General features: G+C 66.7%; 50 protein-coding genes (1 of these 50 running past the window's edge). 24 read left to right on the forward strand and 26 right to left on the reverse strand.

The genetic code is table 11. From position 1 onward, the window contains the following. The 5 genes from L1787_RS18505 to L1787_RS18525 all read left to right on the forward strand — a co-directional run. The coding region (locus L1787_RS18505; RefSeq protein ID WP_235706466.1) for a hypothetical protein at positions 1-984 on the forward strand (984 nt) is incomplete at its 5' end. 6 nt (positions 985-990) lie between these two features. Next, complete coding sequence (locus L1787_RS18510; protein ID WP_235706465.1) at positions 991-1,347, forward strand: hypothetical protein; 357 nt, start codon at positions 991-993, stop codon at positions 1,345-1,347. Next, on the forward strand, positions 1,344-3,155 hold the full coding sequence (locus L1787_RS18515; RefSeq protein ID WP_235710592.1) for a hypothetical protein: 1,812 nt from the start codon (positions 1,344-1,346) through the stop codon (positions 3,153-3,155). Before L1787_RS18510 ends, L1787_RS18515 begins: the two co-directional genes overlap by 4 nt. 15 nt (positions 3,156-3,170) lie before the next feature. Next, entirely contained in the window at positions 3,171-5,387 is a 2,217-nt protein-coding gene (locus L1787_RS18520; protein ID WP_235710593.1) for an SGNH/GDSL hydrolase family protein, read from the forward strand. Between the two features lie 5 nt (positions 5,388-5,392). Further along, positions 5,393-6,256, forward strand: coding sequence for a hypothetical protein (locus L1787_RS18525; RefSeq protein ID WP_235710594.1), 864 nt, complete (start codon positions 5,393-5,395; stop codon positions 6,254-6,256). 6 nt (positions 6,257-6,262) lie between these two features. On the opposite strand, the gene L1787_RS18530 is transcribed toward L1787_RS18525, so the two are convergent. Next, positions 6,263-6,649: a VOC family protein gene (locus L1787_RS18530; RefSeq protein ID WP_235710595.1), complete on the reverse strand. Its 387-nt coding sequence runs from the start codon at positions 6,647-6,649 to the stop codon at positions 6,263-6,265. Positions 6,650-6,828: 179 nt separating this feature from the next. Then, positions 6,829-7,233, reverse strand: coding sequence for a VOC family protein (locus tag L1787_RS18535; protein WP_235710596.1), 405 nt, complete (start codon positions 7,231-7,233; stop codon positions 6,829-6,831). A gap of 198 nt (positions 7,234-7,431) precedes the next feature. On the opposite strand from L1787_RS18535, the gene L1787_RS18540 reads away from it, so the two are divergent. From L1787_RS18540 to L1787_RS18555, 4 genes are all read left to right on the forward strand, one after another. Then, a complete protein-coding gene (locus L1787_RS18540) occupies positions 7,432-8,547 on the forward strand; it encodes a C40 family peptidase (protein WP_235710597.1) in 1,116 nt (371 codons plus the stop codon). Further along, positions 8,544-8,819, forward strand: coding sequence for a hypothetical protein (locus L1787_RS18545; RefSeq protein ID WP_235710598.1), 276 nt, complete (start codon positions 8,544-8,546; stop codon positions 8,817-8,819). Before L1787_RS18540 ends, L1787_RS18545 begins: the two co-directional genes overlap by 4 nt. A gap of 99 nt (positions 8,820-8,918) precedes the next feature. Next, a complete protein-coding gene (locus L1787_RS18550) occupies positions 8,919-9,299 on the forward strand; it encodes a hypothetical protein (RefSeq protein ID WP_235710599.1) in 381 nt (126 codons plus the stop codon). Positions 9,300-9,842: 543 nt separating this feature from the next. After that, positions 9,843-11,099: a DNA-methyltransferase gene (locus tag L1787_RS18555; RefSeq protein ID WP_235710600.1), complete on the forward strand. Its 1,257-nt coding sequence runs from the start codon at positions 9,843-9,845 to the stop codon at positions 11,097-11,099. On the opposite strand, the gene L1787_RS18560 is transcribed toward L1787_RS18555, so the two are convergent. The 4 genes from L1787_RS18560 to L1787_RS18575 all read right to left on the reverse strand — a co-directional run bounded on the left by L1787_RS18560 (position 11,044) and on the right by L1787_RS18575 (position 15,461). Then, a complete protein-coding gene (locus L1787_RS18560) occupies positions 11,044-12,276 on the reverse strand; it encodes a hypothetical protein (protein WP_235710601.1) in 1,233 nt (410 codons plus the stop codon). The genes L1787_RS18555 and L1787_RS18560 overlap by 56 nt on opposite strands. Continuing rightward, positions 12,276-14,027, reverse strand: coding sequence for an AAA family ATPase (locus L1787_RS18565; RefSeq protein ID WP_235710602.1), 1,752 nt, complete (start codon positions 14,025-14,027; stop codon positions 12,276-12,278). Before L1787_RS18565 ends, L1787_RS18560 begins: the two co-directional genes overlap by 1 nt. 187 nt (positions 14,028-14,214) lie before the next feature. Beyond that, a complete protein-coding gene (locus L1787_RS18570; protein ID WP_235710603.1) occupies positions 14,215-14,916 on the reverse strand; it encodes an anti-sigma factor in 702 nt (233 codons plus the stop codon). Beyond that, positions 14,913-15,461 (reverse strand): sigma-70 family RNA polymerase sigma factor, encoded by a 549-nt coding sequence (locus L1787_RS18575; RefSeq protein ID WP_235710604.1) that lies wholly within the window; start codon positions 15,459-15,461, stop codon positions 14,913-14,915. Before L1787_RS18575 ends, L1787_RS18570 begins: the two co-directional genes overlap by 4 nt. Positions 15,462-15,771: 310 nt before the next feature. Here L1787_RS18575 and L1787_RS18580 point away from each other — a divergent pair, with 310 nt between their 5' ends. After that, positions 15,772-16,623: a DUF4394 domain-containing protein gene (locus L1787_RS18580; RefSeq protein WP_235710605.1), complete on the forward strand. Its 852-nt coding sequence runs from the start codon at positions 15,772-15,774 to the stop codon at positions 16,621-16,623. Between the two features lie 419 nt (positions 16,624-17,042). On the opposite strand, the gene L1787_RS18585 is transcribed toward L1787_RS18580, so the two are convergent. The 10 genes from L1787_RS18585 to L1787_RS18630 all read right to left on the reverse strand — a co-directional run bounded on the left by L1787_RS18585 (position 17,043) and on the right by L1787_RS18630 (position 25,349). Then, positions 17,043-17,747, reverse strand: coding sequence for a glutathione S-transferase N-terminal domain-containing protein (locus tag L1787_RS18585; RefSeq protein WP_235710606.1), 705 nt, complete (start codon positions 17,745-17,747; stop codon positions 17,043-17,045). A 113-nt stretch (positions 17,748-17,860) separates the two neighbouring features. Next, positions 17,861-19,018, reverse strand: coding sequence for a DegT/DnrJ/EryC1/StrS family aminotransferase (locus L1787_RS18590; protein ID WP_235710607.1), 1,158 nt, complete (start codon positions 19,016-19,018; stop codon positions 17,861-17,863). A gap of 10 nt (positions 19,019-19,028) precedes the next feature. Further along, a complete protein-coding gene (locus L1787_RS18595) occupies positions 19,029-19,925 on the reverse strand; it encodes a Gfo/Idh/MocA family protein (RefSeq protein WP_235710608.1) in 897 nt (298 codons plus the stop codon). A gap of 245 nt (positions 19,926-20,170) precedes the next feature. Continuing rightward, positions 20,171-21,301 (reverse strand): 2Fe-2S iron-sulfur cluster-binding protein, encoded by a 1,131-nt coding sequence (locus L1787_RS18600; RefSeq protein ID WP_235710609.1) that lies wholly within the window; start codon positions 21,299-21,301, stop codon positions 20,171-20,173. Further along, positions 21,292-21,804, reverse strand: a complete 513-nt coding sequence (paaD, locus tag L1787_RS18605) for a 1,2-phenylacetyl-CoA epoxidase subunit PaaD (protein WP_439648309.1) — start codon at positions 21,802-21,804, stop codon at positions 21,292-21,294. The genes L1787_RS18600 and paaD overlap by 10 nt, the downstream gene beginning before the upstream one ends. Then, complete coding sequence (gene paaC, locus L1787_RS18610) at positions 21,798-22,571, reverse strand: 1,2-phenylacetyl-CoA epoxidase subunit PaaC (RefSeq protein WP_235710611.1); 774 nt, start codon at positions 22,569-22,571, stop codon at positions 21,798-21,800. Before paaC ends, paaD begins: the two co-directional genes overlap by 7 nt. 7 nt (positions 22,572-22,578) lie before the next feature. Next, positions 22,579-22,863, reverse strand: a complete 285-nt coding sequence (gene paaB / locus L1787_RS18615; protein ID WP_235710612.1) for a 1,2-phenylacetyl-CoA epoxidase subunit PaaB — start codon at positions 22,861-22,863, stop codon at positions 22,579-22,581. 57 nt (positions 22,864-22,920) lie between these two features. Next, positions 22,921-23,379: an ester cyclase gene (locus tag L1787_RS18620; RefSeq protein ID WP_235710613.1), complete on the reverse strand. Its 459-nt coding sequence runs from the start codon at positions 23,377-23,379 to the stop codon at positions 22,921-22,923. A 2-nt stretch (positions 23,380-23,381) separates the two neighbouring features. Continuing rightward, the gene (gene paaA / locus L1787_RS18625) at positions 23,382-24,371 is read right to left on the reverse strand and encodes a 1,2-phenylacetyl-CoA epoxidase subunit PaaA (RefSeq protein WP_235710614.1); all 990 of its coding nucleotides are present in this window, start codon (positions 24,369-24,371) and stop codon (positions 23,382-23,384) included. A 66-nt stretch (positions 24,372-24,437) separates the two neighbouring features. Beyond that, the gene (locus L1787_RS18630) at positions 24,438-25,349 is read right to left on the reverse strand and encodes a PaaX family transcriptional regulator (RefSeq protein WP_369415114.1); all 912 of its coding nucleotides are present in this window, start codon (positions 25,347-25,349) and stop codon (positions 24,438-24,440) included. Between the two features lie 64 nt (positions 25,350-25,413). Here L1787_RS18630 and L1787_RS18635 point away from each other — a divergent pair, with 64 nt between their 5' ends. From L1787_RS18635 to L1787_RS18645, 3 genes are all read left to right on the forward strand, one after another. After that, on the forward strand, positions 25,414-26,355 hold the full coding sequence (locus L1787_RS18635) for a PfkB family carbohydrate kinase (protein ID WP_235710616.1): 942 nt from the start codon (positions 25,414-25,416) through the stop codon (positions 26,353-26,355). 162 nt (positions 26,356-26,517) lie between these two features. Continuing rightward, a complete protein-coding gene (locus tag L1787_RS18640; RefSeq protein WP_235710617.1) occupies positions 26,518-33,864 on the forward strand; it encodes a type I polyketide synthase in 7,347 nt (2,448 codons plus the stop codon). Then, positions 33,861-35,249, forward strand: a complete 1,389-nt coding sequence (locus L1787_RS18645) for an aminotransferase class I/II-fold pyridoxal phosphate-dependent enzyme (protein ID WP_235710618.1) — start codon at positions 33,861-33,863, stop codon at positions 35,247-35,249. The genes L1787_RS18640 and L1787_RS18645 overlap by 4 nt, the downstream gene beginning before the upstream one ends. A 66-nt stretch (positions 35,250-35,315) precedes the next feature. On the opposite strand, the gene L1787_RS18650 is transcribed toward L1787_RS18645, so the two are convergent. Continuing rightward, positions 35,316-35,795 carry a DUF302 domain-containing protein gene (locus tag L1787_RS18650; protein ID WP_235710619.1) on the reverse strand — a complete coding sequence of 160 codons (480 nt, stop codon included), beginning with the start codon at positions 35,793-35,795 and terminating at the stop codon, positions 35,316-35,318. A gap of 96 nt (positions 35,796-35,891) precedes the next feature. Then, positions 35,892-37,097 carry a YeeE/YedE family protein gene (locus L1787_RS18655; RefSeq protein WP_235710620.1) on the reverse strand — a complete coding sequence of 402 codons (1,206 nt, stop codon included), beginning with the start codon at positions 37,095-37,097 and terminating at the stop codon, positions 35,892-35,894. Positions 37,098-37,751: 654 nt separating this feature from the next. Between L1787_RS18655 and L1787_RS18660 the strand changes: the two genes are divergently transcribed. From L1787_RS18660 to L1787_RS18675, 4 genes are all read left to right on the forward strand, one after another. Next, positions 37,752-39,104, forward strand: a complete 1,353-nt coding sequence (locus L1787_RS18660; protein ID WP_235710621.1) for a tetratricopeptide repeat protein — start codon at positions 37,752-37,754, stop codon at positions 39,102-39,104. 322 nt (positions 39,105-39,426) lie between these two features. Further along, on the forward strand, positions 39,427-40,653 hold the full coding sequence (locus tag L1787_RS18665) for an OpgC family protein (RefSeq protein ID WP_255720637.1): 1,227 nt from the start codon (positions 39,427-39,429) through the stop codon (positions 40,651-40,653). 129 nt (positions 40,654-40,782) lie between these two features. After that, positions 40,783-41,571: a 5'/3'-nucleotidase SurE gene (gene surE / locus L1787_RS18670; protein WP_235710623.1), complete on the forward strand. Its 789-nt coding sequence runs from the start codon at positions 40,783-40,785 to the stop codon at positions 41,569-41,571. 81 nt (positions 41,572-41,652) lie between these two features. Then, positions 41,653-41,946, forward strand: a complete 294-nt coding sequence (locus L1787_RS18675) for a hypothetical protein (protein WP_235710624.1) — start codon at positions 41,653-41,655, stop codon at positions 41,944-41,946. 19 nt (positions 41,947-41,965) lie between these two features. Here L1787_RS18675 and L1787_RS18680 read toward each other — a convergent pair whose 3' ends face one another. From L1787_RS18680 to L1787_RS18695, 4 genes are all read right to left on the reverse strand, one after another. Continuing rightward, positions 41,966-43,051, reverse strand: coding sequence for a tryptophan 2,3-dioxygenase (locus tag L1787_RS18680; RefSeq protein WP_235710625.1), 1,086 nt, complete (start codon positions 43,049-43,051; stop codon positions 41,966-41,968). Next, positions 43,048-45,210: an anthranilate synthase component I gene (locus L1787_RS18685; RefSeq protein ID WP_235710626.1), complete on the reverse strand. Its 2,163-nt coding sequence runs from the start codon at positions 45,208-45,210 to the stop codon at positions 43,048-43,050. Before L1787_RS18685 ends, L1787_RS18680 begins: the two co-directional genes overlap by 4 nt. 128 nt (positions 45,211-45,338) lie before the next feature. Further along, positions 45,339-46,172 carry a hypothetical protein gene (locus L1787_RS18690; RefSeq protein ID WP_235710627.1) on the reverse strand — a complete coding sequence of 278 codons (834 nt, stop codon included), beginning with the start codon at positions 46,170-46,172 and terminating at the stop codon, positions 45,339-45,341. A 79-nt stretch (positions 46,173-46,251) separates the two neighbouring features. Next, on the reverse strand, positions 46,252-47,523 hold the full coding sequence (locus L1787_RS18695; protein ID WP_235710628.1) for a YcaO-like family protein: 1,272 nt from the start codon (positions 47,521-47,523) through the stop codon (positions 46,252-46,254). On the opposite strand from L1787_RS18695, the gene L1787_RS18700 reads away from it, so the two are divergent. Further along, on the forward strand, positions 47,522-47,917 hold the full coding sequence (locus L1787_RS18700) for a hypothetical protein (protein WP_235710629.1): 396 nt from the start codon (positions 47,522-47,524) through the stop codon (positions 47,915-47,917). The genes L1787_RS18695 and L1787_RS18700 overlap by 2 nt on opposite strands. A 30-nt stretch (positions 47,918-47,947) precedes the next feature. Here the strand turns inward: L1787_RS18700 and L1787_RS18705 are convergent, their stop codons facing one another. Continuing rightward, positions 47,948-49,954: a BTAD domain-containing putative transcriptional regulator gene (locus tag L1787_RS18705; RefSeq protein WP_235710630.1), complete on the reverse strand. Its 2,007-nt coding sequence runs from the start codon at positions 49,952-49,954 to the stop codon at positions 47,948-47,950. Positions 49,955-50,061: 107 nt separating this feature from the next. Here L1787_RS18705 and L1787_RS18710 point away from each other — a divergent pair, with 107 nt between their 5' ends. From L1787_RS18710 to L1787_RS18725, 4 genes are all read left to right on the forward strand, one after another. Beyond that, the gene (locus tag L1787_RS18710; protein ID WP_235710631.1) at positions 50,062-50,436 is read left to right on the forward strand and encodes a hypothetical protein; all 375 of its coding nucleotides are present in this window, start codon (positions 50,062-50,064) and stop codon (positions 50,434-50,436) included. A gap of 245 nt (positions 50,437-50,681) precedes the next feature. Next, positions 50,682-51,029 (forward strand): helix-turn-helix domain-containing protein, encoded by a 348-nt coding sequence (locus tag L1787_RS18715; RefSeq protein ID WP_235710632.1) that lies wholly within the window; start codon positions 50,682-50,684, stop codon positions 51,027-51,029. 338 nt (positions 51,030-51,367) lie between these two features. Then, the gene (locus L1787_RS18720) at positions 51,368-51,904 is read left to right on the forward strand and encodes a sigma-70 family RNA polymerase sigma factor (RefSeq protein ID WP_235710633.1); all 537 of its coding nucleotides are present in this window, start codon (positions 51,368-51,370) and stop codon (positions 51,902-51,904) included. Positions 51,905-51,906: 2 nt separating this feature from the next. Continuing rightward, complete coding sequence (locus tag L1787_RS18725; RefSeq protein WP_235710634.1) at positions 51,907-52,596, forward strand: anti-sigma factor; 690 nt, start codon at positions 51,907-51,909, stop codon at positions 52,594-52,596. Positions 52,597-52,635: 39 nt separating this feature from the next. Here L1787_RS18725 and L1787_RS18730 read toward each other — a convergent pair whose 3' ends face one another. Beyond that, complete coding sequence (locus tag L1787_RS18730) at positions 52,636-53,385, reverse strand: DUF502 domain-containing protein (protein WP_235710635.1); 750 nt, start codon at positions 53,383-53,385, stop codon at positions 52,636-52,638. 260 nt (positions 53,386-53,645) lie between these two features. On the opposite strand from L1787_RS18730, the gene L1787_RS18735 reads away from it, so the two are divergent. Both L1787_RS18735 and L1787_RS18740 read left to right on the forward strand, forming a co-directional pair. Next, positions 53,646-54,065 carry an NADH:ubiquinone oxidoreductase subunit NDUFA12 gene (locus tag L1787_RS18735; RefSeq protein ID WP_235710636.1) on the forward strand — a complete coding sequence of 140 codons (420 nt, stop codon included), beginning with the start codon at positions 53,646-53,648 and terminating at the stop codon, positions 54,063-54,065. Between the two features lie 132 nt (positions 54,066-54,197). Continuing rightward, positions 54,198-54,596 carry a (R)-mandelonitrile lyase gene (locus L1787_RS18740; RefSeq protein WP_235710637.1) on the forward strand — a complete coding sequence of 133 codons (399 nt, stop codon included), beginning with the start codon at positions 54,198-54,200 and terminating at the stop codon, positions 54,594-54,596. 127 nt (positions 54,597-54,723) lie between these two features. On the opposite strand, the gene L1787_RS18745 is transcribed toward L1787_RS18740, so the two are convergent. Continuing rightward, positions 54,724-55,593: an NAD(P)-dependent oxidoreductase gene (locus L1787_RS18745; protein ID WP_235710638.1), complete on the reverse strand. Its 870-nt coding sequence runs from the start codon at positions 55,591-55,593 to the stop codon at positions 54,724-54,726. 120 nt (positions 55,594-55,713) lie between these two features. Then, positions 55,714-56,768, reverse strand: partial view of a trans-sulfuration enzyme family protein gene (locus L1787_RS18750; protein ID WP_235710639.1) — the 3' portion only. The gene runs 88 nt beyond the window's last position; only the last 1,055 of its 1,143 coding nucleotides appear in the window; the start codon falls outside the window, past its right edge — the gene reads right to left on this strand; its stop codon occupies positions 55,714-55,716.

The raw sequence follows: 56,768 nt of genomic DNA on the forward strand, positions 1-56,768 counted from the left end.
GCCCACACCCACGATGTCGGCGCGATCGACGGCCTCGAGGCGATCCTCGCAACGCGCGGCGCCGGGCTCGGCACCCGCCCCGGCGAGGCGCCCACCGATTGGCTCTCGTCGGTCGACGGCGCCGATACCGCGCTCGCCCATTATGACGCCTCCGCCGTCGCGGTCGGCCAGCACGGCGCGGTGCTCCGCATCAAAGGGCAGGGCGTCGTGGCGCCCGCCGTCCCGCGGGCCTTCGAGAGCTGGCACATCTATCGCCTGCGCGCCGCCTTCCGCATGTACCATCGCGGCAGCGATCCCGCCGGCGACACCGTCACCGTCGGCGTCGTCTGGCTCGACCGGAACAAGAAGCCGATCGGGACCGCGACCTTCGAGGAGATCCGCATCCTCGACGTGCCGGCGCGCTATGTGGCGGGGCCGTTCCACATGGCCCTCGATGCGGGCGAGGGGGTCGAGGCGGTCGCGCCGAACGGCACCGTCTATGCCCGGCCCTTCGTGCGCAGCTTCTCGGCCGACGCCGTCCTCGATGTCGAGGTGATCGAGACCGTCGACACCTGGGATCTCGTCACCTGGACGCCGAGCCTCGTCGGCGCCACCAACGCCGTCGCAGCGCTCGATGCCTCCGTTTCCGCGCTCGCCGCCGAGACGACGGCGCTTGCCGAGAAGATCGACCTCGCGCCGCGCACCGCGCGCCTCACCGTGCCGAACAACGCCGTCGTCGCGGTCGCGCTCGGCGCGCTGACGATCGGCCGCCTCGGCATCACCGGCCCGACCGACGCGCTGTCGGGCGATCTACGCATCAACACACCGGAAACGGGCCTCGCCAAAGCCTGGGGCCTCGGCGGGGTCGAGCTTGCGACCGGCGCCCATTCCGGCACGACCGGCGATCCCGGATCCGTCACCGTCAGCCTCGACGCGCCCGAGCGCCTCCTCGTCGAGAACCGATCCGGATCGACCTTGACCTTCATCACGACGCTCGTGGGGTAACGGCAGATGACCAATCTGACAGCGCGCACCAACGCCGACTTCTTCGCGGCGCTGCGCATCGGCGACGAATACACCCGCGGCCGTCTCGACGATTGGAAGATCGTCATGATGATCCGCGAGAGCGCCGACGCGGCCGGCTTCCTGCACGCCGTCTCGACGACCGGCGGCGGGCTCACGATCACCGATCCCGTCGGCCGGACCGTCGAGATCAACATTCCGATGGAGACGATCGAGGCGATCGGCGTCGGCCGCTACGTCTACGACCTCCAGCTTCAGAACAAGACGACCGAGGTCCGATCATCGACCCCGACCGGCGACTTCGAGATCGTCCAGGGCATCTCGCGCTTCGGAGACCTCGCATGAACGTGCCGATCACCAAGATCGCGATGGAGCGGACCGGCCGCGACGGCCTCGGCGTGATCACCGGCGACGGTGCGCCCGATCCCGCCGCCGGCCGCATCGGCGAACTCTATATCGATCTCGCGAACGTCAACCTCTACGGCCCCAAGAGCGGGCTCGCGGGGTGGGGCGGTCCGACCTCGCTCGCCGGCAACAGTTGGTCGCCCGTCATCGCGGCCGAGGATGACGGCGCGCGGTCCGTCCTGAAGGTCGTCGATTGGGTCGGCGGACAAGGGACGAAGCCCGCGTCGCCGGTCTATATCGGATCAAGCGGCCTTGTCTCGGACATCGCCGATGCGTCCAATGTGCGCGGTGCGCAGGGCGAGGCGACAGCCGCGCAAGGCGCGAAAGCCGATACCGCCGTTCAGCCGGGCGACCTCGCCGCGGTGGCGACGACGGGTGACGCGGCCGAGCTTTCCGGAACGCTTGCCGCCGCTCGGCTCGACGTCGCCGCGACACGCTCGCACCTCAAGGTGTTCGACGATTGCGTTTTCCTCGAGGAGTTCGGCGGCAAGCCGAACGACGGCTCGGCGGCGCAAGTCGCGGCGAACGATGTCGCTCTTGCGCAGGCCCTCGCGACGGGGCGGCCGATCATCCTGAATGAAGGCATTTGGTATGTCTCGGCGCCGCAGACCGTTCGCGATCAGAATGCCGTCACGATCCGCGGCCGCGGATGCCTCAGCACCCGCTTCGTCGTCACCGATCCCGACATCACCCTCTTCGACATCGCGCATAGCGAGACGCCGGCCCGAACCGACTGGATGATTTGCGACATCGGCGATTTCGGGATTTCGTTTCTGGGCGCCGGCATCGCCACGACGGGCCGCGCCTTCCGGCTCGAGTCCATCCTCGGCGGTCAGATCTCGAACATGCGGATTGAGGGCTATCACATTGCCTACGATCTCGTGTCGTGCGGCCACATGCAGCTTCACAATCTGCAATGCCAGTGCCCGTGGGAGGGAACGGGGACCGGTATCCTCACCGCCTACGCGACCTTCATCTTCCGCGAGAAGGGTTTTAAAGGCAGCTTCGGCCACTTCATGAGCAATTGCGAGGTGTGGGGCGGTGCCGGGGTGGAGAACGTCATTCTCATTCACGGCAATGATGGGCTTTACGTCACCAACTGCCACTTCAACAAAGCGAAGTACCACCTCCATCTGTGGCCGAACCAATTGGATGGAGCCGAGGAGGTGCACAACAAGCGGATTTTCTCGATCCGCTTCAACCAGGTCTATTTCGACGCGGACGGTGCGGACGTCGCCGGCCCGAAATTCTACGTTGAAAGCTCGGGATCGGCGGCGAACACCAACGACATCAGCCGCATCTCGTTCAACGGGTGCGAGATCCGCGGCGGCGCCGGCGCCTGGCGCTTCAACACCGCGCCGGGCGGCCTTCAAGGCTTATGGCGCATCGAGCTCGTGAGCTTCAGCGACTGCGAGTTCGGCGGGCAGACCGCCGCGCCGATCGACCTGAGGGTCGGGCCGGGCTTCAGCGCCAAGACGCTCTTGCAGGATTTTCGGATCAGCGGGGGCTTTGCGTACAGCAGCAACACCGCCGAGGAGGTCGCGATCCTCGCCGGCAAGGGCGCGCTCTTCTCCGACTTCAAAGCGCGCGGTACTTACGCGATCGGCGTCCGGATCGCCTCCGACAGCGTCGGCAACATCGTCGACGGTTTCTATCACAACCTCTTCACGCCCGGATCGACGCCCACCGTCGTCGATGCCGGGGCCGAAGCGGCCACCATCGGCAGCGTCATCAAGGCGGCCGCCTGAGCGCTCGGAGACATCATGATCACCACCAAGGTCGAACTCACGCCGGTCAACCAGAACGGCGAGGACGGGCGCACGATCGTCTCCGGGCGCGGCAGCCCGGCGCTCGCCGTCGGCCGCCTCGGCGACTTCTTCTATGACACGCTGAACGGCTATTTTTACGGGCCGAAGACGTTCGCCGGTTGGGGCGTCGGAACGCGCATCGGCCAGCAGGGTTGGACGCCCATCCCCGGCATCGCCAATGATGGCGGGCGGCGCGTCCTTCAAGTCGTCGACTGGCAAGGCGGATCCGGCGCGAAGCCGGCCACCCTCGGCTATCTCGGCAGTGCCGGCATCGTCTCCGACATCGCCGAAGCGATCGACGTGCGCGGCGCGACCGGCGATCCGACCGCCGCGGAGATCGTCACCCTGATCGCCGATGACGAACCCGCGCAAACCGGGCTCCTCGATGCGCTCGGCGTCGACGCCTCGATCGACCGCGTCAAAATCTTCGACACCCGCACCCAATCGCCCGTTCTCGCCGAGGTCGATCCCGCCGGGGCCATCGTGCGGCAAGTCTTCGAGAACCGGCCGCGCGCCAACCAGTTGGACGTGACAAAGGTTCTGACGCGAGCGACCTATGCGGGCGTTCCGATCATCGACACAGATCGTCGGATCGTGGGGTTCGTGTCGGCCGGCGAGCCGAGCCAAGCGGCCTATCCCGAGGACGATATCCGCGCCTTCGCGCCGGGGATCGATCTCACCGGCACGATCGACGAGAGCGCGGCGCTGAAGGGCGCCCACGACGCGGCAGCCGCGGCCGGCCTCACTTCGCTCTATATCGAAGGGCCGATCAACGCGCCGAGCGCGATCTTCCTGGGCGATGTCCATTTCCGGACGCGCACCGGCAAGGGCCGCCTCATCGGCACCTATCGCAAGCGCGTGATCCCCGAGACCGCGGCACCGCTCGCGGCGCTCAACGATGTCGTGCCGGAGACGCACCTCGCGGCCTGGAACGCGGCCGTCGCAGCGGCGACGCCGAGCGCCCCCGCGATCCTCTGCTACATGAGCGATAGCTGGGGGCAGCCGAACCAGCTCGTCGGCGCAACGTCGTATTTCGAGGAGCTGCTCCGCCAGGCGCTTTGGGCACAGTATGGGACCAAGGCGCTCGACGGCAGCATCGTGATCGTGAACCGCGCGATCGGCGGGTCGACGTGGCTCGACGCCGCCGGGGTCGGCAATGCCGCGTCCGTTCCCGGCTGGTATCTCGATCCGGAGGCCGACTGGCTCGACTACGTCACCACGCTCGACCTCACCGGCGACGGCCTCACCGCCGCCGAGGCGCCGCACCTCGTCATCCTCGCCTTCGGCATGAACCACGGCGCCGTGATGGAGGCCGCGACCTTCGACGCGATCGAGCATGTCGTCGACACGGTGCAAGCGATCTCGCCGGCGCCGGACGTCCTTCTCGTTCCGGGCACGGTCCCGTCCTCGATGTCCCCGACGCGCGGGGCGAAGGTGGCGCAAGAGGCGCGCGCCAGCATGGCCGGCATCGTCCGCTCGGTCGCCGCGATGCGTGGGCTCGGCGTCATCGATTTCGGTCGCCAGTTCGACGCCGCCCATTGGGGGTTCGATCCGCGGCTGCCGTCCTTCCAGCGTGTGCGCGACGCGAACGCCGCAATCACCCTGCCTTACGCCTGGCCGGAGGAGACGAGCGACTTCGCGATCAACATCACCGTGCCGGACACCGATGCCGCCTTCTGGGCGACCGGCGACGGCCTTCTCACCGTCACGCTTTCCTCGGTGCCCGGCAACGTCCTCATCCTGGAGCGGGATAGCGGGACCGGAAACATCGCCGTCACGGTTAACGCCTGCACCGGGCGGACGTCGATCCCGCGAACCGTGACCGAACTCGCAGGCCATGTCGGCTATGGCGGGGTTCTCAGCATCACGGCGCGCGGGCCCTCGCTTTACGTCATGTGGCGCTGGTCGGTCGTCCTCAATCGGCCCGTCATCCGCGGCGGCGGCCAGTTCACGCCGACGATCGGCTTCGGCGGCGCGTCGATCGACGTGACCGCCAATATTGTGGCGCGCGCGAACCTTCCGGCGGTCAACCCATACCTCACCGATGCGGAGGCCTGGGGCAATGACGGCACCGATGCCGGCGATATCGGCGGCAACGACGAGAACCATCTGTCCGAGCCCGGCCGCTCCGAGATCTTCGCAAAACTCTTTCATTCCACCCGGTTCAGGTGACGAATATGCTGGTTTTTCAGGTCAACACGGCCGCCCCCGAGGGCGCCGACATCCTCGTCGAGGACGATCTCCTCAAAGGCGCGAACAATGGCGTCCCGTGGCTCGTGCATATGGGCTGGCAAGGCAGCTATGGCGGCGAGACGCCCGTTCCGGACGGCGCCGTCGTCTCCAATATGGCAGGCCCCGACAACTCTAGCGTCGCGGTGCCGTTCGGTCAGCCGATCATCGCCGGGGGCGGGCTCGACTTTTCGACGGTCGACCGGTCCGGGACATATCTCACGATCCCGCCTTCGGTCTCCACGGCGATCGCCGATGCCGGGCAGGAGTTCCTGGTCTGCCTTTATCTGAAGCTGCCCCTCGAATCGGAGTGGGCGCAGATCGCCGGGCAGGCGCGGACGATCTTCTATTTCTGCGACTCGGGAAACTATCTCACCATGCCGGATATTCTGACGATCCGGCTTACCGGAAGCGGCGGCGTCGAGCAGATCCTCGCCCACCGGCAGACCGCGCTCGGCGAGTTTAATGCGCTCCTCGCGATGTCCCCGCTTGACCCGGCTGCTCATGGCGAAGTCGCGCAGCTCGCTTTCTGGCGGGATGGAGAGAAGGAATATTTCTCGATGAAGACGACGCCCACCGGGCGGATCACGCGGTCTGCCGCTGCTGGTGTCGACAACTTCAACGCGATCTCCGGGCTCACCGGCAAGATCGGCCTCACGCCGACATGGCCCTCGCCATTGTCCGGGCAGGACCTCGAAACGCGAAAATTCCGCTTCTATCGCGGCTTCGTCGAGATCCCGAGCGTCTCCGGCCGCGATCCGCTCGCCGTCCTCGACGAGGATTGGAGCCGGAATATCGCCGAGTTCGGCTGAACCGCATCAGGCGACAATGTGCCAGAGCACCCCTGACGGATCCCAGAGATAGGCGATACGCATCCCCCAAATTTGCATCGTCGGGGGACGAGGCGGGGTCACGCCGAACTCGCTCGGCAGGTCGAGTGTCTCGATATGGTGCCACCATGTATCAAGATCCTCGACCATGAGCTGCAGCATCAGGTTCTCGGCGAGCGCCTGCGTGTAAAAATCCTGCAACAGGAATGAAAACTCGCCCCGCTCATTCGCGAGTTTAATCAGTGCGATCTGCTCACCGAGATGCATCACCTCGAAGCCGAGTGTCCGATAAAAATCCTGGCTCTCCTGGAAATTGCGGGCCGGAACGAACGGCCGCATGCTGACGACGGCTGAGGCGAGATCATTCGAGGCCATACAGAACATCCCATCTGAAGTGGCAAAGCGGGCGCCGATTTCGCCCGGAGTATGGGTATCGCGGATCAGTCAGGATTGACGCAACGCAATCAGTTAAACCGCATGCGGGTGCTTTCAGTTCATCCGCAGTGTTTCGGCCCATTGGATTCGCTTAGGACGGCTGAAATCGCCGAGTTCGGCTAGGCCCGCCCTTCCTGGTGGCCCACGATGTGCCAGAGCACCCCGGCCGGATCCCAGAGAAAAATGACGCGAAGATCTCGCGTCATCGACTTCGGAGGCTGTGGTGCGTTCACGTCGAATTTGGTTGGCAATTCGAGAGCAACGATATGCCGCCACCAGCCATCGAGATTTTCGACGAAGAGTTGTATCATGGCGTTATGAGCGAACTCTTCCGTATAGAAGTCCTGCAATAAAAACGAGAAAGCGTTAGACTTTCTATCCAATTTGACGAGCGAGATCTGTTCGCTAAGAGGCCACACTTCGAAGCCAAGTGCGCGATAAAAATCCTGGCTCTTTTGGTACTGTAACGCGGGCACAAACGGCCGCATGCTGATGACGGTCGAGGCTAGGTGGTTCGGGGCCATAGCCCATCCCTTTCAATCGCCGACATTGCCGTCGGCATAGGTATCGCCGATGCCTATGCCGACCATTTGTGCCAGTCGGTTCGGATAGCGACTTGCGAGCCACCGATCCGAAACTGCGCACTTCAAACTTGAGTTCCGCCTAGTCGCCTCACTCGGCGCGGCTGAACCGGCACATCCCCACGACATGAGGTCAATTCTATGGCTGCCGCATCTGCGCAGAAGGATCCCCTATGGCCTGGCATCAGCGAGGCCCGGAAGGCGGCAATCCTCGCCGCGGGCGTTCCGCGCGGCTCGCTCGCTCACCTCGAGTATTTCAAGCTCTGGGACGGCGAGCGCGAGATCCCCGGCCCGCGCCACAATCCGCTGATCGTCGCGCTCGGCAAAACGGGCCAGATCACCTGGTGGAACAACGACGATGACGCGTACTGCGCCGCCGTCCTCAACGGCGTGATCGTCGTCGCCGGCGGCGTCAGCACCAAGTCGGCGCTCGCCCGCTCGTTCGCCGAGAACGGCTATGGGACGACGCTCGCTTATCCCGTGCCGGGCGCGATCTTCGTCCAGCCGCGCAACGGGATCGATTCGATCTTCGGCCACACCGGCCTCGTCGATCACGTCTCGGCCGACGGCAAGCGGATGACGGTGATCAACGCCAACGTCCAGAACATGATCAAGTTCTCGACCTATCCGGTCTCCTCGGCGCTGCCCGGCGGCTTCATCTGGCCGGAGGGGATCCCGATGACGGAGGCGGCGCGGGCGGCCGCCGAGGCCTATCGGAAGGGAACGGGCCGCCCGACGGCGATCGGCGCGCCGGCCGACGCGAGCGTGCGGATGCGGGCGCTTCTCGTGACGGGCATGTCGGGCGAGGACGTGCGCGAGCTCCAGCGGCGGCTCGCGCGTCTCGGGATCAAGCCGGCCCTCTCGGGCACCGGCTATTACGGGATCAAGACCGAACAGGCCGTCACCAACTTCCAGCGCGAGAACGGGGGTCTCGACGTCGACGGCGTTGCCGGGCCGGCGACGCAGCGCGCGATCGAGGTTGCGCTCGAGGCGCACGAGACGAAGGCGGCGCAGGAGAGGGCGGTCGCGAAGTCCGCCGCGCCGATCGCGACCGCCGGCGCGGCCGGAGCGGGCGCCGTGATCTCTGTCGTGAACGAGGCGAAGGGAACGCTCGACACCTTCGGCTCGATGGCCGCCACGGTCGGGCCGCTCGGCGAGATCGCCGTCGCCGCGGTGCTCGCGGCCGGCATCGCGGTCGTCGGCTATCTCGTATGGCGCAAGGTCCGCGGCCGCCGTGTCACCGAGGCGCCGGCATGAGCGCGCTCTTCCTCCTCCTCGGCGGCTGGCGCGGTCTCCTCGGCATCGCCGCCGGCGTCGCGATCGGCGCGAGCTCGGGCTATCTCGCGGGTCGCTGGGCGGAAAGCCACGCCACCGCCGCCAAGATCGAGGCCGCGCTGTCGGCCGCCATTCTCCAACAATCCGAGGTCGACAATGACGCATTGGACGCGACGAACCGCGCGCGCCGTGACGCTGCTCGCGATGCTGACGCTGGGCGCCTGCTCGACGACGACGGCTTCCGGCGGCCTTAGCTGCCGCGCCTTCGCCCCGATCACGTGGAGCCCGGCCGACACGCCGCCCACGCTCCGCCAGGTGAAAGAGCACAACGCCGCCTATGGAGCGCTCTGCCGATGACCGACGCCGAGACGCGAGAGGTTCGCGAGGAATTGCGGGATTTCAAATCGCAGTGGCACGCCGCACAGGAGAAGCGCGCGCGGGATTTCTGGACGAGCTTTCGTTGGGTGGTGGGCCTCGGCGCGAGCCTCCTCGTCTCGTTCCTCCTGTGGGCCTGGTACGTCACGACCGGGGCCGGGGACGGGAAAGAGGCGGTGATCCGTGTGGAGGCCGTCCAGAAGACCGCCGACGCCAATGCGCAGGCGCTCGAGGCGATGCGGCTGACGATCGACAAGCGGGCCGGGCACGAAACGCGGATCACCGTGCTCGAGGATCGCTATGGGCGGATCGAGAACTCGCTCGAGGCGATCCTCAAGGAGGTGCGGCAGGAACGGTGAAAAAAGCTTTCGTTGGGAGGCCGATTTCGCAACAAAATATCTGAAGGGGCGTCGCGTGGCCGAGCGGGAACTCAGCGGCATGGGATGGCTGCCCACGTTACTGGATCACTCTGCGTACGTCCGGCCGCGGATCCTGCTGCAAATACCCTTCCCCTCGGGGGTCGGGCTTTTCGTGTGAACGGCCCGATGTGGGGTGTCCCGATTCTTTGCGCGCGACAGAGGTCGCACGCGCTAGCCCGTCAACGGGCGCCGCTTCTTCGCTGGCGTTCCCGCGCTTCCTGTTTCCTGCCGCAAAAGGCTGTAAGGGATCAGGCTCCGACGTGCGGCGGATTCGCTGGGTGTATCGAGACCACCACCAGGACGGCCGTTCGAATAGCCTCCTACGGCATGTCGAGGCATCATGCCTGGTGTGGCTTTCGTCGGCCGACATGTTTTCCACATGCTAAGAAACGATGTTCCTGTAAAACAAAAAAGCTCTCTTTGTTCTTGTAACACGAAAATCCATGAGCTAGGCTGTTATCGTGTTCAAATCAGTGAGGCGCTATGGGCCGGCCAAAGGCGAATAAGCCAAGAAATTCAAATATTAACGTTAGGCTTACCGCCGAAGAGCGCGCGACATTTGATGATGTGGCTGCTAATCTCGGCTTTGCAAATGTCAGCGAGTATATCCGCTTTTTACACAACCAGCGTGTTGGGGAGACCGTTCAGACGCCCGCTGCGGGAAACTTCAAGACCCGCTACCACAAGCGCCTAATGCGGTCCTTCCACAAGACGAGCCTTGGTGAAATGATCTGGGGAGATTCACGTGCGTATTTGTTTAACGGGACCAAGCCGGAAAGTGTGGACCTTATTATGACGAGTCCGCCCTTTGGGTTGGTGCGCAAAAAGAGCTACGGCAACGAAGATGCTGACGAATATTGCAATTGGTTTCGGCCTTTCGCCGAAGGCTTCAAGCGGGTTCTGAAAGATGACGGCAGCCTGGTAATCGATATCGGCGGCGCGTGGATTCCAGGAAAACCTACGCGCAGCCTCTATCACTTCAAGTTGCTGGTGATGCTTGTTGAAGAGTACGGATTCCATCTGTGCCAGGAGCATTATTGGTGGAATCCGGCAAAATTGCCGACTCCTGCCGAATGGGTAAACGTGCGGCGGGTGCGGGTTAAGGACGCTGTCAACACTGTCTGGTGGCTGTCGAAAACTCCGTTCCCAAAGGCCAACAATCGCCGTGTTCTAGCGCCCTACAGCAAGTCGATGCAGGACCTGCTGCGCAACGGTTATGTTGCCAAGCTGCGCCCATCTGGGCACGACATATCTTCCAAGTTCCAGAAAAATAACGGCGGTTCCGTCCCACCCAACCTACTCGCCATCGCCAATACGGAATCAACGAGTCGCTATCAGGAGTATTGCCGGGACAACAACATCCCGATCCACCCGGCCCGTTTTCCGCCTCAATTGCCCGAATATTTTATTCGGTTCCTGACAGAGCCCGGCGATGTCGTGCTCGACCCGTTCGGCGGTTCGTGCATGACCGGTGCTGTTGCAGAAGTGCTCGGTCGCCGATGGGTTTGCTGCGAGATGTCCGAAGAATATCTGGATGGCGCACTGGCTCGCTTTAAGCCGAGTCCGGCGCCACTGCTCAAAGACCGCCCGGCAAGCTACGAGATTGCCCCACCATGTGCTGTCCCTGCCGATGATGCTGATACACCGCTCTTTTCCGATGGCGGGGCCAAGCGCCCGCTGCGCGTCACGGAAGAGCAATCAGAGTCGAAGCCCAAGCGTCGAGCCCATGCGGCTGTTTGAGCGTCTCGAAATCGACACTGAAGGGTGCCGGCGCATCGGGATCGATCCGCGCTGGCGCATGGCGGGAGAGCGCGACAAGTGAGCGCGAGAGCAATGGCGCTGTCGCATCGGTCGGCGCATAGCTTCGGCCATACCGTACGACCTGATCGACGGCTTCTCGGAAGCGCGTCGTTGCCGTGTCGCCGGCGATGTATTTGACTTCGACGACTGCCGCGACCGCATCCTGATCGCGGTCCACCACGATCAGGTCGGGCCGTTCCGTGCCGGTATTTATCCCGTAGGCTTGCAAGATTGCCCGCACGCGAAGTTCTGAAGGCTCGAGTGGCGGCGGCTGATGATACCCGGTGATTTGCTGCCAATAGATCGCAAACCTTCCGGCCGTCACGATAGGTCCGGAGAACTTCGCGCCCAGCAGGTGCAAATGCAGCGATTCCCCTGTCGCTTGAGCAAGCGCCTCGCCGATACTCAGGCCCACCGCCAGTTCAAACCGTCGCCAGTCTTCCAGTGGCGCGATCAGCGCTGACCGCGCAACACGGTCCATCGCATCCGCCTCCCCGCGTTCCAACCCCTGCAACAGTCGGTAGGCATCTACCGCAAGGCGATAGACTTGTCGCCGTGACCGCGCAGCGTCGCGGACCGACGCCGCATTGGGGCGATGTCCCAGCGAAACGGCCCGCAGCGGTTCGCGTAGCGCGTCGATCTTCTGTACACTACGAATGTCCGTCTGTGCCTTTTCAATTGTCGGTAGGTAAGGCGAGTCGGCACCCTGCCAGCTGAAAAGCCGCGCCGTATAGGACGCGGCCTCGCGCAGCACCCAGGCTAGCAGCAGGTTCGGCCCGGTATTGAAGCTCCGGACCGGCTCATGCGTGACCAGCGCCGAGGGGATACCGGACTGCTGCCGATAGAACCAGGTGCGGCGCGCGTCGAGGCGACCCCGCGCCACTGCGTCATCCACCCGTTCCCGATAGGACAGCAAAGCCTGCGTTTCATGGGGATGCGCAAGCAGGTAGCCCGTCAGATGCCGGACCGGTGCCGAAACCGCCCAGTGCCCCTTCAGGATATCGACATCCCGGCGCTGATCGAGGCGCGGAGCGGCACCTTCGATAGCAGCACCACTGCGGAAATATCTCAGCAGCAATCCCGCCGTATGATCGACAATCGCTGCATCCAGGCTCATCAGATCGCCACGCCTTCCAGCCGGCGTGTCACCCGATCGGCATCGGCCCCTGTCAGCGCAAAAGCCGCGATCACAGCGTCAGCGATATTACGGGCATCCTGAAGCACGATGCCGTCCAGCATCGGCAGCAGCACCATGTCAATTGCATCGATTGCGGCAGCGCGCAGCGCAGGATCAGCCGGCCCGAAGAAAATGGCGCCGGGGGCAATCTCGCGGATTGCCTTGATTGCATCGATGATCGGGGCCGGGCCGATAACGCGGACAGCGTTGATTGCGTGCCACACATCTGCCAGCGGACAAACCGCGCCCGCCGGCGGCGCGACCTGTGCGGCATCGAGTGTCGCCAAATAGGTCGCGATGAATCCGGCAAGATCAGTCGGGGCATCAACATAGACCCAGCCGAAACGGCGGCTCAGCGCATAGGACATCTGGTAAAGTGATGCCTTATCGATAGAGTTGATCGTCGCGATCAGCCGCCAGGCCGGACCGGGGGCAAATTCATGTGCGCCCGCCCCCGCCTTGGGACGGGGCAGGATAACGTAGGGCTGACTGTCTTTGTCGCTCAGGTCGGTTCGGTAGGGCAACGTGGTGTGCTGCCCTGAAAGCACCGTAAAAAGCGGGCCGATCACCTTGTCGATGTCGCAGCGGTTCATCTCATCGATGATCAATGGCTGGTCGAAGGAGCGCAGCAGAATACCTGGCACGAAATCCACGTCTCCGCCGCCGATGGGTTGGTAGCCTCCGATGATGTCCTGCGAACTCCAGTCTGAGGACCCTGTGACAAGCGTCCATTGACCGCCCGGCAGGCTGCTGGCGATCCATCGGGCCAACGAAGTTTTGCCCGTGCCGGGCGGGCCGTAGAGCATGATGTGCTGCTTGCCCGACCGCAGCATGGCGTTGATCTGGCGATACACAGATTCGTCAATGCCGAGCAGGTCCGGGTTTACCGGGATGTGGATGTTCGCAAAATCAAGCTCTTCGACGGCTTCCGCTTCATCCTCTGCGCCATCCGCCGCAGGTTTTGGCAATGGCCCCGCAGTCGCCCAGGCAGCTTCAATATCCGCATTCAGCTGTTCGGCCGTTGCGTCATCGCTCAGATCATAGACGGGAACCGGCCCGAGAGCCCCATCCTTCGGGTGCACGTGCAGCGCGGCACTGATCGCATCGAGGGCCTCGCCATAGGTCACGGCGCGCTGTGCTCCGTTGACTTCGACCGAAAACGCGTCGGTGCGCGGCCGCAGGCCCAGCAGCGCGGCGAATATATACACTTCCGGGTGCGGCGCGCGGTCAATGCTGCGGGAAAGCACGCCCGTTTTCGGATTGAAGGAGAAGGCATCCGAGGACGATCCGGCCGCAAGTGGTCCGTGAAAAACGAAGAGCAGATTGACTTCGAAATCATCAGAACGGCGGAAGGCTCCCTCGTCGGTCTGAATCAGCGGCAGGATGCGGACAGCCAGCCCCGCTTTGTCGCCTTGGGCGGTGTTCGAGCCGCCGATACCGATTTCCTGTAGCTCGGCGGGCAAACGGGCAACCGTTGCGGCACCGGTGACATCAATATGGAGAAGCAGCCGGGGTGGCTTATTACCGGAGTATTGCGGGTTTCCCCAAAAGCCTGTCGCCTCATCGACGACATGGTTTCCGATGCTGTTGCCGCCTTTGAAGCCAGATCGAGAGAACTGAAAATTAAAATCACTCAGGAATGTATTCAGACGGCTGAAAACAGTCTGCCTGTTCTCCGTTCCTGTTGCCATTACTGCGCTCCTGCCGCCTGTTCTTGCTGACGGCCGTTTTAGTAAATTTTTTGTACTCGGGCCAACGACTCCGCCGAGCACGACTCTAACAAAAAGAAATCCGTTTGGGATTCCCGAATCTTATCAAGTGCTAGGCGAAGGCACATAGCTCGGGACGAGGGCGCTGCAGGCTCAACTCGAGGTCAGTTCAAGCACCGGGATGCCGCACGCCAGGAATATCCACAGTCCCGAAAACCCGCCCGGTGGGCGACCCAGTCGGTGACCCGCCAACAGGTTCCTCGCTAACCCCGAGGGTCAGAACACCGTCCACTGCTGCGATCTCGGGCGGAAGCGAAAGCCGCACCGTATTCCCATCCGGCCACAAGCCCACCGAAGTCGCCGGAGCGTCCGGCCCATGCGCCCATACCTGCAAAATACGCCCGGCCGGTGCCGCGCCTCGCGTCCGCGTCAGAATCACCTCGTCCGAAGATTTATCGACGACCGCAACCACCCTGAAGTCACCCGTGTCCGACACGATCTCGGCCGCATAAAGCGGTCCGGAGGGCGGCGACGCCCGATCCGTGACGAACACGGCCAAGAGCGCGAGCGCGACGATGCCCGCGGCGCCCAGCGCCTGCCGTGCGCGAACCCGGCGCCAGAAGGCCGGCCGGGCTTTCACCGGCGAGACCGCAGCGAGAACCGCCCGCTTCGTCGCGGGCCGCGGCGGGACCGGCGGCAGGTCGTCGCCGAGCGCGGAGAGGCGGACCTCCCAATCCGCCACACGGCGCGCAAAGGCGGTGTCCTCGGCCGCGCGGCGGCGGGCGGTCTCCAGCGCGTCGCCGGTCAGCATTCGCAGCGCGAACTCTGCGGCGAGCATGTCGTCGTCGTCGGGATCATGCTCCTGCATCATCGCGACATGCACTCCTTCAGCTTCGCGAGGCTGCGGCGGAGCCAAGTCCGCATGGTGTTGAGTGGGATCTCGAACGTGTCGGCGAGCTCTTGGTATGTCTTTCCGTCAAAATAGGCACCCGTCACGGCTTTGCGGCGGTTCTCCTCGAGCTCGTGAAGGCAGACGGTCATCCGCGCCGCTTCCGACGTCGCGACGGCAGTGTGCTCGGGATCGGCGCCCGGTGCCACCAGGCGGTGATGAACGTCGGCGAGATCGTCGTGGGTGCGGCGCGCGCGCAACCGGTCGATCGCCGCGTTGCGGGCGATCGTGATCAGCCACGTCATCGGGGAATGGCCGTTCACCTGATAGCGGTCGGCGTTGTTCCAGATCTTGACGAAAACCTCTTGCAAGGCGTCCTCCGCTTCATCGCGGTTTTTGAGGACACGAAGGCAGACCGCCAAAAGTTTCGCCGCCGTCGCATCATAAAGTCGACCGAACGCATTTCGGTCGCCGAGTGCGGTCCGTGCGATCAGGTCCTCGATGGTGGCCTTGCCGTCTGTGCTCATGAAATCCGGGCGGCGGTCAAACAATGCGCGTTCTTATCGTCTCTGTGCACCATGAGGATAACAATAGCGGACGCGAAGTCCTGTCCGAACGTCCGCGGCGTCACGCCGCTGTGATGGGAGCGCGCCTCCAGGCGAGGGGATCGCAATTCCCCGTCCGAATTCCAGGAAAACCGGAGCGATCGATAGCGGACGGGCAACAATCTGCGGGGCAGAGGAGATTTTTTTGCCTCGCGGGTGAAACTCAGCGGCCGCGTCCTCCGTGCCTAGGGGCAGCCCGCATTCGGGCCGAACGCTTCAACGGAGAATCGACATGACGATCCGCACCCTTACCCTCGCCGCCGCGGTGATGGCCGCCACCGGCGCCGCCCATGCCGACGATCACGGCGACCTCATGGGCTACGCGCTCGCCGGTGACGGCATGACACTCGTCACCATGGCGAGCATCGCCGACCCTGGCGCCATCGAGACGCACGAACTCGCGAACCGCCTCGACGCGATTGCCTACCGCCCGGTCACCGGCGACCTTCTCGGCTTCTCGCGTGAGGGGATGATCTACTCGGTCGATCCGCTTTCCGGGACGGTCACCGATCTCGGCGCGTCTTTCGCCGATGATGCGATGATCTCCGGCGCGGCTGTCGCCTTCGACTTCAACAACGCGATCGACGCCGTTCGCCTGGTCGGCTCCGACGGGGCCAATCTCGTCTACTTCCCGGCGGATTTCGGTGACGAGAAGGCCGGCAAGGTCATCCGTTTCACCGATGCCTATTATGGAGAGGGCGACGCGAACGCGGGCACCGAGCCGCTGATCTATGCCAACGCCTACACAAACGCGGTCGAGGGCGCGAAGGCCGGCAGCACGGCCCAATATGCGCTCGACGCGCGGACGAACGCGCTTGTCTCGCTCGCCAACAATGACGGGACGCTGGCGACGATCGGCGCCGTGACCGTCGACGGTGAGCCGGTCGACCTCGTGAGCGGCGGCGGCTTCGATATCTATTCGCCCCAGGAGGGGACCGACGAAGCCTATGCGATCCTGCAGATCGACGGCAGCGGGACGTCCGGCCTCTACAGCATCGATCTCGACACCGCAGAGGCGACGTTGCTGGCGGACCTCGGGATGGTCGGCATCTCGGGCTTCGCGGTGTCGCAGAGCGGCATGTAAGACCTACGGCCGGTGGCGCGCACGCTCATGTGCGCGTCACCGGCTTCCTCAGTCCGATGCGGCCGAACTCGTTTCGGCGTTGGATTTATGCGCGTACGCGACATCCGGCGGACCCGCCAGGAGCGCGCCTTCAGCGGCGGATCCGGCCCAGGCCTCGGCGACGGAAACGACGCCCGGGCGGGGCATTCAAAGTTTGGCAGTCGGCGCTAACCCCTTGAAAAATCAAGAGGGGGTTGGCACCGACAAAATGACCTAATCCGTTGAATGACAACGGGTTTCACTGGATTAGCAAACCGTCGCCTTCAGCTTCTCGGCCACGGCCATCGATCACCTTGCCAGGCCAGTCGCAGGGCGCGCGTCGATGCGAAAGGTGCGATCGATCACGGATCTCTCGCGATCGTCGCACCGAGAGGCGTGAATTATGCGCGGGCGCGTTGGCCGAAGAGGACCGATTGGGCGCCCTTGTCGGTCGCGAGATTGTGGCGCTCGCGCTCCTCCTTGCCGAGAGCCATGCCGCGCTGCACTGCGGGGCGGGCCGTCACGGCGTCGAGCCAGCGCTTGACGTTGTGGAACTCGCCGATGTCCATCTTCTGTCGTTCCCAGCCGCTCGCCCAGCCGACGCACGCCATGTCGGCGATCGAATAGTCGCCGCAGATGAACTCGCGGCCGTGCAGGCGCTTGTCGAGGACGCCATAGAGGCGGTGCGTTTCGTCGGTGTAGCGCTTCTTGGCGTAGGGGAGGTCTTCCGGCGCGTAGACATTGAAGTGGTGGTTCTGGCCGAGCATCGGGCCGAAGCCGCCCATCTGCCACATCAGCCACTCGTCCACCTCGACGCGGCGGCGTTCGTCGGTCGGATAATATTTGTCGAACTTGCGGCCGAGATACTGAAGAATGGCGCCGGATTCAAAGACCGAGATTTCGCGCCCGTCCGGGCCGTCATGGTCGATGATCGCGGGCATCCGGTTGTTGGGGGAGATCGCCAGGAACTCCGGCTTGAACTGGTCGCCCTTGCCGATGTTCACATAGATGACGTTGTAGGGAACGCCGAGCTCCTCCAGCATGATGGAGATTTTCCAGCCGTTCGGCGTCGGCCAATAATAAAGATCGATCGGTTTGTCGCTCATCCGGCGAACTCCTGGTTTGCCCCACGCGGAACGTGGGGCGAAGAGACCGGCCGGACAATAGGTGCTATGTCACGTGTTGACGAGCCCGCATGATCGCGGGCTCGTTGATCGGGTCAGCGCGCCTCGATCAGCGCGTCGCAGACGAGGTGCGCCTCTTCGTCGGTGAGGTCCGGGCCCATCGGCAGGCTCAGAACCTCGTTGGACAGACGCTCCGACACGTCGAGCCGCTCGTTGCCGCTGAGGAGGCCGCTGAACGCCGGGTGGCGGTGGAGCGGGATGCGGTAGAAGAGGGCGGTGCCGATTTCCCGGGCGCCCATCGCCTCGCGCACGCGGTCACGCTCCGGCACGGTGATCGTGTAGAGCGCCCAGGCCGAGCGCGTCGCCTCATCATCGGCCTGCGGCAGGCCGACGAGGCCCTTGAGACGCGAGGCGTAGAGCGCGGCGATCTCGGCGCGGCGGTTCAGCTCCGCCTTGAAGACTGACAGCTTGGACAGAAGGATCGCGGCCTGGATCGTGTCGAGCCGCCCCGTCATGCCGATCCGCATCGCCTCGTCGCCGTCGCCCTGGCGGCCGTGCGTGCGGATCTGGCGAACGGCGCTCGCGAGGTCGTCGTCGTCGGTGAGGATCGCGCCGCCGTCACCGAACGCGCCGAGCGGCTTCGTCGGATAGAAGCTGACACAGGTGATCGGGGCGAGGGCACCGACGCGGGCGCCGTTCGACACCGCGCCGAAGCTCTGCGCCGCATCGGCGATCATGGGAAGGCCGTGCGCATCGGCGGCGGCCTTGATCGCCGCATAGTCGGCAGGGCGGCCGAACAGGTCGACCGGCATCACCGCGCGGGGCGTGAGGCCACGGCTCTTGGCGTCGGCGACGGCCGGCCCGATCGCGTCGGCGTCCATGTTGTAGGTCGCCTCGTCGACATCGACGAACACCGGCGTCGCGCCGACCGAGATCACCACGGCGGCTGTCGCCGAGAAGGTGAAGGCCGGAACGAGAACCGCGTCGCCGGCTCCGATCCCCATCGCCATCAGCGCCATGATCAGCGCGTCGCGCCCGGAGGAGACGCCGATCGAATGCTTGACGCCGGCGAATGCGGCGAGCTCGCTTTCGAGTTCGGCGACCTCCGGTCCGAGCACGAACTGGCCGTGGTCGAGGACGCGGGCGATGCGTCGGTCGATGTCGTGGCGGAGCCGCGTTTGCTGACGCTTCAAGTCGAACAGCGGGATCGGCTGGGTCTCGGTCGCCGGAACCCGTGCAAGAATGGCAGTCATAGTTCGACCTCTACGCAGTCAGCTGGAGCTTGGGGTTGGCAAGGGCCGCACGGATGCGGTTCGCGACGGCGAGTGCGGCCGCACCGGCCCGCCCGTCGACGCGGGGTGTCGCCTCGCCAAGAGCGGCGCGCACGAACTCGTCGATCTCGAGACCGAGATTGTCGTGCGCGGCCGGCAGATCTTGAGGCTCCGCACGGCCAGCGGTCGTGCGGGTCAGCGTGCCGGCGGCGAGATCGGCGCACCAGGAGCCGGTCGCGTCGTCGACATGGAGGGTGCGCTGGGTCGCCTCGGAGAGGCGGCTCGCGGAGAGTTCGGCCGTGACGCCGTTCGCGAAGCGAAGGTGCGCCTCAGCCGCTTCGCTTTCCCCACGGGCGCTGATCTCGCGCACTTGGGAACCGGCGAGGCTGATCGCAAGATCGATATCGTGGATCATGAGATCGAGAACGACATCGGCCGTCGGCGGCACCGGGCGCGGCATGTTGAGCCGGCGCGCCACGATGTGGCGCACGCCCGACACGCGCTCCGACAGCGCCTGAAACAGCACGGAAAAACGCTCGATATGGCCGACCTGGAGGATGACCCCGGCGCGGTCGGCCGCGGCGATGAGGTGCGCGGCGTCGGCATCGCTGGCGGCGATCGGCTTTTCGATGAAGAGGTGCGTCTTCGTCGCGATCAGCCGGTCGGCGACGCTGCGGTGCCATTCGGTCGGCACCGTGATCACCGCGGCGTCGACGTCGAGCGCGGCAAGGTCGGTCTCGACCGCCGCGCCGCACGTCGCGGCGACGGCCTCCGCGCGGGCGCGATCGCTGTCGACGACCGTCACGCGGCCCACACGCGGATGCTGACTGAGATGGCGGACATGGTGGCGGCCGAATGAGCCGGTGCCCACCACACCAACGTGAATCAATTGCATGCCAAGTGAAGTAGCATGCAGAACGCAACGAAGGAGTTACCAGAAACGGTCTCGGGGCCGAAACGCGCTCAATTGCTGTTGCAGCACGTTACACCGGCTGGTTTCCAAATTCCGAACGGGCGAAAAATGCCGGAAACCCTGGATTTTTCGATGGCTCGAGCGGCGTGGCGGCCAGAGCACACTCAACCCATCTCAGGCAACTAAAGACCACTTTTTTCCGCCTCGAAAGGCAAAAGCGATCACGCCGCGTCATAGTCCACCGCAATGGCGTCCGTGGTGGGCCGCGCCTGGCAGGTGAGGATGAAGCCGTCATCGACTTCGTCCGGGCGCAGCGAATAGTTGAGCGCCATCGTGACGGCTCCGGCGGTGAGCTTCGCGCGGCAGGTGCAGCACATGCCGCCGCGGCAGCTATAAGGCACGTCGAGCCCGGCCTCGATCGCCGCTTCGAGCACCGTTTCGCCCGGCCCGAGGGTCAGTTCACTCGTGACACCGTCGAGGGTGACGGACAGCCGCGCGGCCGGCGTCTCGCTCGTCCTCGGGTTGGCGGTGGCGGTGGCGGCGGTTCGGCGGGGCGGGCCGTCCTCGGTGATGAAACGTTCGACGAGGATCGACTCCGCCGGCGCGCCAAGCCGTGTCAGCGTCCCGATCACGCCCTCGAGGAAGTCGGGCGGGCCGCACAGCACGAAATGGTCAACGGTGGCGATCGGCACCACGTGGCGCATGAAGGCCGCGACCTTCTCCCCATCGATCCGGCCGTTGAGGGCATGAACGTCCTGCGCTTCGCGCGACAGGACATTGTGGACCGACAGGCGGTCGATATAGCGGTCCTTGAGGTCCTCGATGGCATCGCGGAAGAGGATCGAGCGCGAGGTCTGGTTGCCGTAGAACAGAAAGACGCGCGATTCCGGCTCCCGCACCAGGACGGTGCGCATTTGCGAGGCGACCGGCGTGATGCCGGAGCCCGCCGCAAAGGCGACGATGGTGCGCGGCCCAGCCGCTTCGGGCAGCACGAAGCGGCCGGCCGGCGGCATCACCTCGATGATTTCGCCCGCCTTCAAGGTCGCATTGGCGAAGGCGGAGAAGAGCCCGCCATCGACGCGCTTCACCGCGATGCGCCACTCGCCCTGATCGAGCCCCGAGGCGATCGAATAGGACCGGCGCACCTCTTCCCCGTCGATCGTCTTGCGCAAGGTGAGATATTGACCGGGCGCATAGCGAAAGCGCTCTACGAGATCGTCCGGCACCTCGAAGGCGATCGAGACGGCATCGTCCGTCTCGCGCCGCACGTCGCGGATGCGCAAAGGATGGAAGCGGGGGCGCAGGGCCGTTTCGGTGACGCCCGCGGCGTCGATCGTCGGATCTAGTGGCATTTGAAATAGTCGAACGGTTCGCGGCACGCCTCGCAGCGATAGAGCGCTTTGCAGGCGGTTGAGCCGAACGCGGAAACGAGGGCGGTCTCGCTGCTCCCGCAATGGGGGCAGCGGATGTCGTCGCCGGCGCCGAACAGCGCGCCACGGCGGCCTGAGCGGGCCGGCGGCGCGATCCCGTAGGCGGCGAGCTTGTTGCGGCCGTCCTCGCTCATCCAGTCGGTGGTCCAGGCCGGGGAGAGGGTGGTTTCGACGGCGACGTCGTGAAATCCCGCCTCCCGCAGCGCGAGTTCGACGTGCAGCGCGATCATGTCCATCGCCGGGCAGCCGGAATAAGTCGGCGTGATCGTCGCGATGATGCGCCCATTCTCCTCGCGCACGGACCGCAAGACGCCGAGATCGGCGATGGTGAGGACCGGCACCTCGGGATCCGTCACCGTCGCGGCGGCGGTCCAGGCCCGCTCTTCGGCGGCCGAGCGGGTCGAGGACGGCGCGGCGCTCACCAGCGCTGCCCCGGATAGGCGCGTTGCAGATGCTGCATCTCCGCGAGGAGAAAGCCGAGATGCTCGGTGTGCCGGCCGCTGCGCCCGCCGGTCTGCCGGCCGGGGCGGTCGGGGAGGGGAAGGCCCGACTCGTCGAAGGCGGCCTCGATGGTATCGCGCCAAAGGGGCTCGATGGCGGCGGGATCGGCCGCGACGCCCGCCTCGATCGCCGCGGCGAGCGTCGCGTCGGTCTCGAACAGCTCGCCGCCATAGGGCCAGAGCGCGGCGATCGCCGCATCCATCCGCGCTTTGCTCTCTCCGGTCCCGTCACCGAGGCGGACGAACCAGTCCCCGGCATGGCGCACATGATAGCGCGCCTCCTTCTCGGACTTCTCGGCGATCGCGGCGAGGGTCGTGTCGCTCGACGTCATGAGCGCCTGCCACAGCGGGAGCGCGAAGGCGGAATAAAGGAGCTGGCGCACGATGGTGTGGGCGAAATCGCCATTCGGCCGCTCGACCAAGAGGGCGTTCAGATAGTCGCGCGTGTCGCGCCGATAGGCGTAATCGTCCTCTGTGAGGCCGTCGCCGTGGAGGGTCGCGGCGTGCTGATAGAGGGCGCGCGCGGCGCCGATATGGTCGAGCGCGATGTTGGCGAGGGCGATGTCCTCCTCCAGCATCGGGGCGTGGCCGGCCCACTCGGACAGCCGGTGGCCGAGGATGAGCTGATCGTCGGCGAGCCGGAGGAGGTAGGTGAGGTGGGGCGAAAGGCCTTTCAGCGCGAGCGTTGTCATCGCGGCCTCACATATTCTCGATGTCGTCCGGGATGTCGTAAAAGCTCGGGTGCCGGTAGGCCTTGGAGGTCGCGGGCTCGAACAGCTCGTCCTTGTCGGCCGGATCGGACGCGGTGATTGCGTTCGAGGGCACGACCCAGATCGAAAGGCCTTCGCCCCGGCGGGTGTAGACGTCCCGCGCCGCCTGGAGGGCAAGGGCGGCGTCGGCGGCATGGACCGAGCCGACATGCCGGTGCGCCATCCCGTTGCGGGTGCGGATGAAGACCTCCCAAAGGGGCGTCAGCCCGGACATAGTCTCGTCTCCCGACATCCTCATGGGCGTTTCGCCCGGTTCGTTCGCGCGTCCGCCTCAGAGCGAGGACGCGTCGGCCGCCCGGCTCGCGGCCATCACCTGCCGGTAGACGCTGAGCCGGTCGGCGACCTGCCAATGACCGGCGATCCGCATCCCGTCGAAGCGATAGATCGTGGCGCCGGACATCGTGATCGACGCCCCTGTCGCCGGAAGACCCGGCAGCTCGCCGAGATGGGTGCCGCGCCAGGTCCACCACACGGCGACTTCGTCCCCCTGTTCGATCGCGCCGACGACGGTGAAGGCCTGGTCGGGCGCGGTGGCGCGCGATTGGAGGAGGCGGTCGCGAAAGCCCTCGCGCGTCAAAGTCTGTCCCTCCCACGGATCGCCCGGATCGTGGGCGATGGTATAGCGCTCGGCGATATGCTCCTCGATCGCGCCGGGATCCCCCTTCGACCAGGCCCGGTCGATGAAATCGAGAAGGGCGTCGATGCGCGGCGAGCGGCCGACGCCGTCCATGGTCAGGCCGCGATCGGCTCGGCGGCGCGCGCCTTGCGCTTTTCGGCGTGGGCGAGCGCCGCCTCGCGGACCCAGGCGCCGTTCTCCTGCGCGGCCTTGCGCGCGGCGATCCGATCGGCATTGCAGGGCCCGTCGCCGGATAGGACGCGCTTGAACTCCTCCCAGTCGATCGGCCCGATCTGCCAATGGCCGGTCTCCTCGTCGAGGCGGAGGTCGGGGTCGGGGATGGTGAGGCCGATCCGGTGCGCCTGCGGCACCGTCGCGTCGATGAATTTCTGGCGCAGCTCGTCGTTCGTGAAACGCTTGATCTTCCAGGCCATCGACTTTTCCGAATGGACCGATTCGGAGTCGGAGGGGCCGAACATCATGATCGACGGCCACCACCAGCGATCGAGCGCGTCCTGCGCCATCGCCTTTTGCTCGGGGCTGCCGGCGGCAAGGGTCATGATCTGCTCGTAGCCCTGGCGCTGGTGGAAGCTCTCTTCCTTGCAGATGCGGATCATCGCCCGCGCATAGGGCCCGTAGGAGCAACGGCAGAGCGGGATCTGGTTCATGATCGCCGCCCCGTCGACGAGCCAGCCGATCATGCCGATATCGGCCCAGGTGAGCGTCGGATAATTGAAGATCGAGGAATATTTCGCCCGGCCGTCGACGAGCTCGTCCATCATCGCCTCGCGCGATTTGCCGAGCGTTTCGGCCGCGCAATAGAGATAGAGCCCATGGCCGCCTTCGTCCTGCACCTTGGCGAGGAGGGCGGCTTTGCGCCGAAGGGTCGGCGCGCGGGTGATCCAGTTCCCCTCCGGCAACATGCCGATGATCTCGGAATGGGCGTGTTGGGCGATCTGGCGCACCAGCGTCTTGCGGTAGGCCTCCGGCATGAAGTCGTTCGGCTCGATGCGCTCTTCGGCGTCGATGCGCGCCATGAAGCGGGCCTCACGCGGATCGGTGCCGTCCGGCGCGAGGTCGAGGTTGTTCAGCGCCTGCGTGTACATCGCTCCCCTCCATTTCCCCCAACGACAAGATGTGTGACGGATTATGTCGCGTCAAGCCGAATTCTGTCACACGTCAGCATTCGCGCGCCCATTGCCGGTGTCGGCGAAGCGGTGCGCGATATCGGGGGCGGGGAGGGGGCCGCTCGCATTCTGGCCGTTGGCGTCGAGCCAGGTCTCCGACAGGGGGCGGAGGACGAGATAAAGGGTCGAGAAGGCCTTGTAGGCCTCGTCCGCCGGCCAGTCGGCGGGAAGGGCGGTCGACGACAGATGCGGATCGCGCAGTGCGATCCGGCGGAAGGCGTGGACGAGCATCACGCGGATCGCGAGCGCCTCGAGGGGGCCGGCATCGTGTGCGTGCCGCGAAAGGCCTTCGCTCGCCCGGATGAAGGCGTGATAGCGCGCCGCGATATCGTCGAGCGGATAGACCGCGCGGGCGAGGGCGTCGTCGTCGCCGGCGGCGTGGAGATGGATGGCGTTGGCGGGTTGCGCGGCGCCGTCGGTCCGGCGTGGGCGGACGAAGAGGCCCGGCGAAGCGCTTTCATAGCCGGCCTCGATGAGCGCCTTGCGGTCCGGCCGGTGCGGGGGGAGGGCGACGACGAGATCCCAACCCGGCGCCGCATGGGGCGCGCGCGTGCGGTAGATCACGGTCTCGGCCTCGTGCGAGACGGCGATCGCCGGCTCGGACAGGGCATAATGGCTCGTCCGCCCGACACGTTTGCGGCGCAGAAACCCGTCCCGCGCAAGGCGGCTCATCGCGGTGCGCGTCGACCCCGGCTCGACGTCGAGCGCGGCGAGCAGGTCGGTCAAGGTCCCGAGCCAGAGTTCGCCGCCGCGCGGCATGACACAATCCCCATAGATTGTGACAATTAAGGACCAGGTGCGCACGGGCGAATGGTCCAGCGAGTCGACGAATCGTGTAAGAACCTCTTGCATTGAAATATAACGTGATATCCGAGCGTTGAGGACAAGGGACCCCATTAAGGTGGCCACAGGAGTGATCCTGTAGACTTATCGGTTACAGTACGACTCGGAGAAGGGTGGTGTGATCGTAACGTGCGGCGAAGCCCTCGTGGACCTGATGCCGGAGACCGTGGGCGGAGAGACGCTTTATCGCCCGGTTCTCGGCGGTTCGCTTTATAATGTGGCCCTCGGCATAGCGCGTCTCGGCGGCCGAGCGGGCTATCTATGGGAATTGTCGAACGACAGTCTCGGCACCGATTTTTTGCAAGCCTTGCGGAAGGACGGCGTGTGCGTCACCGCCATTCGCCGCACGGATCGGGCGACTCCGGTGGCGGTGGTCGACCTTTCGGGCGCCGAGCCGCGTTACAATATTGCCGACCCGGACCGCGTCATGAACGAGATGGTGCCGCCTGCGATCCCGGCGGAGGCGACGTGCCTCGTGATCGGCTCGGCGGTGCTCGCACGCGAGCCGGTGGCCACGGAAATCGAGGCGCTTGCGGGACAGGCGCCGCTCGTCGCGATGGACTATAACGTCCGTCCGCCATCCATCCACGACCTCGCGGCGTATAAGGCGCGGTTGGTTCGCCTGTCCGAAAAAGCGGGGATTGCCAAAGCGAGCGTTGCCGATCTCGAGATTCTCGGCGAAGAGGATCCGACAGCTTTCATGCGCGCGCTGGTCGCATCCGGTACGGGTCTTGCCGTGTTGACGGCGGGCAAGGACGGGGCGAGCGCGTTCACGGCCGCGGGTGAGGCGCATGTCGCGAGCCGGGTCGACGCCATGGTCGATGCTGTCGGGGCGGGGGACGCGTTCATGTGCGGTCTACTTACGATGTTGCAGACTTGGGGATCTTTGTCCTACGACGCGCTCCGCTCTCTCGGTGAGGATAGGCTTCGAGCGCTTCTCGACTATGCTCAGAGTGTCGCGGCGGTGACATGTCGATCCAAAGGCGCCGTAATGCCCCGTGCGGCTGAGCTTTGGACTGGTGATGACGTCGCGATCGCGGCAGACGGTGCGGTGGCGTAGTTTGGAGGTGTTCTTGCAGCGCAGAAGGCAATCCCATATGCGTCTACGGCCTTGCGCTGGCCTCCCCCTGACCGGGCAGCGCTGGGGACCGGCACCATGTCGCCTACGCGGGCGCATGAAGCCTTCGTCAAGTCTTGTCGGTCGGACTAGAGGATCGTGTGTATGACCGTGTCCGTCTCGAAGGTCGCGCTTGTTGGCTCGGCCTGCCGTCTCCCGTCGGCACATGGTCTCGATGCCTTTTGGGATGTTCTGATCAACGGCCGCTGCACCATTACCGAGCTCGACGAGTCGCGCTTCGGGACCGAGCAGCACCGCCACCCTGATCGCAACCGGCCCGGCCGCGCCGTCACCTTCGCCGCGGGGCAGCTCGAACGGCCGTTCGCGTTCGACACGTTCTATTTCGGCATCTCGCCGCGCGAGGCGACGGCGATGGATCCGCAACAGCGTATCCTCCTCGAAGTCGCTGTCGAGGCGCTGGAGAATGCCGGCATCCCGGCCGATTCGCTCGCGGGCGAAGAGGTCGGCGTCTATGTCGGCGCGTCCTCGCTCGACTATGGCACGCACGCCCAGATCGACACGGCGGCGATCGAGCCCCAGTCGATGACCGGCAACACGCTGTCCATTATCGCGAATCGCCTGTCCTACATCTTCGACCTGCGCGGCCCGTCCTACGTCGTCGACACCGCGTGTTCCTCCTCGCTGATCGCCCTGCATCAGGCGATCGAGGATATCCGCTCCGGCCGGATCGACACCGCGATCGTCGGTGGTGTGTCGATGCTCCTCCATCCGGTGCCCTTTATCGGCTTCTCCCGTGCCTCGATGCTGTCGGCCAACGGCCGCTGCCGCGCGTTTGACGCCGGCGCGGACGGCTATGTCCGCTCCGAGGGTGCGGTCGCGATGGTGCTGCGCGCCGAGCATGTCGCGCGCGAGAACAAGGATCCGATTCGCGCGCGCTTTGTCGGCTCTGGCATCAATGCCGACGGCCGCACCACGGGCCTCTCGCTCCCCTCGATGGACGCGCAGGCCGCACTGCTGCGCAAAGTCTACGAAAAGGGTGAGATCGACCCCAACGCGCTCGCCTTCGTCGAGGCGCACGGCACGGGAACCCGCGTCGGCGACCCGATCGAGTCGGAAGCGATCGGCCGCGTGCTCGGCGTCAGCCGCAACGATCCGCTGCTGATCGGCTCGGTGAAGACCAATTTCGGCCACCTCGAGCCCGCCTCCGGCCTCGTCGGCGTTCTGAAGTCACAGCTCGCCCTCGCGAACGATACGCTGCCGGCGTCCCTCTTCTTCGACACGCCGAATCCCGACATTCGCTTCAAGGAGCTGAACCTCGAAGTCGCGGGCGAATCGCGTGCGCTCGGCAAGAGCGACGGCCTGCGCCTTGTCGGCGTGAACTCCTTCGGCTTCGGCGGTGCGAACGCCCACGTCGTCCTCGCCGACGGCGATCCCGTCGCCGCGCAGCCGGCTGCGCCCGCCCGCAGCACGCCGCTCGTGATCAGCGCAGCGTCGAAACCGGCGCTCCAGGCGCTCGCCGGCCTCAGCGCCGACGCGCTGGACGCTTCGGGCGATGCCGGCCGCTACGCGAACGCCGCCGCGCACCGCCGTCAGCGGCTCGCCCACCGCGCCGTCATCGCCGCCGGCCCCGCCGCCGAGATGAGCGCCGCGCTGAAGGCGGTCGAGACCGGCAAAGAGCACCCGCTCGCCGTCATCGGCGAAGCGGCTGTCGCCACGCAGAAGCCGGTCTTCTGCTATTCCGGCAACGGCTCGCAGTGGGCCGGCATGGGTCGCACCGCCTACCAGAACGAGACCGATTTCCGCCTTTCCTTCGACCGCACCGACCGGCTCTTCATGTCGGTCGCCGGCTGGTCGCTCGTCACGATGCTCTTCTCCGAGGATCTCGAGACCGAGATCGAGCGGACGGAGATCGCGCAGCCGCTCCTTTTCGCCCTCCAGGTCGCGATGACCGAGGCGCTCGCGCGGCAGGGGCTGACCCCCTCGCTCGTCGTCGGCCATTCGGTCGGCGAGGTGGCGGCGGCCTGGGCCTGCGGCGCGCTCTCTCTGTCCGATGCGGTGAAGGTGATTCACGCCCGCTCCACCCATCAGGAGGTGACGCGGCATCTCGGCGGCATGGCGGCGCTCCTGCTGCCCGCCAAGGAGGCGCAGGAGGCGATCGCCCCCTATCAGGGCCTCGAGCTCGCCGCGATCAATTCCAGCCGTTCGGTGACCATCTCCGGCCCGACCGACACGCTCGCCGATTTCGCGAAAGCCGCGCGGCAGAAGCGCTGGGCGGTCAAGCGCCTCGATCTCGACTATCCGTTCCACTGCGCGCTCGTGGAGCCGATCCGCGATCCGCTGCTCCATTCGCTGGAATCGATCACGCCGCGGACGGCCGAGATCCCGATGATCTCCACCGTCACGGGCGCGCTCGTCGACGGCAGCGAGCTCGACGGCGAATATTGGTGGAAGAATGTTCGCCAGCCGGTGCATTTCGCGGACGCGATCATCGCCACTCTGGCCGATCATCGGCTTTTCGTGGAGATCGGCCCGCGCCCGGTGCTCCTCACCTACATCAACGACGCCTCGCGCGGCTCGGACGTCAAGGCGATCGCGCTCTGCTCGTTCCGCCAGAACGATACGAGCACCGATCCGGTCGGCAACGTGGTGCGCAGCGCGCTCGCCAACGGGTCGATCGTCGACGACGTCCAGATGTTCGGCCCCAAGGTCGTCGGCCCGGATCTCCTGCCGGTCTATCCCTGGCAGCACGAGGATTTCCGCACCCAGGTGACGGTGGAGCGGGTCTGCCTCGATTCGCGCTACGAGCATCCCCTTCTCGGCCGTCGCTATCTCCTCGACGATCACGAGTGGCGCATTTCGATCGACCACAAGCGGCTGCCCTTCCTCGCCGACCACAAGGTCGAGGCGGCGGTGGTGTTCCCGGCGGCCGGCTTCTCGGAAATGCTGCTCGCCGTCGGACGGATCGTGTCGCCCGGCCACCCGGTCGAAGTGCGCGATCTCGACATTTTCGCCCCTCTCGTCCTCGACAATGAGACCGAGCGTGAGGTGCGCACCCGCGAAGTGTCGCCGAACACCTACATGATCGAGAGCCGTCCGCGTCTGTCGGAGGATGGCTGGACGCCGCACGTGAAGGCGACCGTCGGCCGCGCGCCGGCCGCGCCCGAAAATCCCGAGCCGTTCGTGCGGCCCGAAGGTGCGACGACCGTCCCCGCCGCGCGTCTCTACGAGATGACGACGGCGTTCGGTCTGCCCTACGGCCCGGTCTTCCGCCGTGCCAATCTCGTCACGCTGATCGACGAGGAGCGGGCGCATGTCCGCCTCGCCGCGGCCGATCCGGCGACGGCGCGCTATGACTTCGCGCTCGACCCGACGCTGTTCGACTCGACCTTCCACGCCCTTTTCGCCTTCCTCGCGGGGCGGATGATCGGGTCCGACATGGCGGTCCTTCCGATTCGCCTCGGGCGCATCGTGCTCGCCGAAGGCGCCCGCGCGCCGGTCGAGGCGGATATCACGGTGCGCATGCCGACCGACGGCATCGTCGAGGCCGATTTCGTCATGCGCGACGCGCAGGGCGACATGGTCGCGACGGCGAGCGCGGTGCGCTTCCAGGCCGTTCCGCTCGGTCGCAATGCGGGCGCGGAGACGATCATCGCCGCGCCGCTCCTGAAGCGCATCACCCGCGCCAACGAGCCGGCGACGGTCGAGGCGCGTCTGCCGAAGGATCTCGTCGCCGACGGCGGTGTCGAGCCGTCCGAGACGGCGCTTCTCATCGAGGCCGGCGTCCAGGCCGCCGCCGCCGAAGCGCTGCGGCCGCTCCTCGGCGAGCCCGCCCGCCTCTCCGATCTCGCCGCCAGCGGGACCGTTGCCGCGAACGCGCTCCCCCTCGTCGCGCGCTTCCTGATGGCGCTCGAAGCCTCGGGCAATGCGAGCGAATCCGAGGAGGGTTGGACCGTCCATGGCGACGAGATCGAAATCTCGGACGTCGTGTCGCTCCTCATCGCAGAGCACCCGGAGCGCCTCGCCGAGGCGGCGTTCCTGTCGGCGCTGCCCGGCTGGCTCTCCACCGCCTTCCACGACGGACTGCCCGCATTCGAGCGCCCGCTCGCCGACGCGCTGATGCAGCAACTCGTCAATGACGGGCCGTTCGCCGCGCCGATCTTCGCCGCGCTCGTCGAGACCGCGCGCGCGACGCTCGATGCGGATGGTGGCTCGCCGGTGCGCCTTTGCGTCCTCGGCGCCGGCAACATCTCGTTCCTGCGCAAGCTCTCCGAACTCGTCGATCCCGCGCTCACCCGCATCGTGATCAGCGACCGCGACGAGGTGGTGCTCGAACGCGCCCGGCTTCTCTGGGAGAAGACCGTCGGCGTCGAAGTGACGCCGTTCGCCGATCTCGGCGACACGGGCCATCCGTTCGATGCGATCGTCTTGCCGCCGACCCTCGGCGCGCACGACCTCAAGGCGCTCGCCTCACTGACGAAGCCCGGCGGCGCGTTGATCGCCGGCGCCTTTGCGCCGTCGCTATTCGCGGACGCTGTCGGCGGCCTTCAGGGCGATTGGTGGGCCGGATCGTCCGACGCGGAGAGCCCGGTCGGGCGTCTCATCGGCTCTGACGAATGGCCGACGGTGCTCGCAGAGGCCGGCTTCGAGGCGAACGAGATCGGCGCGCTCGCCGCGGCGGACACGGACGCGCTCATCGTGACCGCCCGCCGGATGGCCGGCGAGCCCAGCGAAGCGACCTTCCAGCTCCCGCACCTTCACGCGGTGGGCGACGCGGCGCGCAAGATGTGCGTCGCGCTCAGTGCCATGCAGACCGAGCGGCCCGACGTTCACGAGCTGACCGTCGTCGGTGATGGCCCGATCCTGCTCGCGATCGACGAGCACGATCCGGCCAAGATCGCCGACCATCTCGCCGCGCTCGGCACCTTCCTCGCCGCGCTCGGCGAAGAGACGCGGTCGGTGACGATCGTCACCTTCGGTGCGCAGGTCGAGGGCGCGAACGAGATCCGGCCGACGGCGGCGGCCCTTTCGGCCTTCTGCCGCGTCGCGCTCAACGAGTTCCCGCATCTCGACATGCGCCTCGTCGACGTCGCCGACAGCTTCGACGCCAGCGAGGCGGCGGTGCGCGTCTTCGCCGAGCTCGCGGAGCCGAACGCCGAGCGGGAGATCGTCCTGTCTAGCGATCATCGCGCCGCGATGCGCTATGTCCCGGCGATCCCGGCCGAGTCGCACTCGGGCGATGCGACGGTGCTCGCCATTCCGCGCCGCGGCTCGATCGACCATCTCGAATGGCAAAGCCGCGCCAATCCCGCGCTGCAGCCCGGCGAGGTGCGGATGCGCGTCGAGGCGACCGGCCTCAACTTCCGCGACGTGATGTGGACCCTCGGCCTGCTGCCGCACGAGGCGCTGCAGGACGGCTTTGCCGGCCCGACGCTCGGCATGGAGTGCTCCGGCGTCATCGAAGCGGTCGGCGAGGGTGTCACCGATCTCGTGGTCGGCGATCCGGTCATCGCGTTCGCCCCGGCCTGTTTCGCCTCCCACGTCACCGTGCGCTCCGAGGCCGTCGCCAAGCGGCCGGCCCTCCTCGACGCCCCGTCGGCGGCGACGATCCCCGTCGCCTTCCTCACCGCCTATTATGCGCTGGTCTCGCTCGGCGGGGTCGAAGAGGGCGAAACCGTCCTCATCCATGGCGGCGCGGGCGGTGTCGGTCTTGCCGCGCTCCAGATCGCCAAATGGCGTGGCGCGCGCGTCTTCGCGACCGCGGGGACGACCGAGAAGCGGGCACTCCTCGAACAGCTCGGCGCCGACGAGGTCTTCGATTCCCGCTCGCTCACCTTCGCCGACGAGGCCCTGAAGGCGACCGGCGGGGAGGGGGTCGACGTCGTCCTCAACTCGCTCGCGGGCGAGGCGATGGAGCGTTCGATCGCGACCCTGAAGCCGTTCGGCCGCTTCCTGGAGCTCGGCAAGCGCGACTTCTACGCCGACACGAAACTCGGCCTGCGTCCCTTCCGCCAGAATCTCAGTTATTTCGGCATCGACGCGGACCAGCTCATGAAGCACCGCGCGAAGCTCGCCAAGCGGCTGCTGACGGAGATCATCGGCCTCTTCGAGACCGGCGATCTGACGCCGCTGCCGTATCGCCGCTTCGCGCCCGAAGGCATCCGCGACGCCTTCCGTCTGATGCAGCATGCCGGGCATATCGGTAAGATCGTGGTGACGGCGCCCGAGCCGATCCCCGACACCGCCGAGGAGCCGGTCGCCGCGATCGACCCCGACAAGGCCTATCTCCTGGTTGGCGGCACGTCCGGCTTCGCCTTCGCGACGGCCGAGTGGCTGATCGGGGAAGGCGCGCGCCATCTGGTCCTCGCGAGCCGTTCCGGCGTGAAGGACGAGGCGATCGCCGAATCGATCGAGGCGCATCGCAAGGCGGGCGTCGAGATCGACGTCGCGGCGCTCGACGTCACCGACAAGGCGGCGGTGTCCGCCCTCGTCGGTGAGATCAACGGCAAGCGTCCGCTCGGCGGCGTCTTCCACATGGCTATGGTGCTCGACGACGCGCTCATCACCTCGCTCGATGCCGGCCGCTACAAGACCGTGCTCGATCCGAAGATCGCCGGCGTCATCGCCCTCGAAGCGGCGACCGCGGACATTCCGCTCGACCTCTTCGTGGTCTACTCCTCGATCACGGTTCAGCTCGGCAATCCGGGCCAGGCGAACTATGTCGCCGCGAACGCCTTCCTCGAGGCGATCGCCCGCCGCCGCCGCGCCGAGGGCAAGCCCGCCCTCGCCGTCGCCTGGGGCGCGATCGCCGACCGCGGCGTCCTCGCGCGCGACATGCAGACCAACGAGCTCCTGCAGCGCAAGCTCGGCCGCCACGCGGTGACCGCCGCCGAGGCGCTCGCCAAGCTGAAGCGCCTCATCGAGACCGGGGCGATGACCTCCGGCCCGGCGATGCGGATGGTCGGCAAGGTCGACTGGATGGCCGCGCGCAAGGATCTCATCCTCGCCGCCACGCCGACCTTCGAGGACCTCGCCGACGATCTCGGCGACAATGCCGACGATGCAGGGTCGATCGACCTCGCCAAGCGCCTCAAGGGGCTCACCGACGCGGAAGCGATGACGGAAGTCACCAAGCTCCTCGCCGGCGAAATCTCGCGCATCCTGAAGCTTCCCGCCTCCGAGGTCGACGTGCACAAGCCGCTGACCGCGCTCGGCATGGATTCGCTGATGGGTGTCGAGCTGCGCATGGCGGCGGAACAACGGCTCGGGATCGACATTCCCCTCATGTCGCTCGCCGCCGGCGCGACGCTCAGCGACCTTGCCCGCAAGGTCGTGCAACGCGGTCGTGGCGGCGCCGACGAGGTCCAGCCCGACGAGGCGGCCGAGGCGCTCATTTCTCGCCATCTCGGCTCGGATGGGCCCGACGTCAACGAGCTCGGCGAACTCGAATCCGCCGTCCGCGAAAAGACCGCGGGCATGAGGACGATTATATGAAGAAGCGTGGTTTCGGTGCCCTCAAGGACGTCGCGAAGGATCAGCTCCTCGCGGCCGCGCGGGCATCGCGCAAAGCCGGCCTCGAACGTCGCTTCGACCGGATCGTGCCGCACGAGGCCGAGCGGCGGACCCATTCGACGGCGTTCGATTTCGGCACCCTCGACGAGGTGCGTGAGCTGAAAATTCAGCGCGTGGCGGCGGACCTTCTCAAGATCGAGAACCCGTTCTTCCGCCCGCACGAGACCCGCGCCGCCGCCCATACGGTCATCGCCGGCCGGGAGATGATCAACTTCTCCTCCTACGACTATTGCGGTCTCAATGGCGATCCGCGCGTCGTTTCCGCTGCGATGAAGGCGATGGAGACGTTCGGCACCTCCGTCTCGGCGAGCCGCGTCGTCTCCGGCGAGCGCCCGTTCCACCGGGAGCTCGAGCAGGAGATCGCGCAGTTTCTCGGCGTCGAGGATGCCGTCGCGATGGTCTCCGGCCATGCGACGAACGTGACGACGATCGGCCAGCTTCTCGGCCCCAAGGATCTCGTCCTCACCGACGCGTTCATTCACAATTCGATCGTCGAGGGCGTGCGGCTCGCGGGCGCGACGCGCCTCACCTTCCGCCACAACGATCTCGACCATCTCGAAGAGCTGCTCACCGCCAACCGGCACAGCTTCAACCGCGTTCTGATCGCGGTCGAGGGGCTCTATTCGATGGACGGCGACGCGCCGCCGCTCGGCCGCCTCGTCCGCCTCAAAAATCGGCACGATGCATGGCTGCTCGTCGATGAGGCGCATGCGCTGGGCGTTCTCGGCCAGACCGGCCGCGGCCTTGCCGAGCGCGATGGTGTCGACCCGAACGCGGTCGAGATCTGGATGGGCACGCTGTCGAAGACGCTGTGCTCGTGCGGCGGCTTCATCGCGGGCTCGGCGGCGCTCGTCGAATATCTGAAGGCGACGGCGCCCGGTTTCGTCTTCTCCGTCGGCATGCCGCCTGCGACCGCGGCCGCCGCCCTCGAGGCGCTGCGGATCCTGGAAGCGGAACCGGAGCGGGTGACGCGCCTCACCGAGAACGGTCAGCGCTTCCTCGCCGCCGCGAAGGCCGCCGGGCTCGACACCGGGACCAGCGAAGGCCTCGCGGTGACCCCGATCATCATCGGCGACAGCATCCTCGCGGCGGTCGTCTCCCACCGTCTCGCCGAGCGCGGGGTGAACGTTCAGCCGATCATCTACCCCGCAGTTCCCGAGAAGGCGGCCCGGCTGCGCTTCTTCATCAACTCGACGCATTCCAACGAGGACATCGACCAGGCGGTCGCCATCACCGCCGAATGCCTCGACAAGACGTTGAGCGACGGGGCAGGGCTCAAGCAGCTCGCCGACAGCCTCGGCCGCTGAGCGCGGGCCCCGGCGGCCCGCCGAACGCGGGCCCGGCGGGGCCGGTGACACGATCGAGGCAAACCGTCATTCGCCGACGGCCTTTTCCGTGATCGCCGCGAAGATCGTGTCGAGGTCCGAGGCGGCCCGCGCGAGCGTTTCGCCGCCCGTCGCTTCATAGGGCGCGAACACGGCGCTGGGGCGCTTGTATGCGAGCGTCGCCGTGCCGTCCGGCTCTTCCATGATCATGAAACGGATCGGCGCCTCGATCATCGCCGCGGGCGCGGCGCGGATGATCGTCACGGCGAAGTCGTTGCGGAAGACGCCGAGAACCCTGTTACCGGGGATCGTCTCGCCGCGCTGGGCGGCCGCCTCGGTCGGTCCCGCTTCCGTGACGAGCCCCATTTTCTCCGAGGCGATCGCCGATTTGAGGTCGGACAGCAGCGCGGCGGAATTCTTGCCGGTCATGTGGACGGACCAGCCGTCGGGATGGCCGAGCGTCGATTGCGCGGCCGCCGCGGCGGAGGCCGGTGCGAGGGCGATCAGCAGAATGATCAGCGTGCGCATGGGAGGCTCCTGTGCGAGTGCCTCCCGAAGCTATCGCCGACCGCGCCGCCCGGTCGCCTCACGATCGGCGCGGCGCGCTCACGATCCCGTGCTGCGTCAGCTCTGGGCGCCGACGGCGTGGCGGGGGGCGACCGGTTCGCGCGGCGGATCCATCCCGATCCACTCGCGGATCCGCACCCCGGCGATGCTGCCCAGGAAGGCGAAGAGGAACCATCCCCAGCCGTGGAGGCTGCCCGAGGCGATACCGGACAGGAGCGCGCCGATATTGCAGCCGAAGGCGATGCGGGCGCCATAGCCCATCAGGAAACCGCCGATGATCGCGGTGGCGATATCGCGCCCCGAAAGGTTGAGCTTCGGGGCGAAGCGGCCGGCGAGCGTGGCGGCGAGGCACGCGCCGACGATGAGGCCGAGATTCATGACCGAGGTGCCGCTGGCGAGGATCGAGGCGTCGACCTGGCCCATCGCATAGGTCCAATAGGGCCAGTCCACGATCGGCACGCCGACCGCGTTGGCGATCTGCGCACCCCACAAAGTGAGGCCCGAGGTGATGCCCCAGGGGCGGCCGAGGACGAGAAGCGTGAGGACGCCGACGATGGTGAGGCCGATCGCGCCGGCCCACAGGGACCACGGCCCGTAGAGGAGGGAGCCCATCGCCTTGCCGTTGTCGAGGTCGCCATGGCGTTGGCGCTCGGCCCTTGCGATGATCGCATAAAGGAGGCTGAGGGCGGCGATGGTGACGACGATCGCGCCCATCGGCCCGAGCGAGGTGGAGGCGAAACCGACTGAAGGGAGCGCCGGGAGGGATTGCCAGAAGGCGAAATTATGGGTCGCCGCGAGGCCACCGGCGATGAAGAATGCGAGGGTGATCAGCATCCGCGTCGACCCGCCGCCCACGGTGAAGAGCGTGCCGGAGCCGCACCCGCCGCCGAGCTGCATACCGAACCCGAACATGAACGAGCCGATGATGACGGCGAGCCCGAACGGGAAGACGAAGCCGCTCGCCTGAATGCCGACAGCGTCGCCATAATGGATGATCGGGATCGCGAAGATCGTCGTCATCCCGACGAGGATGAGCTGCATTCGCAGCCCGCCGCCGCGCCGTTCGCGGATGAAGCGGCGCCATCCGGCAGTAAAGCCGAACGCGGCATGATAGAGTGAGAAACCGGCGAGCCCGCCGACCAGCGTCGCGAGCCCGAGATAGGGCCGTTCCGTGACCGCCGCGAGCACGGCGATGATCGCGAGCACGCAAGCCGCGCCGATCGCGAGGACGCGTTGCGGGTGCGGTGGCTGGCTGGCCGACATGGTTCCATCTCCAAGTGTTGGGCCCGTCTCGCGATGGGGGGAGATCCGCACCGCACGCGCCGCCCGAGGGGCATGACCCGCCGGATGTTCTTGCCGAAAGGCTAAACCGCTGCAAGGGGGCGTGACGCCGAGATAAGACGTGACCGGCAGGGCGCAACGTGGGCCGTCCGCGCCGCCCTCGGCGAACCGGCCATGGCGGACATGGTGGCCGGTTCGGCCACAGCGAATATGGTGGCCGGCTTTATCATGCGGCGTCCGACCGCGATAGCAGCCGGACCCGCCGGCTGATATGCGCCCCTGACGGCCCTAAGGCGGCTCCGCGACGGCTCCGTTTCGGCTCGGTTGCCGGCGGCCGAACGGCATCCGCGCCGGGCTCGGCCGGTGCGGACCACCCGCGATGATGCCCCTGCTCGCGCGCCGCTCGCGGCGCCTCGCGGCATCGTGTCCCGGCGGTCCGCGGGCGGCGGGCGGTTCATCCGAGGTTGGGGAACGCCCGGCGAAGGTGGCCGCCATGCGCCGCAATTCGTCTCACGAAGGTGTCAACCGTCATCCGTTCCTGTCGTCGCAACGTTATCTTTTCGACGGACCAGACGTACCGCCGCGCTCCGATTCGAAATCGGCAAGCCCGGCATTTCAGAGGCGAGGAGGACCCCTATGATCGCTCGCTCCGAGGCCCCTATTCCGCCATCCCTCTCCGACGCGCAACACGAGTGGACGCGCTTCGTCACCGCCGTCATGGCCCATTCGTCCACCATGCCCGATCGCCTCGCCGCGCTCGGTGCCGCCGCGCCCGATGCCCCCGGCTTTCTCGCGGCGAAGGGGCTCGCTTTTCTCCTTCTCGGCCGGCGTGAGCCGACGCGCGAAGCCGCAGCGCTCTATGCCCGAGCGGTGCGGCAGACCCCCGCCGAGGGGTCGCACGACGGTCTCCTCGTCGCCGCGCTCGGCGCCTTCGTCGAGGGCCGCCCATCCCGTGCGGCGGCGATCTGCGACGAGATCCTGACGCGTTTTCCGGCCGACGGCTTCGCTCTGAAGATGGCTCAGGCCATTCGCTTCCTCTATGGCGACACCGCCGGCATGAACGGCTCGGTGGCGGCGGCGATCGAGGGGTTCGGCCCCGATCATCCCCATATCGGCTACGCGCATGGTTGCCTCGCGTTCGCCGCGGAGGAGGCCGGCGACTATCACCGCGCCGAGCGCGCCGGTCGCCGCGCGATCGAACTCGCCCCGGACGATGCCTGGGCGCTCCACGCCGTCGCGCATGTCCACGAGATGCGCGGTGAAGCGGCGGCGGGACGCGCTTGGCTGCTCGACAGGCCCAAGGTGTTCGCCGACTGCAACAATTTCCGCCACCATGTGTGGTGGCATCGCGCGCTGTTCGAGCTCGAGCTCGGCGCCGTCGACACGGTCCTCGACCTCTACGACACCGAAATTCGCCGCGAGAAGACCGACGATTATCGCGATATCGCGAACGCCGTCTCGCTCCTCGCGCGACTCGAGGCGGAGGGCGTCGAAGTCGGTACGCGATGGGACGAGCTTGCAGCGCTCGCCGAGGCGCGCATCGAAGACGGGTGTATGGTCTTCGCCGATCTTCATTATCTGATGGCGCTGCTCGGATCGGGGCGCGGCGCGGCGGCCGACCGGCTCGTGGCGCGTCTCACGGGGGCTGATGATGGGACCGAGTTCGGCGTGATCGCGGCGGAAGTCGGCGCGCCGGCGGCCGATGGCCTCTCCGCCTTCGCGCGGGGACGGCACGCGGATGCCTTGCGCGGGCTTCTCGCCGCCCGGCGCGATCTCAACCGCATCGGCGGCAGTCATGCGCAGCGCGACGTGTTCGAGCGCCTCACGATCGACGCGGCCTTGCGGGCCGAGAATGTCGTGGTGGCGCGCTCCCTCATCGAGGATCGCGCGCGCCGGCGGGGGGCGTGGGACCGCTTCGCGCGGGACCGGATGGCGCGCTGTGTGCCGGCCGTGGTCGCCGCGCCGCCGGCCGTCGCGCTCGCCTTTTAGGACGCGATTCGGCGGGGCAGGCGTGGCGCGGTGGGCAACGGGCGGGTCGCCATCGCGCCGACGGGGCGGACGCGCCGATCGCCGTTGCCGCCTCGGATCCGGCCGCTTTGGTCGCACGAAGGCCGGCAGATTGCCGCAGATGCGGGATGATTGTGTTACCGTTCAGGTAAACGGCTGACAATGAAGTCTGTGTCGCGCGCAGCCTGATGGGCGCGGTGGACGACGACCCCGCAATGCTCGCCAACATGGATCGGTCGGGCTAAGGCCAAGCCCGCTCGGAGGATTTAATGCCGTTTTCGCCCTTCACCTCGACGTTCGCCGCATGAACGCATCTGCGCCCGCGCGCCGCCCCCGCGACCTTCGTCTCGACTTTTTCCGCGGCTTGGGGATGTACATCATCTTCATCGCGCACATTCCGACCAACGCCTGGAATAGCTGGATTCCGGCCCGATTCGGCGCCTCGGACGCGACGGAAATCTTCGTCTTCTGCTCCGGCATGGCCTCGGCGATCGCCTTCGGCTCCATCTTCCGTGACCGATCCTTCTGGATGGGCACCGCCCGCACGGCCTTCCGGGTCTGGCAGGTCTATTGGGCGCACATCTGCCTCTTCCTCGTCACCGTCGCGATGATCGCCTGGTTCGACCAGCTCCGCGGCGACACGTTCTACACCGAGCGCCTCTATACGCGGCCGTTCTTCGAGATGACCGGCGACCACCTCGTCGCGCTGATGACGCTGCAATATGTGCCGAATTATTTCGACATTTTGCCGATGTACATGGTCATCCTGGCGATGATGCCGATCGTGGCGCTGCTCGGCCTCAAGAATCGCTGGCTCGCGTTCGCGGCGATGGGGGCGGTCTGGCTCCTGGCCCAGTTCGATATCCTGCAGTTCAGCGCCGAGGTGCGGCCGGGCATCGAGCGGGAATGGTTCTTCAACCCGTTCGGCTGGCAGCTCATCTTCTTCACGGGCTTCGCGTTCATGATGGGGTGGATCAAGGCGCCGCCGGTGAAGGCGAGCCTCGTTGTGCTCGCGGTCGTGGTGCTGGCGCTCAACCTCCTCTTCGCCTCGCGCTTCGGCTGGAACAACGTGCCGTTCGTGATGCCCTTCCGGGAGGCGACCTGGCCGCTCTTCGAGAAGACCGATTTCGGCATCTTCCGCTTCACCCACTTCCTGGCGCTCGCCTATCTGGCTTATGCGGCGGCCGGCGCGCGGGGGCGACGTCTCGATGGGGACGGGGCGTGGGCCGCCTTCGTGCGCGTCGTTCGGAAGGTGGGGCAGCAATCGCTGGCTGTCTTCCTCACCGGCATGGTCGCGGCGCAGTTCTTCGGCATGGTCCTCGATCTCACGGGGCGGACGGCGTTCACCTATCTCCTCGTGAACCTCGCCGGGTTCGTGGTGTTGACCGCGGTCGCCTACATGGTCGCCTGGTTCAAGAAGCAGCCTTGGCGCGCCCCGCCGGCGGCCGCGCATGGAGCGTCCCGGCCGGCGAACACCGTCGCCACGGCGCCCGAGCCGCCGGCGCGGCCGCGCGTTCACGAGCCGGCCTAGGGCGTCCGATCGCGCTCGGCGAGGTTCAAACCCGGCGAGCGATGGGGTAGAGCGGGGAGGGGACGTTTGCGTGTCCCCGAGCCGTCCCGACCTGCGCCACGCGGCGCGACCCCTAGCGATCAGGCCTCCATGCGAATTCTCATCACCAACGACGACGGCGCGCGCGCCGATGGCATCAAGCTCCTCGAGGAGATTGCGCTGAGCTTGACCGACGATGTGTGGATCGTCGCCCCCGAGACCGACCAGTCCGGCGTCAGCCACGCGATCAGCCTGCACGAGCCGCTGCGGGTCCACCAGGCGGGCGAGAAGCGCTTCTTCGTGAAGGGTACGCCCGCCGACTGCGTCGTGCTCGGCGTCGAGCATCTCTTGGACGGCAAGCCCGATCTCGTCCTCTCCGGGGTCAACCGGGGCGGCAACATGGCCGATTCGATCGCCTATTCCGGGACCGTCGGCGCGGCGATGACGGCGCTCGCCGTCGGCGTGCCGGCGATCGCGCTCAGCCAGATGTTCCAGGGCGTCGACATCCATTGGGAGACGGCCCGCACCTACGCGAAGCCGCTGATCGAGCGGCTTCTCGCCGTGCCCTGGCCGCGTCCGGTCGCGCCCAATATCAACTTCCCGGCATGCGCGCCGGGTGAGGTGACGGGCGTGTCCATCTGCCGGCCGGGCCATGGGCTGATCGAGGGCGTCAACGTCACCGAGCGGGTCGACGTGCGGGGCGGATCTTATTTCTGGCTTCAGTTCCGGCGCGCCAAGAATCTCGTCGAGGACAAGGAGTGCGATTACGCGCAGCTTCTCGACAACAAGATCACCATCACCCCCCTCCGCCCGGACCGCCATGCGGAAGGGGATTGGGACAACTACCGGGCCGAGTTCGGCGACACGCTCGCCGTCGCGCCGCTGCCCAATCTCGGCTAGGGCGCGCGCCGCTCAGGCCGAGCGGGTTGGGGAATACACCCTAACGGAGTAGTCTCTTCGCCTTGCAATCGGGAGGTCTCGATGCGGCGATATGGTCTATCCGGCGCGATTTTGGGGTGTCTCGTCGGCGGGGTGGGCCTTCCGGCGCCCGCCTTCGCGGAGGGGATCACGGTGACCAACCGTTTCGTCCCGCCGCCCGCCAAGCAGGGCTATTCCTATCCCGACTGCTATTGTCGCGACAGCACAGGCGGCCGGGTGGAGATCGGCGAGCGGGCCTGTCTCACCATCGGTCCGCGCCGGATGACGGCGCGGTGCGACATGTCGCAGAACGTGCCGACCTGGCGGATGGAGGCCGAGGGGTGCCCCATCATGTGAGGCAAGGGCTGTCGCCCGCTCATGGCCTATCGGCCGGGGTGGCGTAGACGAAGCCCATGTCGCGGACGATTTCCGGCGGCAGCGGCGGCAGCGAATCGCGCGGGATCAAATAGGTCGACAAGCGGAAGAGATCGCCGAACACGCGGTGCTCGCGCGCGGTGCGGGAGAGATAGTCGTGCCCGGACGAGCCGCCGGTGCCGGAGCGCATTCCGATCATCCGCTCCACCATCAAAGCGTGCCGGTTGCGCCAGAGCGCCATCGCCTCGTCGATATCCATCAGCGCCGACAGGAGCGAGGCCGGCATGTGGAGCGCCGGCATGTCGCGATAGACGGTGATGAAGAGCGCCGCCTCGACGGCCTTCGCCGACATCGACCAGCCGGCCTTGGGATCGGGCTCGAAGATCGCCTCGAAGGCGCGTGCGGCGCGGTCGATGGCGGCGGCTTCGTCGGTCTGCTCGGCGCTGTGGGCGTCGTCGCGCTCGCGGCGGAGCATCGCGATCACCGCCTCGCGATAGGCTTTGCGGAAAGGGTAGCGCTCTTCGGCGACGAACGGGGTGCGGGAGAGCCAAGCGTCAAGCTGGTCGCGCAGCGTGGGCGCCGTCTCCGCGGCGTGATAGGCAGCGCGCTCCGCCTCGCTCATGTCCGCGTCGACGGTCTTTCCCTCATAGAGAAGGCGGCGGGCGGAGCCGAGGCCGAGACGCGTCTCGACGAGGCGGAATTGCAGCGACTGAAAGCCGGACGACGTGGAGAGGAGGCCGCGGAAATCGAGGAAATCCTGCGGCGTCATCGTCTCCAGCACGTCGATCTGGGCGATGCCGAGCTTCAGGATCGCGCCGATCCGGCGCAGCGCGTGGACCATCCGCCCGAGCCGCCAATCGTCGACCGGGCGTTCGGCGAAGTCGGCCTGGACGCGGTCGAGTTCGTGAAGGATCTGCTTGAACCAGAGCTCATAGGTCTGGTGGACGACGATGAAGAGCAGCTCGTCGTGCGCATCGACGCCGAGGCGGGCGCTCTCGGGGCGCTGGGCCCCGAGGATTTCGTCGAGGGCGAGATAGCTTGAATAGGTGATCTCGCCCGGTCCGGCGGGCTTGACGCCTCGCCTCATGCGGCCGCCTCGCTGGTTGCCGGCGGGGAAAGGAGCGCGCCGACGGCGTTTTCGACGATATGGATCCCCACATTGCCGCCGAGCGACATGATGCTCTCCGGGTGGAACTGGACGGCGAGCATCGGATAATGGCGGTGCTCGAGGGCCATGATCGCCCCGTCGTCGGACCGCGCGGTGACGCGGAAGACGGCGGGAAGGTGGGCGGGATCGGCGACCAGGGAGTGATATCGGCCGACCACGAACGGCCCGTCATGCCCGGCGAAGAGCTTCGAGACCGCCTCGACGGTGAGCGGCGAGGACTTGCCGTGCATCGGGATGTCGAGCTGGGCGAGTTGGCCGCCCTCGGCCTCCACCATCGCCTGAAGGCCGAGACAGACGCCGAAGATCGGCAGGCGTTTTTCCTGCGCGATGCGGATCGTCTGCGTGCAGTCGAAATCGGACGGGGTGCCGGGGCCGGGCGAGAGGACGACGAGATCCGGCGCAAATCGGGCGAGCATCGCCGGGGTGAGCGGCGCGCGCACCGTCGTCACCTCCAGGCCGGCGCGACGGAGATAGCCGCCCAGCGTGTGGACGAAGCTGTCGTCATGATCGACGAGGAGGGCGCGCTTGCCGGCGCCCGGCAAAGGCGGCTTCACCACCGCCTCGTCCGCCTTGCCCGCGCCGCGGATCGCCGCCCGCATCGCCGAGGCCTTGAGGACGGTCTCGCGCTCCTCCTCGTCCGCGTCGGAATCGGCGAGGACGGTCGCCCCGGCGCGCACCTCGGCGACGCCGTCGCGGATATGGACGGTCCGCAATGTGAGGCCGGTGTTGAGATCGCCGTTGAACTGAACGATGCCGACCGCGCCGCCATACCAGGCGCGCGGGCTACGCTCGTGCTCCTCGATGAACGCCATCGCGCGGCGCTTGGGCGCGCCGGTGACGGTGACGGCCCAGGCATGGGACAGGAACGCGTCGAGCGCATCGCGGCCGTCGAGGAGCGTTCCCTCGATATGGTCGACGGTGTGGATGAGGCGCGAGTACATCTCGATCTGACGGCGCCCCAGAACGCGCACCGAGGCGGGCTCGCAAACCCGGCTCTTGTCGTTGCGGTCGACGTCGGAGCACATCGTCAGCTCGGTCTCGTCCTTCTTGGAGTTGAGGAGCTTCCTCACCTGCGCCTCGTCCTCGATCGCGTCGCGACCGCGGGCGATGGTGCCCGAGATCGGACAGGTCTCGACGCGCCGTCCGTTGACGCGCACGAACATCTCCGGCGAGGCACCGACCAGATATTCCTGGTTCCCGAGATTGATGAAGAAGCCGTAGGGCGAGGGATTGATCGCCGACAGGCGCCGCATGATCTGCGACGGCGTTCCCGATAGCGGGTCGCGGAAGGTCTGGCTCGGCACCACCTCGAAGAGGTCGCCGCGGGCGAAATGGGGAAAGGCGCGGCGGACGGTCTCGGCGTATTCGCCGGGGGCATGATCGTCGTCGGCGCTGTTGCGGGCGACGGGAAGGGCCGTCGGTTGCGGCACGCGCGCGATGCCCTCGCTCGTCTCCCCGCCGAATGCGAAGTCGTAGGCGGCGACGGTCGCCCGCTTCGCATAATGGTCGACGGCGAGGATCTCGTCCGGGATGTAGAGGACGATATCGCGCTGGCTCTGCGGCCGTTCGAGCCGCATCGGGATCGGATCGAACTGGAAGGCGAGATCGTAGCCGAAGGCGCCGGCGAGGCCGAGCTGACCGTCGGCCTCGCTCGCGAAAAAGTCGCGGATAGCACGCAGGGCCGTGAAGGCCGAGGGGCGGCGGCTGCGATCCTCTTCGGTGAGCAGGCTGTCATCCGGCTCGGGCAGCTCGGTGACGACGGTGTCGCCATCACGCTGGGCCGCGAGGCCGGCGGCGTCGAATGCGGCGCTACAGGCGAGGAGCAAGGGCAGGCCGCGTGCATTGAGCGCGCGGACCGTCACCCGCCGGCCGCGCGCCTCGAGGGCGAGTGGCGGGTCGACAAGGGCGAAGTCCCATCGCGTATAGCGTCCCGGAAATTCGTAGCTCGACGAGAACACGCAGCCGCGCTCGCGATCGAGACGCTCGATCCATTCGCCGAGCGCCCCTTCATACTCGATGCCGCGGTCGATGCGGGTGACGCGAACGCCCCCCGCGGTGTCGAAGGTCTGTGTGGTCATTCCGGGTCTGCCGTTAGGGGACCGGGGGCCCCGCGCCCCGGTCTCAGAATCCGAGGGACGCTGGCCCGACGGGCCATGTCTGTCAACGTTTCTCGCGCCGGCGGGCGGGAGGCCCGCCCGCGCCGGGCTCAGAGCGTCTTGATCAGGACGTCGAGGATCGCACGCTGCGTCGCCGCGTCCCCATGGGCGGCCTCGACATTGGCGTAGGCGATCCCGCTCGCGACGGCATAATGGGAAAGCGAGCAGTCGGTGTCGTCGAGATCGACGGTTTCGACGAGGACGTTGACGCCGGCCGCGTTCAGCGCCTCGGCGAGACGGCGCACCTTGCCGTCCTCCGCCCCGTTGCGGCTCGCGAGGATCACCATCGCGTCCTCGCTGGCGCCGTCGACCGGGAAGGCGGTCGCGCCGGCATAGGGGGCGCGGATGGAGATGGAGCCGGAACCGCCGGTGCGGGCCGAGCCGCGCGCATTGGTGTGCAGCGCGATTACCGGCCGTCCGCCGGGGGCGAGCATCGCGGCGACGAACCGCTCGCTCCGCCCCGGCTTGCCGCAGCGCAGGGCCCCCGCGTCGAAATTGCGGTTCGGGTCGATCGATCCGTTCATGCGCCGGCCGCCGGTCTCCACCATCGTCGCCGCGCCGCCATAGCGCTTGAGGGCGTAGGCGGCGGTGGCGAGGGAGGCGTTCTCGTCATCGTGCGGCAGGACGAAGAGGGGGCCGCGCCGGCCGCTCTCGATCGTCTGGATCCGCCAGCTCTCGCCGCCTTCGGTGAAGGTGGTCTCGCGGGCGCACAGGTCGCCGAGCACGGAAAGGTCGTCGTCGGCATCGCTCAATGAGGCGGGGGCGACGCAGCCGCTGCGTGCGGCGTCCGCGCCGCCGTCCGCACCGCCGACGCAGCCGGCGACAAGGAGGAGGGCGGCGAGAAGGCCGCCGAAGCCGATGAAGCGGGTCGTTTCGATCGTCATGACGGTCCTCCGCGGGCCGGTGCGTGACCGGGTGAGCGGGCGTAGCACCCGCGCGCGATGGTGAACAGCAGCCGGCGCGTCAGATGACGAACGGCACCGGGTTGAGCGCCTCTTCGGCGGTCGGCGTATCGAGGAGGCCGAGCGCTACGGGCACGTCATAGAGGCGGCCGGGGCCGAAGCGCGGCAGCCAATCGCGCAGATGCGGCGAGATCACCTTCGCCGCCGGCACGCCGAGATCGGCGCGGGTGAGGTTCGCGACATAGACGTCGATACCACGTTCGTCGAAGGCGGCGGTGAGGGTGTCGAACGCGATGGGCGTGCCGAGTGGAGCCGTGCCGTCCCCGGCGAGGTGGGGCGATGCGTGCGCGTCGGTCTCCCCGGACCAGCCGAGAAGGTGCGGAATCGGCGGCGGGGCATCCCAGGTCTGCGCGATCGCCATCTGGGTCAGCGCAATTTCGCCTTGAAGGAGTTCGAGGGTCGCGGAGCGGACGGCGGCGGCCGGGTCGAGCGCGGCGGACGCGCCGATCGCGACGCCGCTTCCGTCGGGCTCGGCGGAAAGCGCGACGATCGCGGGCACCGGCAGGTCGGTCGCAATTCTAAGATGCCAGGTCTGCCGCTTGCGTTCTCGCAACCAAAGCGCGAGAGGTGGGGGTAGGGCGTGATCGGCCTCAGCCGGATCGAGGCGTGGGGCGACGAGTCGATTGTACCACCAGATCGCCACGGCATCGCGCTCCACGAGCTCCAGCACGGCGTGCTGTGTCGCGCCGGCGAAGGTTTCGCGAACCGCCGCACCACTGGACGAAGAAATAATGGGGGGAAGTCCGAGTCGTTCGTCTTCGCCGAGCAAAACGCTGCTTGCAGGCAGCCGATGTGCGGTGCCGCGGGTGAGGTGATGGCCCGTCACCCACAGCTCGTCCACTCCTTGTCCACAATTATAACGTGCAATAAAACGCATGTTTGCTCGAAACTGTTGCAGTTGTTTTGCACTATATTGCCACAACGACTCGATATTGAGGGCATCACTTTCAGCCGGTGGTTGATCCCCGAGTCGGCGGTCACTTTCCCCTTCCGTAAATAAAGAAGCGCGCTCAACGGCTTCACATATGGCGGCGAAGCGCCCGTCTTCGGCCGTCATCGCGCGGCCGGCGGCGGCGCGCCAGGCGGTCATCCAGGTCGGATCGGCCGCGTCGTTGGCCGCAAAAGCGATGAAGAAGTGGGCAGGGCAGGTGTGGATAAGCGTTTCAAGTATTCGCAAACGCAACTCTATGCTGCCGCCCAAATGCAGTGGTAGTTTTACGTCACTGCCGGACGAGATCCGGACGTCGATTGGTTTAAAAGGGGCCTTGGTCATGTTCTTCGAAGCTAAGATTGACTGTGATGCCTTTGATGTCTCGGAACATCTTGAAGGTTTGGTTAAGCGTGACTTGCGGGGCAAGCAAATGGCACGAATTGGCGTGAAGCGTTCGGCAATTCCTCAGATCGGCAAGGCGTTCGGCGAAGCCGCCAACGATCCGGCCAAGCGCGAAGCGTTCCGGAACGATCCGATCGCGTATCTGCGCTCTGCGGGTGTCGCTCAGGAAGAACTCGACGGCCTCAACATCGTGCTGCACGAGGATGACGACAACACGGTGCACGTGGTGCTGCCGCAGGTCGTGGATGCGGGCCGCCTGCGCGCCAACGATCACGAGTACCTGAAGATGCTCGGCACCATGGCGGTGCTCGGCTGCCACCGTCCGCTGAGCTGAGGTCAGCCGCGAGAGCCCCTTCGGTCCGGGTTAGGCGCCCGGACCGACCACGGGCACGCCGGCCTTTTCGAGCGCGTTGAACAGGCGCTGCCGGGTGGACTGATCGCGGGTCATGTTCGACCACACGATCCAGCGCGACAAGGCATCGCCGTCGACCGCAACGTGCGGCTGGCTGCGGCGGACTTCCCGATCGAACGAGACGCGCGCCGCCGATGCGGAGCGCGTGTCCCCCCGTTCCTGATGCGCCGCGACGGCGAGGAGGGACGAGTGGACATTCTCGGGCGCGCGACGCAGGTGGTTGACGCACTCCTCGAGGTCGCCCGCGAGATAGGTGATGTTCGCCATATAACCGTGGAACCACGGCGGCACGTAGTGGCCGGCGAGGTTGACGGCTTGGCTCGAAAGTTTCCGGGCCCGTTCGATCTGGCCGCAATAGGCATTGGCCTCGGCGGCCGCGATCAGGGTGCGGCTCGAATAGGGATTGAGCGCGAGCGCGTCGTCGAAGGCGTGCAGCGCACGGTCATGGTCATTGGTTTGAACGCGCAGCCAACCGAGAATCACGTGGTTGAACGGTTCGAGATCATCGAGACGCAATGCGTGGTCGATGCACTCGCGCGCGCGCTCGAGGCCGTTATTGGACAGCTCCTTGCCGGTCGGCACCATAAGCCGCTGGATCATCAGGATCGAGCTGATCGAGGAATGGACGAGGCTGAGGCGCTTGCCCTCTTCATCGCCCGCGAGATCCTCCAGGATCGCGAGCGCTTCGCGGTCGGAGGAGTGCGTCCAGCGGGTGAGGAGCTTATAGGCTTCGAGCCAACGGCCGAAGACGGTGTCGCGCGCGCTGCCCTCGTCGTCGAGAATATCCTGCTCGAGGCTGTTGACGGCGGAGGCGATGATCGTTTCCGCCTGTGTCCGGTCGGCGAGGCTCTCATAATCGAGCCGCACGCACGAGACCGTGTCTTGCCGCCGGGCGTTGACGCAGCGCAGATAGATCGATCGCGCGGCCGGTTCGTCCCACAACAACAGCCGATAGTCGTGGTCGACGGCGTCGCTCAGCTTGACGCGGCTGATGAGGCTCGCAGAAGGATCGATTGCGCCGCCGGCACCCGGCGCGTCCCGCTCGAAGCAGCGCATGGAGCGAAAACGAGCGAGCTGGAACATCACCTCCGAGTGAGCGAAGGAGAAGAGGTCGGGCGTCGGCCGCATTCCGTTCGGGCGGACGAGCGCGACGGTCGGCCGTTGGCGGAAATGGTCGATCGCGCCGCTTTTCTCCCGCAGCGGAAGCTGGTTCTGGAAGGTCGGCTGCGTCGAAGCCTCGATCGGGCGGCTCGGCGCCGGCGCGCTCATGGCGCCGACGAACTCGGCGAGGTGACGCGGAACGGTGACGTCGAGTTCCGCCAGGGCTGTGCTGTAGCTGCGAAAGCGCTTGGCGGCGGCCGCGGTGTCGCCTTCGTCGGCAAGGGCGTGGATCAGCCGTTCATTGGCCTCGGTGTCCGTCGGCTCGATGCGGACGATGAGCTCGCACAGCGCGATGAGATGGCTCGCCGGCGCCTTGTTCTGAACGAGGCCCTTCAGCCGGTCGCACAACAGACGGTGGGTGATGCCGACCGTGTCGGAGCGATAGGTCGAGACCCACTCGTCGAAGGACGGATCGCCGAGCTCCAGGCCCTGCAGCGGCTCGCCGCGCCACAGCCCGAGCGCCTCGCGATACGCGGTTTCCGTTCCGAGATTGAGGCATTGGTTGAAGAGGGCGAGATCCGACTTGGCCGGATCGCCCGCGAACCAGATGTGCGCGCGATCCTTGCCGAGCAGCGACTTCGATGGATCGACGGCAGTCAACATCGAAAGCGCCTTGCGCAGCGAGGCGCGGGCGAGTTCGGTCTCCGAATTGCTCCAAAGAAGGCCGCTGAGGCGCGCGCGCTCGATCCGGCGGCCCCCATTGGCTGCCAGAAAGAGGCAAAGCGCGGCGGCTTTGCGGGTCGGAAACTCAAGGCACCGCCCGTTCACCATGATGCATGGCGACCCGAGCAATCTCACTTGCGGATCGTTCCGGCCGGTCGTCACAACGCACCCCCCACTCCGTGACGTCGTATCAAGCGAGTGTCGCATATCTGATCGCCCGCGGGATAGATATTTACGTGTAGGTGAAACTCGCCGTCGGCACGAACACCCGCCAGCCTACATTTCCAATACATTTCACGGTGAAATCACGGTCGCATAATAATCCTGAGCTGTCACGCACCGTTCCCACGCGGATCGAGGAAATTATGTCGGCGGCTCCTAAAAATATATCTTTTATTGGGATTAAAAGCCTAGATCCTGGCGACCATGAAGTTCTGACGCGCATGGTCGAGTACGCGCGCGCCGAAGCCGATCGGCTCGGCGAGCCGCTCTGCGCCGAGCTGCTCTCGGCCGCACTTTTGTCGCTAAATGGCGGCTCTGCTCAAGTTATGCCCGAATACGACCATGATTCGGACGGCTTGCGGTGGCCGCACGAGGTGAGGCACTTTGTCGCATAAAGCGCGGGCCTCGTAGATCCACTCACGGCGTGTCGAGGCGATCGTGAGCCCATGATGTGGGGCACCCTCGCACGCGACAGCCGAATTCAAACACGCACGGCCTCGGGTCGATGTGTCAGCGAATCGAGAAATATGGATCTCTGAGCGCCAAAGTGCCTAAATGTGAGGGCAGCCAACAGAGGGTCATAACTGATATGACCAATTCGACGTCTTTTGCGTGTTCTGAGGAACCGCCCGACTCGTTCTTGATCACGGTTGGCCTGCGCGTCCGCAAACGGCGCAGCTCGAGCCGTATTTCCCGGCGTGTCCTCTCCGAGCGGAGCGGCATCTCGGAGCGCTTCATCGCTGATCTTGAATACGGCAAGGGCAACATTTCGATCGTCCGGCTGAAAGCGATCGCCGATGCGCTCGAGATCGCGCTCGAGGAGCTCGTCCGCGACCCTGAGCCGAAGCGCACGCCGCGTCCCGCACCCACCGATTGGCGGGCCCATCCGGCCGCGATCGCCGACCTCTTTCGTCATGCCGGCGCGAGCGAGCAGGAGGCCGTCGTCAAACTCCTCATCAGCTCCATGCGCGGTCGCCGCGCGGCGTAAGCCACGCGCACCGAACATCCGCGTGAGATCACGCGCTTCGGGCAACGCGTGATCGCACGCGCTTCGGAAACGGCGTGAAAAATCGCCCCGAACACGGCGCGAGGGCCCGCTCTTGAATTGGGCGTGTGCGCACGTCTCTCGGTTCGGCAAACCGGCCTGCCGCCTCGCGCGGGCCGGTTTTCCTGGCTCGCGCCGGTGGGGACATCCGGTCGGCGAAGAAAAACGCGCAACTCGGTCGTGGACGGCCCGGCGAATCCTGCTTTAAGCCTATGCACGAAGCGTGGTCGGCGATCGCGTCGCCGGATCGCGGCGGCGGTCGCCGTTGTGCGGAGACGAGAATGGCCGCCGAGCTCGAAGACCTCCTCGCCAAGACGGCGCTCGGTGACCGCCGCGCCTTCCGCAAGCTCTATGAACGATCGAACGCGCGCCTCTTCGCGCTGTGTTATCGCATCCTCAACGATCCGGCCGAGGCCGAGGACGTCGTCCAGGACGCCTATGTGAAGATCTGGCGCTATGCGGAGCGTTATTCGGCCTCCCGCGCCCGGCCGATGACCTGGATGATCGCGATCGCGCGCAATCTCGCGATCGACCGATTGCGGGCGCGCAAATCACCGGCCGCCGCGCTCGACGTCGCCTCGAGCGTCGCCGACACGGCGATGCGACCGGACGAGCGCAGCATGGCGTCGGCGGAGGCCAAGCGCCTCATCGCCTGTATCAAGTCGCTCGGGGAACAGGATGCGCGGCTCGTCCGCATCGCCTATTTTGGCGGCGTCACCTACGCCGCGCTGGCACAAAGAGACGGCACGCCGCTCGGCACCATCAAGAGCCGGATGCGCCGTGCGCTCGCCTCGCTTCGGGGGTGTTTGACGCAATGAGCATGATCGACGAACCCGAGGACGGGGCGGCGCTCGAATATACGCTGAGCCTCCTCGATCCCGAGGAGCGGCGCGCCTTCGAGGCCGCGCTGCTCGACGATCCCGAACTCGCCGCGCGCGTCTGGACCTGGGAGGACCGTCTCGTCCCGCTCGCCGAGGCGCTGCGGCCCCGTCCGATGCCGAAACGGGCGCTCGCGCGGATCGAGGGGCGCATCTTCGGCGAAGGGGGCCGGCGGCGGCGGGCGACGGATCGGGCCGTCGCCGTGTGGCGGCGGGCGTTCGCGCTCGCGAGCCTCGTCGCGGCGGCAGCGCTCATCGGTTTCGTCGTCCTCCTCGCGAAGCCGGAGCTGCTCGCGCCGCAGCATCCGCAATGGGTCGCCGCGATCATCTATGAAGACGGTGCCGTGACGCTTGCACGCCTGCGCGAAGACGGAACGCTGGTCGCGACCTCCGCCGCGCCGCTCACCGCCGCGGGCAGCCAGGAATTGTGGCTCGTCCCGGAGGGCGGCACGCCGATCTCGCTCGGCTTGATGCCGGAGGGGGAGAGCGGGCAGATGCCCCTCGGCCCGCAGATCGATCGGCAGTTCTCCGCGGGCGGCGAATTGCGCATCACGCTCGAGCCGCAGGGTGGTTCACCGACCGGCGAGCCCACGGGCCCGCTCGTCGCGGCGGGGCCGCTTTACTCGATCTGACGGCGGCGTTCGCTCGGCGGTGCGGGCGTTGGCGCCCGTTCAGTGCTTCGGCGGCGGCAGGTCTGAAGCGGGGCCCACCTTGGCGTGATGCTCGGGCGCGGCGGCCGTCGTCCCGTCCGGTGTCACGACCGTCGCCGGGCGGCTCGATGCTTCCTTGATCGCGCCCATATAATCGGGCGCGGTGACGCCCATCGAAACATAGATATTGGTGAGCCCCTCGACCCCGAACGCGGCCGGGCGCACCCATTCGGCAGGCAGAAAAAAGAGCCCGCCGCCGAACGGCACCGGCGCCGTCGGCACCATCACGATGCGATAATCGTTGCCTTCGATCTCGACCGGCTGGTCGGACGGCATCAGGCCGAGAACGGCCGTCCGCCGCTCGTCCGAGAAGAAGCACCAGACCGGGCTCATCGACTTCACGTCGACGTCGTCGCGCTTTTCGAGGAGCTGCACGAAGCGGGTGATCGTCGTGTAGATCGTGCCGATGAGGGGAATGCGGCCGATCGTTTCGGCAAAGAATTTGTTCCAGAGCTCGCGCAGGCGCGATTGGACGAGGAGGCCGATCGCATAAAGCCCCGCGAGCGCGATCGCCGCCCCGATCGCATAGGAGAAGCTTTCGTTGATGACCGCCCCGATGCTTTCGAGGAGGGAGCCGACGGCGCTGTTGGGGCCAAAATAATAGCGCACATAATTGGCCACCCACCCGATCAGAAAAATGGTCACGATGATCGGCAGGATCGCGAGGATCCCGGTCATGATCGGGCGGACGATGGGGATCAGCGATCGCATGGAGATGCCTTTGCGCTACGGACGTGTGAGGTCGCCGCGAGCGTTCGCGGCCTAAGTCACGAGCATCCGCCAACTGGTGGCAAAGACAAAGCTCGGCCGACCGATTTGGGTTCCCGGTCTCCATCGCCGCGCGCCGGAGGCGCCCGTTGCGCCGGCAAAACCGACCCTTCGGTGCAGCGCTCGCCCCACGCTGTCGAGAGGCATGGCGGAACGGGCCGAATTGCTTTACTTCCACCCGGCGAGTGACTACGGATTTGGCCATGGCACAAAGTTATCGCGACCGCTTCATCCAGGTGTTCTCGTGGTGGCAAGGCACCACTTTCGGCACCTCATTGACCACGTGGCTCCGTGGCGAGTTCGTCGGCGAGGACGAGTTCGGCAACCGCTATTTCCGCAGCAAGAGCGGCAAGGTCGATCCGGTGCTCGGCTTCGAGCGGCGCTGGGTGATCTACAAGGGCGTCGCCGACGCGACGATGATCCCGCCCGGCTGGTACGGCTGGATGCACCACCTTCGCGACATCGCCCCGGTGAACGACACCTACCGCGCGCGCGAGTGGCAGAAGCCGCATCAGCCGAACCTCACCGGGACGGCGAACGCGCACCGTCCGCTCGGCTCGATCCTCCGACCCGACCCGGAAGCGAAAATCTCCACCGGCTACGACGCCTGGTCGCCCGAATAGGCGGCGACCGCGCCGATCCGCGCAGGCTTCACGCTCGGCCGGGCGCGCCCGGCCTCAGAAACGACCCGGACAGGCGGCGGGCCGGAACGCTCCGTCCGCCCACCGGCGGGATAGGGAGAAAAGGCGGCCATCATGAAGATCATCCGCAATGGCGAAGCGCCGTCGGTCCAGGCGCCGGCGCAAAATTTCACCGGCACGGTCTGGCAGAACCCGATCATGCGGGCCGAGGATCCGGCGCGCGTCAACTCGGTCAATGTCACGTTCATGCCGGGCGCCCGCACCAACTGGCACCACCATCCCTACGGCCAGACGCTGCACGTGACCGCCGGTCTCGGCTGGTTTCAGACCGAGGGTGAGGCGCGCATCGAGATCCGCCCCGGCGATTCGATCTGGATCCCGCCCGGCGAGAAGCATTGGCATGGCGCGACGGATACGATGATGATGTCCCATATCGCGATCCAGGAGCGCGAGGGCGAAGGTCACGCGACTTGGCTGGAGCCGGTCTCCGACAAGGATTATCTCGCCCAATAGAACCGGCCGCGCGCCGGCGGGCGGGGCAGTGCCGACCGCGTCCGCAGCAGCATCATGAAAACGCCGCCCCGAAAGGGCGGCGTTTTGCGTTTCCGTGGGGCGACGCCCCTGGCGCCGCCGGCCTCGTTCAGGAGCGCTCGAGCCGGGCGAGCAGGCTCGACGTGTCGTAGCGGCCGCCGCCCATCTTCTGGACGTCGCCATAGAACTGATCGACGAGGGCGGTGACGGGCATTCGCGAACCGTTGCGCCGGGCTTCGGCGAGGACGATCGCAAGGTCCTTGCGCATCCAGTCGACGGCGAAGCCGTGATTATACTCGTCGGCGTCCATCGTCTTCCAACGGTTCTCCATCTGCCAGGAGCCCGCGGCGCCCTGGGAGATCACCGAGACCACCTTCTCGATGTCGAGGCCGGCGGACTTGGCGAAGTGAAAGCCCTCGGCGAGACCTTGGACGAGGCCGGCGATGCAGGTCTGGTTCACCATCTTGGTGAGCTGGCCCGCGCCGGTGTCGCCCATGAGGCCGACCATTTTGGCGTAACAGTCGATCACCGGCTTGGCGTGGTCGAACACGTCCTGCTTGCCGCCGACCATCACGGTGAGGGCGCCGTTCTCGGCGCCGGCCTGACCGCCGGAGACCGGGGCGTCGAGGAATTTGAAGCCGGCCTTCTCCGCGGCCGCGGCGAGCTCGCGCGCGACTTCGGCGGAGGCGGTCGTGTTGTCGACGAAGGTCGCGCCCGGCTTCATGGCCGCGAAGGCGCCGTCGGGGCCGATCGTGACCTGGCGCAGGTCGTCATCATTGCCGACACAGCAGAAGACGAAGTCCTGCCCTTCCGCGGCCTCGCGCGGCGTGGCTTTGAAGGCGCCGCCGAATTCGGCCGCCCACTTCTCCGCCTTGGCCGTCGTTCGGTTGTAGACGGTCACCGTGTGACCGCCCTTCGCGAGGTGGCCGGCCATGGGGTAGCCCATCACGCCAAGACCTAGAAATGCGACGTTAGCCATCGTCTGCTCCTCTCATTGAGAGGCCGTGTTAGCGCGCTTTCCGGCGAGGCGAAATCACCCGCTGGCAGAGAAATCGCGTTTCGGCGCGGATCCGGCCGGCCGCGTCGGCGGGAAAGGGGCTCAGGGGAGGGCGGCGAGGGCCTGTTCGAGGTCGGCGACGATGTCCTCCGTCGCCTCGATGCCGACCGACAGGCGCAGCAGCGCGGGCGGCATTCCGGTCGACGCTGGCTCGATCGAATGGCGATGCTCGATGAGGCTTTCGACACCGCCGAGCGACGTCGCTCGCTTGATGAGACGGAGCCAGCCGGCGACGCGCAAGGCCTCCTCCGCACCGCCCTTCACGTCGAATGAGAGGAGCGAGCCGAAGCCGCCGTCCATCTGCGCCGCCGCGACGGCGTGGCCCGGATGGTCGGGAAGGCCCGGATAGCGCACACGCGTCACCTTCGGATGGGCCGCGAGATAATGGGCGACATGGAGCGCCGAGCGGCAGGAGGCGGCGACGCGCAGCGACAGTGTGCGCATCCCACGCGTCAGGAGATAGGCGTCGAAGGCGCCGAGCACCGCGCCGTCATAGGCGCGCGCCTTGGCCGCGGCGTCGAATATCTCGCGCCGCTCGCCACCGCCGACGAGCGCGCCGGCGAGCACATCGGAGTGACCGTTGAGCCCCTTCGTCGCCGAATGGACGACGATGTCGGCGCCATGCTCCAACGGCCGGGTGAGGATCGGCGTCGCGGTGGTGGAATCGACCGCGAGCGCGGCGTCGAAGCGATGCGCGATCGCTGCCGCCTCGGCGATGGAGACGATGTCGAGGAGGGGGTTGGACGGCGTCTCGATCATGACGAGGCGCGGCTTGTGGGTCGCGCAAGCGTCCTCGAGGGAGGACAGATCGTTCGCATCGAACCAGCCGATCGGCGCGCCCTCGTCGGCGAGACGTGCGGCGAACGTGTTGGTTCCATAATAGGTGCCGTTCTGGACGACGATCGGCCCGCGGGCCGATCGCATCAGCGCGGCGATCGCGGCGAGGCCGGAGGCGTAGAGCCGCGCCTCGGTCCCGCCGCCGCCTTCGAGGGCGGCGATGACCGATTCGGCTTCGCGCACGGTCTGATTGTCGTCGCGTCGATAGATGCCGCCGGCGGGGAGGCTATAGTCCTCGGATCGCTCGAAGGTGGTCGACA

The organism is Acuticoccus kalidii, assembly GCF_021556395.1.
Taxonomy (GTDB): domain Bacteria; phylum Pseudomonadota; class Alphaproteobacteria; order Rhizobiales; family Amorphaceae; genus Acuticoccus; species Acuticoccus kalidii.

What these genes read in the sequence shown, in the direction of transcription:
- L1787_RS18510 (WP_235706465.1), top strand. Translation starts at nt 991, where the DNA reads ATGACCAATCTGACAGCGCGCACCAACGCCGACTTCTTCGCGGCGCTG.
- L1787_RS18515 (WP_235710592.1), top strand. Translation starts at nt 1,344, where the DNA reads ATGAACGTGCCGATCACCAAGATCGCGATGGAGCGGACCGGCCGCGAC.
- L1787_RS18520 (WP_235710593.1), top strand. Translation starts at nt 3,171, where the DNA reads ATGATCACCACCAAGGTCGAACTCACGCCGGTCAACCAGAACGGCGAG.
- L1787_RS18525 (WP_235710594.1), top strand. Translation starts at nt 5,393, where the DNA reads ATGCTGGTTTTTCAGGTCAACACGGCCGCCCCCGAGGGCGCCGACATC.
- L1787_RS18530 (WP_235710595.1), bottom strand. Translation starts at nt 6,649, where the DNA reads ATGGCCTCGAATGATCTCGCCTCAGCCGTCGTCAGCATGCGGCCGTTC.
- L1787_RS18535 (WP_235710596.1), bottom strand. Translation starts at nt 7,233, where the DNA reads ATGGCCCCGAACCACCTAGCCTCGACCGTCATCAGCATGCGGCCGTTT.
- L1787_RS18540 (WP_235710597.1), top strand. Translation starts at nt 7,432, where the DNA reads ATGGCTGCCGCATCTGCGCAGAAGGATCCCCTATGGCCTGGCATCAGC.
- L1787_RS18545 (WP_235710598.1), top strand. Translation starts at nt 8,544, where the DNA reads ATGAGCGCGCTCTTCCTCCTCCTCGGCGGCTGGCGCGGTCTCCTCGGC.
- L1787_RS18550 (WP_235710599.1), top strand. Translation starts at nt 8,919, where the DNA reads ATGACCGACGCCGAGACGCGAGAGGTTCGCGAGGAATTGCGGGATTTC.
- L1787_RS18555 (WP_235710600.1), top strand. Translation starts at nt 9,843, where the DNA reads ATGGGCCGGCCAAAGGCGAATAAGCCAAGAAATTCAAATATTAACGTT.
- L1787_RS18560 (WP_235710601.1), bottom strand. Translation starts at nt 12,276, where the DNA reads ATGAGCCTGGATGCAGCGATTGTCGATCATACGGCGGGATTGCTGCTG.
- L1787_RS18565 (WP_235710602.1), bottom strand. Translation starts at nt 14,027, where the DNA reads ATGGCAACAGGAACGGAGAACAGGCAGACTGTTTTCAGCCGTCTGAAT.
- L1787_RS18570 (WP_235710603.1), bottom strand. Translation starts at nt 14,916, where the DNA reads ATGATGCAGGAGCATGATCCCGACGACGACGACATGCTCGCCGCAGAG.
- L1787_RS18575 (WP_235710604.1), bottom strand. Translation starts at nt 15,461, where the DNA reads ATGAGCACAGACGGCAAGGCCACCATCGAGGACCTGATCGCACGGACC.
- L1787_RS18580 (WP_235710605.1), top strand. Translation starts at nt 15,772, where the DNA reads ATGACGATCCGCACCCTTACCCTCGCCGCCGCGGTGATGGCCGCCACC.
- L1787_RS18585 (WP_235710606.1), bottom strand. Translation starts at nt 17,747, where the DNA reads ATGAGCGACAAACCGATCGATCTTTATTATTGGCCGACGCCGAACGGC.
- L1787_RS18590 (WP_235710607.1), bottom strand. Translation starts at nt 19,018, where the DNA reads ATGACTGCCATTCTTGCACGGGTTCCGGCGACCGAGACCCAGCCGATC.
- L1787_RS18600 (WP_235710609.1), bottom strand. Translation starts at nt 21,301, where the DNA reads ATGCCACTAGATCCGACGATCGACGCCGCGGGCGTCACCGAAACGGCC.
- paaC (WP_235710611.1), bottom strand. Translation starts at nt 22,571, where the DNA reads ATGACAACGCTCGCGCTGAAAGGCCTTTCGCCCCACCTCACCTACCTC.
- paaB (WP_235710612.1), bottom strand. Translation starts at nt 22,863, where the DNA reads ATGTCCGGGCTGACGCCCCTTTGGGAGGTCTTCATCCGCACCCGCAAC.
- L1787_RS18620 (WP_235710613.1), bottom strand. Translation starts at nt 23,379, where the DNA reads ATGGACGGCGTCGGCCGCTCGCCGCGCATCGACGCCCTTCTCGATTTC.
- paaA (WP_235710614.1), bottom strand. Translation starts at nt 24,371, where the DNA reads ATGTACACGCAGGCGCTGAACAACCTCGACCTCGCGCCGGACGGCACC.
- L1787_RS18630 (WP_369415114.1), bottom strand. Translation starts at nt 25,349, where the DNA reads ATGGGGTCCCTTGTCCTCAACGCTCGGATATCACGTTATATTTCAATG.
- L1787_RS18640 (WP_235710617.1), top strand. Translation starts at nt 26,518, where the DNA reads ATGACCGTGTCCGTCTCGAAGGTCGCGCTTGTTGGCTCGGCCTGCCGT.
- L1787_RS18645 (WP_235710618.1), top strand. Translation starts at nt 33,861, where the DNA reads ATGAAGAAGCGTGGTTTCGGTGCCCTCAAGGACGTCGCGAAGGATCAG.
- L1787_RS18650 (WP_235710619.1), bottom strand. Translation starts at nt 35,795, where the DNA reads ATGCGCACGCTGATCATTCTGCTGATCGCCCTCGCACCGGCCTCCGCC.
- L1787_RS18655 (WP_235710620.1), bottom strand. Translation starts at nt 37,097, where the DNA reads ATGTCGGCCAGCCAGCCACCGCACCCGCAACGCGTCCTCGCGATCGGC.
- L1787_RS18660 (WP_235710621.1), top strand. Translation starts at nt 37,752, where the DNA reads ATGATCGCTCGCTCCGAGGCCCCTATTCCGCCATCCCTCTCCGACGCG.
- L1787_RS18665 (WP_255720637.1), top strand. Translation starts at nt 39,427, where the DNA reads ATGAACGCATCTGCGCCCGCGCGCCGCCCCCGCGACCTTCGTCTCGAC.
- surE (WP_235710623.1), top strand. Translation starts at nt 40,783, where the DNA reads ATGCGAATTCTCATCACCAACGACGACGGCGCGCGCGCCGATGGCATC.
- L1787_RS18675 (WP_235710624.1), top strand. Translation starts at nt 41,653, where the DNA reads ATGCGGCGATATGGTCTATCCGGCGCGATTTTGGGGTGTCTCGTCGGC.
- L1787_RS18680 (WP_235710625.1), bottom strand. Translation starts at nt 43,051, where the DNA reads ATGAGGCGAGGCGTCAAGCCCGCCGGACCGGGCGAGATCACCTATTCA.
- L1787_RS18685 (WP_235710626.1), bottom strand. Translation starts at nt 45,210, where the DNA reads ATGACCACACAGACCTTCGACACCGCGGGGGGCGTTCGCGTCACCCGC.
- L1787_RS18690 (WP_235710627.1), bottom strand. Translation starts at nt 46,172, where the DNA reads ATGACGATCGAAACGACCCGCTTCATCGGCTTCGGCGGCCTTCTCGCC.
- L1787_RS18700 (WP_235710629.1), top strand. Translation starts at nt 47,522, where the DNA reads ATGTTCTTCGAAGCTAAGATTGACTGTGATGCCTTTGATGTCTCGGAA.
- L1787_RS18695 (WP_235710628.1), bottom strand. Translation starts at nt 47,523, where the DNA reads ATGACCAAGGCCCCTTTTAAACCAATCGACGTCCGGATCTCGTCCGGC.
- L1787_RS18720 (WP_235710633.1), top strand. Translation starts at nt 51,368, where the DNA reads ATGGCCGCCGAGCTCGAAGACCTCCTCGCCAAGACGGCGCTCGGTGAC.
- L1787_RS18725 (WP_235710634.1), top strand. Translation starts at nt 51,907, where the DNA reads ATGATCGACGAACCCGAGGACGGGGCGGCGCTCGAATATACGCTGAGC.
- L1787_RS18730 (WP_235710635.1), bottom strand. Translation starts at nt 53,385, where the DNA reads ATGCGATCGCTGATCCCCATCGTCCGCCCGATCATGACCGGGATCCTC.
- L1787_RS18735 (WP_235710636.1), top strand. Translation starts at nt 53,646, where the DNA reads ATGGCACAAAGTTATCGCGACCGCTTCATCCAGGTGTTCTCGTGGTGG.
- L1787_RS18740 (WP_235710637.1), top strand. Translation starts at nt 54,198, where the DNA reads ATGAAGATCATCCGCAATGGCGAAGCGCCGTCGGTCCAGGCGCCGGCG.
- L1787_RS18745 (WP_235710638.1), bottom strand. Translation starts at nt 55,593, where the DNA reads ATGGCTAACGTCGCATTTCTAGGTCTTGGCGTGATGGGCTACCCCATG.